A 53,484-nucleotide genomic window follows, 5' to 3' on the forward strand; every position below is an offset into this window, starting at 1 on the left:
TCGCCATGGAAAACGGTCTGCGCTTCGCCATCCGCGAAGGCGGCCGCACCGTCGGCGCAGGCGTCGTGTCCAAAATCATCGAGTAAGGCGCGCTTGTCGCGCCCGGTTGCGGCAGGTGGTTTTCCAAAGCGAAGCCAGCCGAAAGCAACTCGGTGAGATACAAAAGAAGGCCGTCCCAAACCGGGGCGGCCTTTTTCGTTATGTCCACAAAACATTGGTTGCGCACATCCTGGTGTTGCACGCGAATACGCCAAGCTTGCGTTGAGCGGCGCCCCTCGACACAATTGCAGTCAGAAATGTCCTGTAGGGGAGGATGGTGGGATGACCAAGCATTTTGAGATCGGCCGGACTGGGGTCAGGTTGCCGCAAATAGGGTTCGGTTCAACAGGGCTGGGAAGCATTCCACAGATATATGGATACGAAGTAGACGAAAGCCGTGCACTGGATACCATCAGGACAATTCTCCAGCGTCCGGATAGCTTCATTGATACAGCGCGCGGGTATGCGTTGGGCCGAAGCGAAGAACGTATCGGGCAAGTCATTCGCGAGCTGGGCGGGTGGCCCGAGGGTCGGGTTCTGTCCACGAAACTGGACCGGGACATGGAGAGTAACAGGTTTGATGCGACACAAGCGCGAAGGTCGCTTGAAGCAAGCCTTGAAGCCCTTGGCGTCGACCAGGTGGATATTCTTCACCTTCATGACCCTGAATACGCCGCAGATCTTTCCGAAGTGACCGGCACGGGCGGCGCGCTTGATGAGCTGTTTCGGATGAAGGAAGAAGGCCTGGCCAAAGCTGTGGGGCTTGCCGGTGGTCGAATTGACGTCCTGATGCCTATGCTACGCGATCGTGAGTTCGACGTCCTTCTGACGCACAACAGGCATACAGTCGTCAATGTGAATGCCGCTCCGCTGATTGAACTCGCGCGTTCCAAGGGAGTGACCGTTCTGAATGCAGCGCCCTATTCCGGAGGAATATTGGCCAAGGGAAGTTCCGCGCATCATTTCTACGTCTATCAGCCGGCGACCGAAGCGGTTCTGGGTCCGGTTCGTGCGGTTGAGAGTATCTGTTCCCGCTACGATGTCCCGTTGGGGGCGCTTGCGTTGCAATTCTCGGTCAAAAACGCAGATATAGCTTCGACACTTTGCGGCGCGACATGGCCGCAGCACGTGGACCAGACCTTCGAATGGGCCGACTGGTCTATCCCGGATGCGGTGTGGACAGAGCTGGCGGAATTGGGGCAATCCCAAAACGATCCTGAAGCCGGGTAGGGTCTTCAAGATTCAGCGCGGCGGCCTATAACTTGTTGGACAATCCGCATTTGGGGCTTGGTGGCATTTCCCCCTTGCCAAACAGCGCCAACCCCACTAAACCGCGCGAGTTCTCGGTGAGAACGTGAAGGCGGGGTGATTCCCGCCTTTTGGGTTCGATGAGGGTTGGCGATGAGCGCCCGTCCTCCTCTCAACTCCAACGCCTGAAAAAAGGCTGTTAATATGCAAAGCCAAAACATCCGTATTCGGCTGAAGGCATTTGACTATCGCGTCCTGGATGCCAGCACGCAAGAGATCGTCAACACTGCAAAGCGGACCGGCGCGAATGTGCGCGGCCCGATCCCGCTGCCGAACAAGATCGAGAAGTTCACGGTTCTCCGTGGCCCTCACGTTGACAAGAAATCCCGCGATCAGTTCGAGATCCGTACGCACAAGCGTCTCTTGGACATCGTAGATCCGACCCCCCAGACCGTGGACGCGCTGATGAAGCTCGACCTGGCCGCTGGTGTGGACGTCGAGATCAAGCTGCAGTCGTAAGATCGGAGGGTATTGATGATGCGCTCTGGTATTATCGCAAAAAAAGTCGGCATGACCCGCCTGTTCATGGAAGACGGCAAGCAGATCCCTGTAACCGTTCTTCACCTGGACAACCTGCAGGTTGTTGCACAGCGTACCGCTGACAAAGACGGCTACACCGCCGTTCAGCTGGGCGCCGGTGCCGCCAAGGCAAAACGCACCTCGAAGGCCATGCGCGGCCACTTCGCCGCCGCCAAGGTCGAGCCCAAGCGCAAGCTGGCCGAGTTCCGCGTGTCGGAAGACGCGCTGATCGAAGTGGGCGCCGAGATCTCGGCAGATCACTTCCTGGCTGGTCAGAAAGTTGACGTTTCGGGCACCTCGATCGGTAAAGGCTTTGCCGGTGCAATGAAGCGCCACAACTTCGGTGGTCTGCGCGCCTCGCACGGTGTTTCGATCAGCCACCGTTCGCACGGTTCGACCGGTCAGTGTCAGGACCCGGGCAAGGTGTTCAAAGGCAAGAAGATGGCCGGTCACATGGGTGCTGCCCGTGTTACCACCCAGAACCTCGAGGTTGTCAAAACCGACGCCGACCGTGGTCTGGTCTTCATCAAAGGCGCCGTTCCCGGACCGAAGTCGGGCTGGGTTACCGTCAAGGACGCCGTCAAGAAGAAAGCACCGGAAGGCCTGCCTTTCCCGGCTGCTGTGAAATCGGCTGCAACCGAAGCACCTGCGGAAGAAGCACCCGCGGAAGGTGGTGAAGCATGAAACTTGATGTAATCAAACTGGACGGCAAGAAGGCCGGCAACATCGAGCTGGATGCGGACCTGTTCGGTCTGGAGCCGCGCGCGGACATCCTGCACCGTGTGGTCCGTTGGCAGCGCAACAACGCGCAGGCCGGCACCCACAAGGTGAAGACCCGCTCGGAAACCAGCTACTCGACCAAGAAGATCTATCGCCAGAAGGGCACCGGTGGCGCACGTCACGGTGACCGCAACGCGCCGATCTTCCGCAAAGGTGGCATCTACAAGGGTCCGACCCCGCGTTCGCACGGCCACGACCTGCCGAAGAAGTTCCGCAAGCTGGGCCTGCGCCACGCACTGTCGGCCAAGGCCAAAGCCGGTGAGCTGGTCGTGATCGAAAGCGCCGAAGCCGAAGGCAAGACCGCCGCACTGGCCAAGCAGGTTGCAAACCTGGGCTGGAAGCGCGCTCTGGTCATCGACGGCGCCACCGTGAACGAAGGGTTCGCCCGCGCAGCCCGCAACATCGAAGGTCTGGATATCCTGCCGTCGATGGGCGCAAACGTCTATGACATCCTCAAGCGTGACACCCTGGTGCTCACCAAGGCGGGTGTCGAAGCACTGGAGGCTCGACTGAAATGAGCGCGAAGGCAGAACACTACGACGTGATACGCAAGCCGATCATCACCGAGAAAACGACCATGGCGTCCGAAAACGGCGCGGTTGTCTTTGAAGTGGCGATCGACAGCAACAAGCCGCAGATCAAAGAGGCCGTTGAGGCGCTGTTTGGTGTGAAGGTCAAGGCGGTGAACACCACCGTGACCAAAGGCAAGGTCAAGCGGTTCCGCGGCCAGCTGGGCAAGCGGAAAGACGTCAAAAAGGCCTATGTGACCCTGGAAGAGGGCAACACCATCGACGTGACCACCGGTCTCTGATCGGGCCCGTCTTTGGAAGAAGATAAAGGCCTCCGCCGAAAGGCGGGGGCTTTTTTGTGTATGCACATGTATCTTCCGGTTTGAAAAAATCCTGGTTTTCGTGCATTCGAGCATTGTGCGTCAAACTGACAGAGTTTTACGTCGTAAACGACTCGGGTGTGTGAAGAGGCACTTTGGTGTCAGAGAAAATTGGCAGGCATGGACATAACCCGGAAAACAAAAGTAGTTTTCTTGCATCGCAAAGGGCAGACCGGTGCCGGGTCAAAAATCATGCGTTGCGACCAGTTGAGCGAAATGTGCCGGCAACACTTAGGGGACGCATTTGAGTTTTCCGTAGTTTCACAGCGCCCGCTGCGCAACGACGCAGCGATCCGGGAGACATGCAAGGCGTTAAATGACTGCATAGTTATCCTGCTGAAAGGCACTGCCAGCATGTTTGGCGAAGAAGGAATGCATAAACTCAGCCGAAATGCCCGAGCCGTTTGCATAGACTATGTAGATGCGGATATTTCTGGAAGCTTCTCCAAGTTTGCGGATGTGCATATTGGGGCATCTAGGGTGGGGTGCCAGATGCTGCAGCGCATGCTTGACAAGTGCGGGGGTGAGGCCAGCGGTGGGCAAGTCATGCACTTGACCCATCACACGGATCCTCGACTGCTGGGCAGGAGGTGCCGCCGGTTGGATAAAGTGAGCGCGGGGTATCTTGGACACTCAGCCAATGTGTATCTCCCTGGAGAGGTGAAAAAGCGGGTTCGCGTCTTAGACTACGCGCGCGACAGCACAATCGGCGATACATTTGACGCTTTGTGCGACTTCAACATGCACTATTGCGTCAGACCACCGGCTCGACGACGGCGAACATGGCAAATAGCCAAGCCATTCACAAAAGGCTTCACTGCCGCAGCATTGGGCGCTGTAGTAATAACATCGCGGGACACGGATGACGCAGTACATTATCTGGGCGAAGACTATCCGTTCCTTCTTGAGTCTTTGGACGAGGCCGAAATTATCGAGGCTTTTGACAAGGCTGACAGCCTGCTTGGAACCTTGACATGGAAGGAGGCCTTAGATCGGATGGAATTCGTGCGCTCCAGATCGTCTCCGGAGTGGATCATGCAGGAAATGCGTCGGATTCTTTCTACGTTCACCTAGTCCGATCCGCTAACTAATTTTAATATGGTCGAACACGTTGTCTGATTGAGTGTCCCCTCTAGACACCCACCCCCAACCCTGCTAAACGCACCCAATCTTGCGGCCTCGGATTCGTTCCGGGGCCTCTGATATTTGCAACCGGGGACCTTCGGGGCCCTATAACCTGGGCACCTACGGGGGCCTCTCACATAGCGGGGATAGATCCTCGCGCTTGCTAAACGGAAGACAGAAAGCATGGCACTCAAGTCGTACAAACCGACGACGCCGGGCCAGCGCGGGCTGGTGCTGATCGACCGTTCGGAGCTTTGGAAAGGACGTCCGGTCAAGTCTCTCACTGAGGGTTTGACCAAATCGGGCGGCCGGAACAACACCGGACGGATCACTTCACGCCGCCGTGGCGGTGGCGCAAAGCGTCTCTACCGGATCGTTGACTTCAAACGGAACAAACTGGATGTGGCGGCAACCGTCGAGCGGATCGAATACGACCCGAACCGGACCGCATTCATCGCACTGATCAAATATGACGACGGCGAGCAGGCCTATATCCTGGCGCCGCAGCGTCTGGCGGTTGGCGACAAGGTCATCGCTTCGGCCAAGGCCGACATCAAGCCCGGCAACGCGATGCCGTTCTCGGGTATGCCGATCGGTACCATCGTGCACAACATCGAGATGAAGCCCGGCAAGGGCGGTCAGATCGCGCGTGCCGCGGGCACCTACGCCCAGTTCGTCGGCCGTGATGGCGGCTATGCCCAGATCCGTCTGAGCTCGGGCGAGCTGCGTATGGTGCGCCAGGAATGCATGGCCACCGTCGGTGCCGTGTCGAACCCCGACAACAGCAACCAGAACCTCGGCAAAGCCGGTCGTATGCGCCACAAAGGCGTGCGTCCGTCGGTCCGTGGTGTTGCCATGAACCCGATCGATCACCCCCACGGTGGTGGTGAAGGCCGGACCTCGGGTGGCCGTACGCCGGTTACGCCTTGGGGTAAGGACACCAAGGGTAAGCGTACCCGCAACAAGAACAAAGCGTCCCAGAAGCTGATCATCCGCTCGCGGCACGCCAAGAAGAAAGGGCGTTAAGACATGTCTCGCTCTGTTTGGAAGGGTCCTTTCGTCGACGCTTACGTGCTGAAAAAAGCCGAAGCTGCGCGCGAGTCGGGCCGCAACGAAGTCATCAAGATCTGGTCGCGTCGTTCCACCATTCTGCCCCAGTTCGTGGGTCTGACCTTTGGTGTGTACAACGGCCAGAAGCATATCCCGGTAAACGTCTCGGAAGACATGATCGGTCAGAAGTTCGGTGAGTACTCGCCGACCCGGACCTATTATGGCCATGCCGCAGACAAAAAAGCGAAGCGGAAGTAAGTCATGGGCAAGGAAAAGAACCCCCGCCGCGTGGCTGAAAACGAAGCAATGGCAAAAACCCGTATGCTTCGCACCAGCCCGCAGAAACTGAACCTGGTTGCGCAAATGATCCGCGGCAAGAAAGTCGAGAAGGCTCTGACCGACCTGACTTTCTCGAACAAGCGTGTCGCGCAGGACGTCAAAAAGTGCCTGCAGTCCGCAATCGCGAACGCCGAAAACAACCACAACCTGGACGTGGACGAGCTGATCGTCGCCGAAGCATGGGTTGGCAAGAACCTGGTCATGAAGCGCGGTCGTCCGCGTGCCCGTGGCCGTTTCGGCAAGATCATGAAGCCGTTCTCGGAGATCACCATCAAGGTGCGTCAAGTTGAGGAGCAAGCCTAATGGGACATAAAGTCAATCCGATCGGCATGCGCCTTCAGGTCAACCGCACCTGGGACAGCCGTTGGTACGCAGATACCAAGGACTACGGTGATCTTCTGCTGGAAGACCTCAAGATCCGTGAGTTCATCAAGAAAGAGTGCAAGCAAGCCGGCATCGCCCGTGTGATCATCGAACGCCCGCACAAGAAGTGCCGCGTCACGATCCACACCGCGCGTCCCGGTGTCATCATCGGCAAGAAAGGCGCGGACATCGAAGTTCTGCGCAAGAAAATCGCGCAGATGACCGACAGCGAACTGCACCTGAACATCGTCGAAGTGCGCAAGCCGGAACTCGACGCGCAGTTGGTTGCCGAGTCGATCGCTCAGCAGCTGGAGCGCCGCGTTTCGTTCCGCCGCGCGATGAAGCGGTCGGTTCAGAATGCCATGCGCATGGGCGCCCTGGGTATCCGGGTGAACGTCGCTGGTCGTCTGGGCGGCGCCGAAATCGCACGGACCGAGTGGTACCGCGAAGGCCGCGTGCCTCTGCACACCCTGCGTGCCGACATCGATTACGCACATGCCGAAGCGATGACCCCCTACGGGATCATCGGGATCAAGGTCTGGATCTTCAAAGGTGAGATCATGGAGCACGATCCGCAGGCACGTGACCGTAAAGCACAGGAACTCCAGGACGGCCCTGCACCTCGTGGTGCTGGTGGCGGTCGTCGCTAAGGAGGGAAAGATATGCTTCAACCAAAGCGTACAAAATTCCGCAAGATGCACAAAGGCCGGATCAAGGGCGAAGCCAAGGGCGGCTCTGATCTGAACTTTGGCACCTACGGTCTGAAGGCCCTGCAGCCCGAGCGCGTCACTGCACGCCAGATCGAAGCTGCGCGTCGTGCCATGACCCGTCACATGAAACGTCAAGGTCGCGTCTGGATCCGGATCTTCCCGGATACCCCCGTGACCTCGAAGCCTACCGAAGTCCGTATGGGTAAAGGTAAAGGCTCGGTCGACTATTGGGCAGCCAAAGTGAAGCCCGGTCGCGTGATGTTCGAGATCGACGGCGTCAACGATGAAATCGCGCGCGAGGCTCTGCGCCTGGCTGCGATGAAGCTGCCGATCAAGACCCGCGTGGTGGTCCGCGAGGACTGGTAAACCGGTCTTGCCAAGACTTCAGAAAACCCCGCCGAACCGGCGGGGTTTTTTGTTTTTCGGATGGTTTGGGTTAGGCTCCGCTTCAGCTTTTGATATTTTGAAAAAGCCTAGAACAGGGGGCCTCAAATGGTTTCGACGTCAGAGATAGAAAAGATTGACGACGGCTTCTTTGCCGCACTGAACGCTATGTTCGAGGGTGACGTTGTACCGATGGAGGCGCTGTGGTCGCATGCGGACGATGTCATCTATATGGGGCCGTCACCCGATCTGTTCCACGTTGGGTGGAAAGTCACGGATCAGGATTGGATCGCGCAGGGTCGGGCGCATCTGGGCGGGTCGATCAAAGTGCTGAACCGGCATGTTGTGGTTGGGGATACGCTTGCCACTGTGCATCATGTCGCCGAGGCATCGGGGCAGGGCGATGGGGCCGGTATCCGGATGCGCGGCACGAATGTCTATCGCCTTGAAGGTGGAGCGTGGAAGCTGATCGCGCATCACAGCGACCCGTTGCCCTATATTGACTTGTGACAGCAGCAGGGGTTTTCCAAATTCGAAGAAAGTTCCTCTATCGCGCCTGGGTGTCGAATGGGGTAATGGACGCCCATGGCACAGATTGAATCACTCTTCGTTACCCGTCTCTACCGCGCCGCTCTGTCTGAGTTCGAACCAAGGATCGATCCGGAGGAGCTGGAGAACTCGTGCCTTGTCATCGCTGAGGATGACGAGGCCGGGCAGGAGTGGTGCGAAAAGAACGGCTATCCGGGTTACACCAGCTATGCCTCGTTGACTGATCTGCCCTGGCGGTTTCCGATCTTTCAGGACTTGGTGAAGACTTTGGATCAGCACGTGGCTGCATTCGCAAAAGACCTTGAGTTTGATCTCGATGACCGGGAATTGAAGCTGGAGGATCTTTGGATCAACATCCTGCCCGAGGGTGGAATGCATGCCAGCCACATCCATCCGCACAGTGTGATTTCTGGAACGACATATGTGTCAATGCCGGAAGGCGCCAGCGCGCTGAAGCTGGAGGACCCCCGCTCAGGCCGCATGATGGCCGCGCCAGTGCGCCGCAAGGGCGCCCGACGCGAATTGCAGCCCTTCATTTATATGAAGCCGAAGGTCGGCGACGTTCTGCTGTGGGAAAGCTGGCTGCGCCACGAGGTGCCGATGAACATGGCCGAAGAAGAACGGATTTCGGTGAGTTTTAACTATAAGTGGGAGTGAACTCCTTGGGTCGTATTCAACTGCCCGCATTGTGCCGGTTTGATCTGCGCCCATAGGCGACGACTGTCGTCGTCCTGCGAACCGAAATCGATGCGTGACCGAAAGCCCCATTCCGCAGCCGTTCTCTGGCGCCGGTCGGTTCGAGATGCCTATACCTTCCCTGTGAAAATAAAGGCAGGTCCAGCGCAAGCCCCCTTTTGACCAGCTCCGCGCCGATGTCCTGCCCATTGGGTAGGTATCCAATTCCAACTAACCGGTCGTAGGATGTTTCGCCGTTCAGCTTGACGGTAATCTCCTGACCTTTGCAGATTTCGACCATCGTCCACTTTGCCTTTAGGCCCCATGGCATGTCCAGCTCGGGCGCATCAATGCCGGCTAGACGGATCTTTGTTCCACGGACAATGATTGTGTCGCCATCGATCACATAAGCGCGCCCCGTCAGAACGCGGTTGGAGGGAACAACACTCGGCTGTTGTCGCGGGATTGCGCGTTTCCGTGTGGAGGCTTGCGGAGGCTTTTGACGGCCTCTATGACGGGCGACAAAGCGTGGCTTTCTTGATATTAAAACAACTAGAAGTGCCGCAAACCCAATTAGGACAACCAGTTCCATTTTTTCCACCGTTCCTAAGTCAGCGGGCTGAAGATACTTCAAGGGTTTCACGTGTCTTTTGAGTTTCGGCCAAACCCGTTTCCACAGAAGACAACGCGCAAGTGGTCAGGTTCTGACGTGACCCGTTGGTTGCCCGGTTCTGGCTGCAAAACTTTCCCTTGCCACCCACCCATCAAACCCTTATACGGCGGCATCCTGCGGTCTCCCGGCGTTGTCGGGCGATTCGCATGTCTATCATTCATCCACCAGGTCCAAGGTGACCCGTGTACGGGGCCTTCTGGTGTTTTGAGCAAAGGAAAAGGCGATGAACGCCCAAGAACTGCGTGAAAAGACCCCGGACCAGCTCCGCGAGGAACTGGCCAACCTGAAGAAAGAAAGCTTCAACCTGCGCTTTCAACAGGCCACCGGTCAGCTGGAAAACACTGCTGGTATCAAAGCGGCCCGCCGCAATGCTGCCCGCGTCAAAACCATCCTGAACGAAAAGGCCGCTGCCGCGGCATCCGAGGAGTAATCAGATGCCCAAGCGTATCCTGCAAGGCACCGTGACCAGCGACGCCAACGAACAGACCATCACCGTTCTGGTCGAGCGCCGTTTCAAGCACCCCCTGCTGCAGAAAACCGTTCGTAAGTCCAAGAAATACCGGGCTCATGACGAAAAGAACGCCTTCAAGGTCGGCGACACCGTACGCATCATCGAATGCGCGCCGAAATCGAAGACGAAACGTTGGGAGGTTCTGGAGGCGTAAGCCCCCAGGCCTTTCCATTTGTCGAAACCCTGGGGGATTTAATAAGACCAGCCCCCACAGGTCGGGAGAAACCACATGATCCAGATGCAGACCAATCTGGATGTCGCTGACAACTCCGGCGCCCGCCGAGTTCAGTGCATCAAGGTCCTGGGTGGTTCCAAGCGTAAATACGCCTCCGTCGGCGACATCATTGTCGTCTCGGTGAAGGAAGCCATCCCGCGCGGCCGCGTGAAGAAAGGTGACGTCCGCAAGGCCGTCGTCGTGCGCACCGCCAAAGAAGTCCGTCGCGAAGACGGCACCGCGATCCGCTTCGATCGCAACGCCGCCGTCATCCTGAACAACAACAACGAGCCCGTCGGTACCCGTATCTTCGGCCCCGTTGTTCGTGAACTGCGCGCGAAGAACTTCATGAAGATCATCTCGCTGGCTCCGGAGGTGCTGTAATCATGGCTGCTAAACTCCGCAAAGGCGACAAGGTCGTCGTGCTGGCCGGCAAGGACAAGGGCAAAGAGGGGACTATCACCTCGGTCGACCCCAAAGCCGGCAAAGCTGTCGTTGATGGCGTGAACATCGCCATCCGCCACACCCGCCAGTCGCAAACGTCGCAAGGTGGCCGCCTGCCCAAGGCTCTGCCGATCGACCTGTCGAACCTGGCCCTGCTGGACAAGAACGGCAAGGCAACCCGCGTCGGCTTCCGCATGGAAGGTGACAAGAAGGTTCGTTACGCCAAGACCACGGGGGACGTGATCGATGCTTGATGCTGCAAACTACACCCCGCGTCTGAAAGCTCAGTACGCTGAAACCATCCGTGCCGCTCTGAAAGAAGAGTTCGGCTACAAGAACGATATGCAGATCCCCAAGCTGGAGAAGATCGTTCTGAACATCGGCTGTGGTGCCGAGGCGGTGAAGGACTCGAAGAAGGCGAAAGCCGCGGTCGAAGATCTGACGGCGATTGCTGGTCAGAAGGCCGTTTCGACCAAGGCGAAGAAGTCGATCGCGGGTTTCCGCGTCCGTGAAGACATGCCGCTGGGCGCCAAGGTGACCCTGCGCGGAGACCGGATGTACGAATTCCTGGACCGTCTGATCACCATCGCGATGCCTCGCGTACGTGACTTCCGCGGTGTGAAACCGTCCTTCGATGGCCGTGGCAACTTTGCCATGGGCATGAAAGAGCACATCGTGTTCCCGGAAATCGACTTCGACAAGGTCGATGAGGTCTGGGGCATGGACATCGTAATTGCCACCACAGCGAAAACCGACGCTGAAGCAAAGGCACTGTTGAAAGCTTTCAACATGCCGTTCAACGCGTAAGCGCCGGGAGGATTGAGACATGGCTAAAAAAGCAATGATCGAACGCGAGAAGAAGCGCGCACGCCTGGTGGCACAGTATGCCGAAAAGCGTGCGGCTCTGAAAGAGATCGCGAATGACGAGAGCAAGCCGATGGAAGAGCGTTTCAAAGCGCGTCTGAAACTGGCGAAACTGCCGCGCAACAGCTCGGCTACTCGTCTGCACAACCGTTGTCAGCTGACCGGTCGTCCTCACGCTTACTACCGTAAGCTGAAGGTCAGCCGTATCGCGCTGCGCGAGCTGGGTTCTGCTGGTCAGATCCCCGGCATGGTGAAATCGAGCTGGTAAGGGAGAGACAGATATGAACGATCCTATCGGCGATATGCTCACCCGTATCCGCAACGCGCAAATGCGCGGCAAGTCCACCGTTATCACTCCGGCGTCGAAACTGCGCGCCTGGGTTCTGGACGTGCTGGCGGACGAAGGCTATATCCGCGGCTATGAAAAGACGACCGGCGAAAACGGTCATCCGGCTCTGGAAATCAGCCTGAAATACTACGAAGGCACCCCTGTCATTCGCGAACTGAAGCGGGTCTCGAAGCCCGGCCGTCGCGTATACATGGGCGTCAATGACATCCCGCAGGTTCGTCAGGGCCTGGGCGTGTCGATTGTCAGCACTCCGAAAGGTGTGATGTCGGACGCAAACGCTCGCTCCAACAACGTTGGCGGCGAAGTGCTCTGCACCGTCTTCTAAGGAGGTCTGCAATGTCTCGTATTGGTAAGAAACCGGTCGAGCTGCCCAGCGGCGTTACCGCCTCTGTGTCGGGTCAGACCATCGAAGTCAAAGGTCCGAAAGGCACCCGCAGCTTCACCGCAACCGATGACGTCACTCTGACAGTCGAAGACAACGTGGTCAAAATCGACCCGCGTGGTTCGTCCAAGCGTGCGCGTCAGCAGTGGGGCATGAGCCGCACCATGGTCGCTAACCTGGTGACCGGTGTGACCGAAGGCTTCAAGAAGGAACTGGAAATCCAGGGTGTGGGTTACCGCGCTCAGATGCAGGGCAACACCCTGAAGCTGAACCTGGGCTACAGCCACGATGTTGATTTCGTTGCTCCGGAAGGTGTCACCATCACCGCGCCGAAGCAGACCGAGATCGTTGTGGAAGGCATCGACCAGCAGCTGGTGGGCGAAACCGCGGCGAAAATCCGCGAGTGGCGCCGTCCCGAGCCGTACAAAGGCAAGGGCATCCGCTACAAGGGCGAGTTCATCTTCCGCAAGGAAGGCAAGAAGAAGTAAGGACGAACACAATGGCAAACAGCAAAAGAACCCTGTTTCTGAAGCGCCGCCTGCGCGTTCGGAACAAACTTCGCAAGGTCAACGCGGGTCGTCCGCGTCTGTCCGTACACCGTTCGAACAAGAACATCTCCGTTCAGCTGATCGACGACGTACGTGGCGTGACCCTGGCCTCGGCCTCGACCCTGGAAAAGGATCTGGGTGTTGTTGGCAAGAACAACGTCGAAGCGGCCACCAAAGTGGGCGCAGCCATCGCCGAGCGGGCCAAGAAGGCCGGCGTCGAAGAGGCTTATTTCGATCGTGGCGGCTTCCTGTTCCACGGCAAGGTGAAGGCAGTTGCCGACGCCGCGCGTGAAGGCGGCCTGAAAATCTAAGACCTGTGGGCGGGTTTCGATCCGCCCCGATGATCCGGGGGCCTCGACTTCGGTCGAGGCTCACTTGGATTGAAGAAAACGGCGCCAAGCGCCACATGAGAAAAGGGATGCCAAATGGCAGAACGTGAAAACCGTCGAGGCCGTGGCCGCGACCGTGAAGAAGCACCGGAATTTGCCGATCGTCTGGTCGCAATCAACCGCGTGTCGAAAACCGTAAAAGGTGGTAAGCGCTTTGGCTTCGCCGCTCTGGTGGTTGTTGGCGATCAGAAAGGCCGCGTGGGCTTTGGCAAAGGTAAAGCGAAAGAAGTACCTGAAGCCATCCGCAAGGCGACCGAGCAAGCCAAGCGTCAGATGATCCGCGTGCAGCTGCGCGAAGGCCGGACCCTGCACCACGACATCGAGGGCCGTCACGGCGCCGGTAAAGTGGTCATGCGCACCGCGCCGGAAGGTACCGGTATCATCGCCGGTGGTCCGATGCGTGCTGTGTTCGAAATGCTGGGCGTGAAGGACGTTGTGTCCAAGTCGCTGGGCTCGCAGAACCCGTACAACATGATCCGCGCCACCATCGACGGCCTGAAGAAAGAACAGAGCCCGCGTTCGGTTGCCGCGCGTCGTGGCAAGAAGGTCGCCGATATCCTGCCCAAGCGGGATGAAGCACCGGCTGAAGCCGAAGCGTAAGGAGAGCGAGCAATGGCAAAAACCATCGTCGTCAAGCAGATCGGTTCCCCGATCCGTCGCCCCGCCGAACAGCGCGCAACCCTGATCGGTCTGGGCCTGAACAAGATGCACAAGACCCGCGAATTGGAAGACACTCCGTCGATCCGCGGCATGGTCAACAAGATCCCGCATCTGGTTGAGATCATCGAAGAGCGCGGCTGAGCGCCAACTTCGAAAGCCTAATGAACGCCTCCGATTTGATCGGGGGCGTTTTCATTTTTGGCCGTCGCCTGCGCGGAATGTCGGAAGACCGCCTTTTGCGTTGAACTTGGCCAAGGCCTGGCCAGGAACTCACAGGTAGACACCTTTTTTGCCCTCTGTCCTGACCTTTAAATTAAAAACATAGCCAAACGGCTAACTTTTTCTTGACGCGGGCGGTGCGTTGAAATACTTAGCCTAATGGCTAACAAACTCGATACATTTTTTTCTGCGCTGGCCGATCCGACCCGGCGTGCCGTGATCGAACGGCTGATCACTGGCCCAGCGGCCGTGTCAGAGCTGCACGAAGCGCACGACATGGCTCTTCCTTCGTTTCTGAAGCATCTCGGCAAACTGGAATCCGCTGGAATGATCCGTTCGGAGAAGATCGGTCGGGTTCGCATGTTGCATATCGAAGCCGCCCCGATCGCCGAGGCGGAAGGTTGGTTGAAACAACAACGTCACCTCTGGGAAGGCCGGCTGGATCGCCTGTCTGCACTTGCCGAGCAAATTGAAAAGGAATCCGATGATGGCTGATTACGAAACTTTGATCCTGGAACGCGAGATTTCCTGCGCTCCCGACCGGCTGTTTCAGGTGTTGACCGACCGCGAGTTACGCCAGAAATGGGCCGCACCAGACGATGAAAGCGTAGTTCTGATTGATGTTTTTGACTGTCGACCCGGAGGCCGTGAGGAAACGCGGTGTGGACCGAAAGAGGCGCCAGAGTTCAATACGACCAGCCTGTTCCACGTGGTCTCGCCGGAGTTTCTTTCATTGACCGAAACACTGGTCATTCAGGGAGAGTTGGTCTCGGTCTCGCTGTGCGGACACGAAATCATGCCGAATGGCCAAGGCAGTACGCTGCGCGTCACGTTGCAGATCACAAGCCTGGCCGGGCCAGAACTATTTCAGGACTACAAAGGTGGCTGGTCTGCTGCTTTGGACAACCTGTCCCGGCTTGCGGCCGGTAGCGGTCACTCCTGATTTGCGCCGCTATGCCAAAAATGCATAGCGGCCAGTCCAAAACCATCGTTGTTAGCGATAACTGAACTCCCTATCTCAACCCTGTCCAAGACAGGAACCAAGTAAGTGACATCGGGGAATACGCCCCGACATTCGAAAGGAAATGAGATAATGGCACACACAGCGACCCTGACACATGGCGGCTTCAACCTGACCGCCCGTATCGCAAACCTGATCGAGCGCGTGAAAGAAAACCGCGCCCGGGCCAGCGAATACACCCGCACGTATACCGAGTTGCAGCGTCTGAGCGACCGCGAGTTGAACGACATCGGCATCCGCCGGTGCGACATCGCCGACATCGCCCGCGAGCACGCCTACTGCTCGTAAGATACGGGACGACAACATATGAAGCAGAGGCGCCCAAGTGGCGCCTCTTTTTTGTTTACGGGCCCCACACGGGCAGGAAAATAGTTGTTACCACAACTGCGACGTTGCGCGGCGCCGGGAATTGGGTCACTCCAATGAAGGCAAGCCGTCAAGACGGGAGCACCATACCCGATCAACTTTTCGCGGCGCCGGGCCCTTGCCCGGCCGAACGAAAGTCTTGACCGGTTTTTTCACGAGGATACCGTCTCGATCCATTTGTACGGGCGCCGGATGCGGGCGATCATGCGCAAGAACCATGGTGGAATACCACATCCTGACAGCCTGGTCGGGCGACTTGTGGCCAAACATGGAATTGTGCCCCAAGACGCGCCCATTGCTAGCCGCGACGACTGAGCCGCTGCTGCCGGGCAATCAAAACTTGCAACTCGGGGCGCGAGGCTGTACTGCGCTCCGGTGGCGTGTTTGCCACGAGAATCAAAACCAAGAAATGCCGTGTTTGGCCCATCACGCTTCGGGGTCATATCCGGCTTAGGAGAAGCGACATGAAACTGCACGAATTGCGCGACAATCCCGGCGCCGTCAAGAAACGCACCCGCGTTGGCCGTGGTCCCGGCTCTGGCAAGGGTAAAATGGGTGGCCGCGGTATCAAAGGCCAGAAATCTCGTTCGGGTGTGGCCATCAACGGCTACGAAGGCGGCCAGATGCCGCTGTATCAGCGCCTGCCCAAGCGCGGCTTCAACAAGCCGAACCGCAAGGAATTTGCCGTCATCAACCTGGGCCTGATCCAGAAATTCGTCGACGCCGGCAAACTGGACGTTAAATCGGCCATCACCGAGGACGCATTGGTCGCCTCGGGTCTGGTGCGCCGCAAGCTGGACGGTATCCGCGTTCTGGCCAAAGGCGAAATCAGCGCCAAGCTGAACCTGGAAGTGACCGGCGCCTCGAAAGCGGCGATCGAAGCCGTGGAAAAAGCGGGCGGTTCACTGAAGGTCACAAAAGCCGCTGCGGCAGAGTAAGCGCTTGTGAGCGGGCGCCGACCCGCTTACATAGACCTCAGAGTTTTCCAAGACGCCGCCCGAGCCGGAAAACGGTTCCGGGCGGCGTTTTCATAAGAGAGACCGATTTATGGTATCAGCAGCAGAACAAATGGCAGCCAACACAAGCTGGGCTGCTCTGGGCAAGGCCACCGATCTGCGCAACCGCATCCTGTTCACGCTGGGTTTGCTGATCGTCTATCGTCTGGGCACCTTCATTCCGGTGCCGGGGATCGACGGTCAGGCGCTGCGCGAGTTCATGGAACAAGCGGGGCAGGGCATCGGTGGGATGGTTTCGATGTTCACCGGCGGGGCGCTTGGGCGGATGGGTATCTTTGCCCTCGGCATCATGCCCTATATCTCGGCATCGATCATCGTACAGCTGCTGACCTCGATGGTGCCCGCGCTCGAACAGCTCAAGAAAGAGGGCGAGCAGGGCCGCAAGAAGATCAACCAGTACACCCGTTTCGGAACCGTCGCGCTGGCCACCGTTCAGGCCTATGGCTTGGCGGTTTCGCTGGAATCGGGCGATTTGGCTACCGATCCGGGTCTGTATTTCCGCCTGTCCACGATGATCACTCTGGTCGGTGGCACCATGTTCCTGATGTGGCTGGGTGAACAGATCACCGCGCGCGGCATCGGCAACGGCATCTCGCTGATCATTTTCGTCGGCATCATCGCCGAGGTTCCGGCCGCGCTGGCCCAGTTCCTTGCCTCGGGCCGTTCGGGCGCGATCAGCCCGGCCGTGATCGTCGGCGTGATCGTGATGGTGATCGCCGTTATCACCTTCGTGGTGTTCATGGAACGCGCGCTGCGCAAGATCCACATCCAGTACCCGCGCCGCAATGTCGGCATGAAAGTCTATGAAGGCGGTTCGAGCCACCTGCCGGTCAAGGTCAACCCGGCCGGCGTGATTCCGGCGATCTTCGCCAGCTCGCTGCTGCTGCTGCCGGTCACGATCTCGACCTTTTCGTCGGGCGCTGCAAACGGACCGATCATGTCGTGGCTGCTGGCCAATTTCGGACCGGGACAGCCGCTTTATCTGCTGTTCTTTGCGTCGATGATCGTGTTCTTTGCCTACTTCTACACGTTCAACGTATCGTTCAAACCGGATGACGTGGCGGACAACCTGAAAAAGCAGAACGGCTTTGTGCCCGGCATTCGCCCTGGCAAAAAGACCGCCGAATATCTGGAATACGTCGTCAACCGCGTGCTGGTGCTGGGTTCGGCCTATCTTGCGGCGGTCTGCCTGCTGCCTGAAATTCTGCGCGGCCAGTTCGCCATTCCGTTCTATTTCGGCGGCACCTCGGTTCTGATCATCGTCTCTGTGACCATGGACACGATCCAACAGGTTCAGAGCCACCTGTTGGCGCATCAATACGAAGGGCTGATCGAAAAGTCCCAGTTGCGCGGTAAAGGCAAGAAACGCGGCAGGAAGGGACCCGCTCGTCGATGAATATCATTCTTCTGGGCCCCCCGGGGGCAGGCAAGGGTACGCAGGCACGTCACTTGGTTGAAACGCGGGGCATGATCCAGCTCAGCACCGGTGACATGCTGCGCGAGGCCCGCAGCTCGGGAACCGAGATGGGCAAGAAGGTGGCCGCGATCATGGACGCGGGCAAGCTTGTCACCGACGAGATCGTGATTGGCCTGATCGAAGAGAAACTGACCACCGAAAAGGGCGCTGGCTTCATCTTCGACGGCTTCCCGCGCACCCTGGCCCAGGCTGACGCCTTGTCGGCCCTTCTGACCAAGCTGGGCCAGTCGCTGCACACCGTGATCGAAATGCGCGTGGATGACGAGGCCTTGGTTGATCGGATCACTGCCCGGTCGACCTGTGGCGGTTGCGGCGAGGTCTACAATGACAAGACCAAACCGATCCCGGCCGATGGTAAATGTACCAATTGCGGCAAGGAAAACGATTTCGTCCGTCGTGCCGACGACAACGAGGAAAGCCTGCGCACCCGGCTTATGGAGTATTACAAGAAGACCTCGCCGTTGATTGGCTATTACTATGCCAAGGGTGATCTTCGACCGGTGAACGGGCTGGCGGACATCAAGGAAGTCCGGGCCTCGATCGCAGCCATATTGGGTTAAGCTTGCAAAGGGCTTGACGCCAAGCCCAAAAGCCCATATCGACCCCCATCCCTTTGGGGAATCAATCGCGCACGCGGGATTCGTTCCGCTTGTATAGACCACCTCGAATAATGCTGAACCCTCTGGCCACACTGCCACGGTTAGGCGTTGTGAAAAAAGGTTCTGGAACTACGGAACCGCAACGAAAGGAAAGTGACACGTGGCACGTATTGCCGGCGTAAACATCCCGACTGCAAAGCGGGTACCAATCGCCCTCACATATATCACCGGTATCGGCAACACCTCGGCCAAAGCGATCTGCGAAGCCGTTGGCATCGACACGACCCGTCGCGTCAATGAACTGTCGGATGCCGAAGTTCTGGCCATCCGCGAATACATCGACGCCAACTTCACCGTCGAAGGTGACCTGCGTCGCGAAGTTCAGATGAACATCAAGCGTCTGATGGATCTGGGCTGCTATCGCGGTCTGCGTCACCGCCGCAACCTGCCGGTTCGCGGTCAGCGTACCCACACCAACGCTCGTACCCGCAAAGGCCCCGCAAAGGCCATTGCTGGTAAGAAGAAATAAGGGAGGGTCTGACTGATGGCACGTGACAAGACACGCGTTAAGCGCAAAGAGCGTAAGAACATCGCATCGGGCGTCGCCCATGTGAATTCGACCTTCAACAACACCAAGATCCTGATCTCGGACGTGCAGGGCAACGCCATTTCGTGGTCGTCGGCCGGTACCATGGGCTTCAAGGGATCGCGGAAATCGACCCCCTACGCCGCTCAGATGGCTGCAGAAGATGCAGGCAAGAAAGCGCAGGAACATGGCGTCAAGACGCTGGAAGTCGAAGTTCAGGGCCCCGGTTCGGGTCGTGAATCGGCTCTGCGTGCGCTGGCTGCCGTGGGCTTCAACATCACGTCGATCCGCGATGTGACCCCGATCGCCCACAATGGCTGCCGCCCGCCGAAGCGCCGCCGCGTCTAACCGATCGAATTACCAGGCTGGGGCCGTGTTTTTACACGGCCCCGGTTCGCCGTTTTGAAACCTCGGGCGTCTGCACCTGATTGGTCATGGGGCGCAGACAGGAATGGAGGGATTACATGATCCACAAGAATTGGGCAGAATTGATCAAGCCGACCCAACTGGAAGGCAAGCCGGGCAACGATCCCGCGCGGCAGGCAACCCTGGTTGCGGAGCCGCTTGAGCGTGGCTTTGGTCTGACCCTGGGCAACGCGCTGCGCCGTGTTCTGATGAGCTCGCTGCAAGGCGCCGCCATCACCAGCGTCCAGATCGACAACGTACTGCACGAGTTCAGCTCGGTCGCAGGCGTTCGTGAAGACGTCACCGACATCATCCTGAACCTCAAGCAGGTCGCTCTGCGCATGGAAGTCGAAGGGCCCAAGCGCCTGTCGATCAATGCCAAAGGCCCCGCAGTTGTCACCGCCGGTGATATCAGCGAAAGCGCCGGCATCGAGGTTCTGAACCGTGATCACGTCATCTGCCACCTGGACGATGGCGCCGAGCTGTTCATGGAACTGACCGTCAACACCGGCAAAGGCTATGTCTCGGCCGAGAAGAACAAGCCCGAAGATGCACCCATCGGCCTGATCCCGATCGACGCGATCTACTCGCCGGTCAAGAAAGTCGCCTATGACGTTCAGCCGACCCGTGAAGGCCAGGTTCTGGACTATGACAAGCTGACCATGAAGATCGAAACCGACGGCTCGATCACGCCCGAGGACGCGCTGGCCTTCGCCGCCCGCATCCTGCAGGATCAGCTGTCGATCTTCGTCAACTTCGACGAGCCGGAATCGGCCGGTCGCCAGGACGAGGACGATGGTCTGGAGTTCAACCCGCTGCTGCTGAAGAAAGTGGACGAGCTGGAACTGTCGGTCCGCTCGGCAAACTGCCTGAAGAACGACAACATCGTCTACATCGGCGACCTGATCCAGAAGACCGAAGCCGAGATGCTGCGCACCCCGAACTTCGGCCGCAAGTCGCTGAACGAGATCAAGGAAGTGTTGTCCGGCATGGGTCTGCACCTCGGCATGGATGTCGAGGATTGGCCGCCCGACAACATCGAAGATCTGGCCAAGAAATTCGAAGACGCGTTCTAAACGCGTCTTCGCCATTGCCCGGGCTGCCGGGGACCGTATGGGCATTTCCGCCCCAAGGAGAGCCGGTGACACGCATCGCCGGCCAGACAAAGCAAAACGCGAAAGAAGGAATTGAAAAATGCGTCACGCACGTGGTTACCGCCGCCTGAACCGTACTCATGAGCACCGCAAGGCCCTGTTCTCGAACATGGCCGGCTCGCTGATCGAGCACGAACAGATCAAGACGACCCTGCCCAAGGCAAAAGAACTGCGCCCGATCGTTGAAAAACTGATCACCCTGGGCAAGCGCGGCGACCTGCACGCCCGCCGTCAGGCCGCAGCTCAGCTGAAGGAAGACAAGGACGTCGCCAAGCTGTTCGAGGTTCTGGGCCCGCGCTACAAGGACCGTCAGGGCGGCTATGTCCGTATCCTGAAAGCTGGCTTCCGCTATGGCGACATGGCTCCGATGGCGATCATCGAATTCGTTGATCGTGACATCGACGCCAAAGGCGCAGCCGACAAGGCCCGCGTCGCCGCTGAAGAAGTGGACGTTGACGAAGAATAAGAACCGGCTGCATTGCCGTTTCATGGCCCCTGTCCGGATATCCCGGTCAGGGGCTTTTTCTTATGGATCGCCACGCTTGCGGCGGACATGGCAGCGGCAAGGTTTCGCGTGCTCTATTGCATTCGCGTGCCGACCTCCGCATATCTTCGGCGGATGATGAACGGAGCTGTCATGATACGCACGATCCTGGCCGTATGCCTGATGACACTGGCCACCCATGCCGGTGCCGAGACACGGGTTCCTCAGTCACAGGTCGAGATTTCCATGGGTTTTGCCCCGGTGGTCAAAAAGGCGGCCCCGGCGGTGGTGAACATTTATGCCAAGATCGTCCGGCCTGGGCGCAGCAGTCCGATTTTCACGGATCCGTTCTTTCGCGACTTTTTCGGCGGTGGGTTCGGTACACCGCGGCCGCGGGTGCAAAACTCGCTGGGGTCGGGCGTCATCCTGACCGAGGACGGCTATGTCGTCTCGAACTATCACGTTGTCGGGACCGCGACCGAGATCCGGGTCGTGACCACGGATCGTCGCGAGTTCCAGGCCGAGGTCGTTCTGGGCGACGAGGAAAGCGACATCGCCATCCTGCGCCTGCAGGACGCGCAGGGACTGCCGTTCCTGCGTCTGCGGGATTCTGACCATGTCGAGGTGGGGGAACTGGCTCTGGCCATCGGCAATCCGTTCGGCGTCGGGCAGACCGTGTCGTCTGGCATCATCTCGGGGTTGGCGCGGTCTGGCACCGCCACCGGCAATGCACGGGGCTATTTCATCCAGACAGACGCGCCCATCAACCCGGGCAATTCCGGTGGCGCCCTGATCGACGTGAATGGTGACCTGATCGGCATCAACACCTCGATCCTGACGCGGTCGGGTGGGTCCAATGGTATTGGCTTCGCCATTCCGGCCAATCTGGTCGCAGAGTTTCTGCGGCAGGCCCAGGAAGGAAACGAAGGTTTCGTCAGCCCTTGGGCGGGTATGGCCGGACAGACCATGAGCGCAGACATCGCCGAATCCCTTGGGCTTTCGCTGCCGCAGGGCGTTGTGATCTCGGACCTCCATCCGCTCAGCCCGTTGGCCGAGGCCGGGTTGCGGGTTGGCGATATTGTGACCCACGTGGATGGCGAGGAGGTGAATTCTCCGGCTGAGATGAAGTTCCGCATGTCTGTGGCGGGTGTTGGTGGGACATCCGTTCTGACCCGGCTCCGCGGCAGCGAGCGCGCTGAGGTCGCCGTCGATCTGGTCCCCGCGCCCGAGACGCCTCCGGCCGAGGAAACCACTCTGGACGATCGCACGGTTCTTCCGGGAATGACGGTTGCGCGCATCAACCCGGCAATGATTGCCAAGATGGGTCTGCTGCTGTCGCAGACCGGTGTAGTCGTGGTCGACCCCGGCCCCTACGGCGCGCGGGCCGGTCTGCGGCCCGGCGATGTCATCAATGCCGTGAACGGGCGACAGGCTGAACGTCCCCGCGACATCGTTCGGGCGCTGCGCGATCCGGGTCGGCGGGTGCAGATCGACTTGGTGCGCGGCGGCAAGCCTGTGTCGTTGCGGTTCAGGCTGTGACCGCATGAGTGACCTGTTCGACACCGAAGGCCAGGCCTCGGAACCGGCCCCGAACCGCCCGCTGGCCGACCGCCTGCGGCCCCAGGCGCTGTCCGAGGTGATCGGGCAGCAACAGGTTCTGGGCCCCGAGGCGCCGCTGGGGGTGATGCTGGCGTCGGGCAGCCTGTCCAGCCTGATCTTCTGGGGGCCACCGGGGGTGGGCAAAACCACCATCGCGCGACTGCTGGCCAAGGAAACCGACCTGCATTTCGAACAGATCAGCGCGATCTTCACCGGTGTTCCTGACCTCAAGAAGGTGTTCGAGGCCGCCAAGTTGCGGCGGCGGAACGGCAAGGGGACGCTGTTGTTCGTGGACGAGATCCATCGCTTCAACAAGGCCCAGCAAGACGGGTTCCTGCCGCATATGGAGGACGGGACGATCCTTCTGGTGGGCGCGACCACCGAAAACCCTTCGTTCGAGTTGAACGCTGCCGTGCTCAGCCGCGCGCAGGTGCTGGTGCTGGAACGGCTGGATCTGGCCGATCTGGAACGCCTGACACAGCGTGCCGAAAAAGAGCTGGGCAAGGCGCTGCCCCTGACGCCCGCGGCGCGGGACGCGCTGCAGGAGATGGCGGATGGAGACGGCCGGGCGCTTTTGAACCTGATCGAACAGATCGCGGCCTGGTCGGTTGACGCGCCGCTGGACCCCGACGCGCTGGCCAAGCGCCTGATGCGCCGCGCCGCGAAATACGACAAGTCGGGGGACGAGCACTACAATCTGATTTCGGCGCTGCACAAATCGGTGCGCGGGTCCGATCCGGATGCGGCGCTGTACTGGTTCGCCCGGATGCTGACCGGGGGCGAGGATCCGCGGTACCTGGCCCGCCGCATCACCCGGATGGCGGTCGAGGATATCGGTCTGGCCGATCCGCAGGCCCAGTCGATCTGCCTGCATGCTTGGGAGGTGTACGAGCGGCTCGGGTCGCCCGAGGGTGAGTTGGCGCTGGCGCAGGCGGTCGTGTATCTGGCGCTGGCGCCCAAATCCAACGGAGCCTATGTGGGCTACAAGGCGGCGATGCGCCTGGCCAAACAGTCGGGCAGCGAGCCGCCGCCCAAACACATCCTGAACGCGCCGACCGGGTTGATGAAGGATCAGGGCTATGGCGCGGGCTATGCCTACGACCACGATGCCCAGGACGGGTTCTCGGGGCAGAACTACTTTCCCGAGACCATGAAACGCCCGGTCCTGTACCAGCCGGTCGAACGCGGGTTCGAGCGCGAGTTGAAAAAGCGTCTGGACTACTTTTCGAAACTGCGCAGTCAACGCAACGGGTCGTGACGCAAGGTCAGATCAGGCCGTGCCGTCGCGTTTTGCGCGACACCCAGGGCGCGGCCGGGTTTCCCTAGGGTTACATGCCGCCAGGGAGGAGCGCAGATGACCGTTTCCATCGACAAGACAGATGACGTGTGGACCATCATCCACGACCGGCCCCAGGCCAGAAACGCCGTGGATGCCGAACACGCCGCAGCCTTGGCCGAGGCCTTCATCGCCTTCGAGGACAGCACGGCCAAAGCCGCCGTGTTCTGGGGCAAGGGCGGCAATTTCTGCGCGGGCTGGGATCTCAAGATGGCGGCCACGCTGTCTGACCCGGACCTGCGCGAGCCGTATTTCGACAAGCATGCCTTTCCGATCGGGGCGGCGCCGTCGCTGCTGGGGCCGATGGGTCCATCGCGGCTGGAATTGTCAAAGCCGGTCATCGGCGCGATCGAGGGTGCCGCAGTGGCCGGCGGCATGGAACTGGCCCTGTGGTGCGACATCCGGGTGATGGCCGAGGACGCCTATATGGGCGTCTATTGCCGCCGCTGGGGGATCACGCTGATGGATGGCGGTTCGGTGCGGCTGCCGCGGCTGGTCGGGCAGGGCAAGGCGCTCGAGATCGCGCTGACAGGGCGCAAGGTCAAGGCTGACGAGTGCGAACGGATCGGACTTGCCGAGAAAATCGTGCCGCAGGGTGAAACCCGAATGGCGGCTGAAGCGATGGCGCAAGAGATTGCCCGGTTCCCGCAGGAGGCCGTCCGCGCCGACCGCCGCTCGATCATCGAAACCCGGGGGATGCCGATGCACGAGGCGTTGAAGGTCGAATGGGCCAACGGGCTGGACGCCATCCGCCGCGAGGGCACATCCGGCGCGGCTCGGTTCCGCGATGGGGCCGGGCGGCACGGGGATTTCACTGATATCTGAGCGGCCTTGGCCCCCGAACCCGTCAGCCTGCTTGACTCTTGCCTTGCGGCGCGCGACAGACGCGGATGTTTTCTGAGGCACTGACACGGGCGATTTTCCGGGCGCGCAGCATCCGGTCGCAAGGGGTATTGGCATGAGCGGCGTACAGATGATCACGGTCGAGCCGGGCGACGGCGACCAGCGGTTGGACCGCTGGTTGCGGCGCCTGTTCCCGCATGTCAGCCAAGGCCGGATCGAAAAGATGTGCCGCAAGGGCGAACTGCGCGTGGACGGCGGCCGGGTCAAGGGCTCGACGCGGTTGCAGGCAGGGCAGGTGGTGCGCGTGCCGCCCCTGCCGGACCCGGATCACAAACCGGCCCCGGCCCGCCCGCACGTGACCGATGCCGATGCGAAAATGATCCAGTCCTGCGTGATCTATCGCGACGACCACGTGTTGGCGCTGAACAAACCCCATGGCCTGCCCGTTCAGGGCGGCAGCGGTCAGGCCCGGCATGTGGACGGCCTCGCCGAGGCGCTGCGCTTTGGCTATGACGAGAACCCGCGGCTGGTGCACCGGCTCGACAAGGACACCTCGGGCGTGCTGCTGATGGCGCGTACGCGCGAAGCGGCCAAGGGGCTGACCGCGGCCTTCCGGCATCGCAACACGCGCAAGATCTATTGGGCGCTGGTGGCAGGCGTGCCGACCCCGTATCTGGGCGAGATCAAGACCGGGCTGGTCAAGGCCCCCGGTCATGGCAAGCAGGGGGAGGGCGAAAAGATGATCGCCGTCCACCTGAACGAGATCGACAGCACACCGGGTGCCAAACGGGCCCATACACTTTATGCCACGCTGTATCGGGTGGCGGGGCGTGCATCTTGGGTCGCGATGGAGCCCGTCACCGGCCGCACGCACCAGCTGCGCGCGCACATGGCGGCCATCGGGCACCCGATTATCGGCGATGGGAAATATGGCGGCTCGGGTCAGGAAAACCTGGGCGATGGCTGGGGCGCGCAATTGGGCGGGGTCATCAGCAAAAAGCTGCATCTGCACGCCCGAACCGCGTCCTTCAAGCATCCGATGACCGGCAAGCAGATCACGATCAACGCTCCGCTGCCACCGCACATGAAGGACAGCTGGGACACCTTGGGCTGGACCGAGGATCTGGCCACCGAGGACCCGTTTGAGGAGTTGCAATGACCGCGCCTCTGCGCCTGGTTCTGTTCGATGTCGACGGGACGCTGGTGGACAGCCAGGCCAGCATCGTGTCGGCCATGACCGCCAGTTTCCAGGCTCTGTCCCTTCCGGTGCCGGATCGCGCGGTGATACTGTCGATCGTGGGGCTGTCCTTGCCGATTGCAATCGCACGCCTCGCGCCGGATCAGTCGCAGGCAACTCAACGCCGGTTGGTCGAGGGTTACAAAGAAGCGTATCACGCTCATCGGCTTGAGATGGGGGCGGCAAGTTCACCGCTCTATCCCGGCGCGCGCGAGATTATCGGATCGTTGCAGGCCGTGCCCGAGATCCTTCTGGGCGTGGCGACGGGTAAATCGCAGCGGGGGTTGGATGCCTTGCTCGAGGCGCACGGGTTGGATTCTGTCTTCGTCACCCGTCAGGTGGCGGACCATCATCCATCCAAGCCGCATCCCTCGATGATCGAAACGGCGCTTTTTGAAACAGGGGTTTCGGCCGGTGATGCGGTGATGATCGGCGACACCAGCTTTGACATGGAAATGGCGCGGGCCGCCGGGGTTGCGGGGATCGGCGTGGGCTGGGGCTATCATGATCGGTCGCAGCTGAGTGCGGCGTCCGCGGTGATCGACCGGTTCGAGCAGCTGCCCGGCGTCCTGACCGCAGTCTGGGGATAACGACATGAGTGAGTGGAAACCGAAACGCTTTTGGACAGGCAGTGCCGTGGTCGCGACCGATGGCGGCTATACCATCGAATTGGACGGCCGCCGCGTGCGGACACCGGCCAAGGCTGCTCTGGTCCTGCCCACCCGGGCCATGGCCGAGGCGGTGGCCCGCGAATGGGACGCGCAGGAAAAGGAAATCGATCCGGCGACGATGCCCTTCACCCGTTCGGCCAACGCGGCAATCGACAAGGTGCAGCATCAGCACGCGGAAGTTGCCGACATGTTGTCGGACTATGGCGATTCGGACCTGCTGTGCTATCGCGCAACGCACCCCGAAGCCCTGATCGAACGTCAGCGCCACGAATGGGATCCCGCGCTGGACTGGGCTGCGGAAACGCTGGGCGCCAGACTGATCCCAGTTGAAGGCGTACGGCATCAGCCTCAAGCCCCCGAGGCACTGGACAGGCTGCGTCGGCAGGTTCACGACTTGGACGCGTTCCGTCTGGCGGCGTTTCACGACCTTGTGAGCCTGTCGGGTTCGTTGATTCTGGGTTTTGCCGCTGCCCAAAACTGGCGCAAACCGGACGAGATATGGCGCATTTCTCGGCTGGATGAATCCTGGCAGGCCGAGCAATGGGGGGACGACGACGAGGCGGTCCAAGCCGCCGAACTCAAGAAGATTGCCTTTTTGCATGCGAAAACCTTCTACGATCTATCGGTTTGAGCCTTTCTGGTCCTGATTTGAGAGGCTTGGGCGGCTGCCTTGCCGGGAACATATCGTTTTCACTGATCCGACCCTTGACGTTTGTTTATGAATGCGCCCAAACTCGGGCGCACTAAAGGGGAGACACCTTTGGGGTAACCTATCCGGCTACCTTTGTGTGTCGGACAAGATCCGTCCCGGGATGGGGCGGGAAATCAGGAAGAGGTAAAAATGAAAAAATCCGTAATCTTGGGCGCGGCGACGATTGCCGGTCTTGCTGCCGGCGCGGCCGCGGCAGGAACCATGGACGACGTCAAAGCGCGCGGCAAGCTGAACTGCGGTGTGACCACCGGTCTGGTTGGCTTTGCTGCACCTGACGCGAATGGCGAATGGCAGGGCTTTGACGTTGCTGTATGCCGCGCAGTAGCCGCCGCCGTTCTGGGTGACGCGAACGCTGTTGAATTCGTTCCCACCACCGGCAAAACCCGCTTCACCGCTCTGGCTTCGGGCGAAGTTGACATGCTGGCCCGAAACACCACCTGGACCTTCAGCCGCGACGTCGACCTGAAGTTCGAATTCGTGGGTGTGAACTACTACGACGGTCAGGGCTTCATGGTTCCCAAGGCACTGGGCGTGAGCTCGGCCAAGGAACTGGATGGCGCAACCGTCTGCATCCAGACCGGCACCACCACCGAGCTGAACCTGGCGGACTTCTTCCGCTCGAACAACATCAGCTACGAGCCGGTTCCGATCGAGACCAACGCCGAAGCGCAGCAGCAGTACCTGGCAGGTGCCTGTGACGTTTACACCACCGACGCCTCGGGCCTGGCCGCAACCCGCGCCACGTTCGAAAACCCCGGTGATCACGTTCTGCTGCCCGAAATCATCTCGAAAGAGCCGCTGGGCCCGCTGGTCCGTCACGGCGACAACGAGTGGGGCGACATCGTTCGCTGGACCCTGAACGCGCTGATCTCGGCCGAAGAGCTGGGCATCACCTCGGCCAACATCGACGAGATGGCTGCAGGTACCGAGAACCCGGAAATCAACCGTCTGCTGGGTAGCGAAGGCACCCTGGGCGAGATGCTGGGTCTGGACGCACAGTGGGCCATGCGCGCCGTCAAGGCGGGTGGTAACTACGGTGAAGTGTTTGCCAAGAACATCGGTGAGGAAACCCCGATCGGTCTGGCACGCGGTCTGAACGCACAGTGGACCGATGGTGGCCTGCTGTACTCGCCGCCGTTCCGCTAAAATCCACGGAAAAGGGCGCAGGGCAACCTGCGCCCTTTTTTGCAAAACAGAATGCTACGGGCTGCTCGGGAGCGGGGAAAACCCTGCCGGGAAGGAAGCGTCCGAAAAGCACGGGGATCCCAAAATATGTCGACTATGACTGACCCACCGAAGGCTGACTTTCGGTTGTCGATGCTCATAAACGATACACGCTATCGCTCTCTTACATTTCAGGTGATCGCGGCAATCGTTATTGCGCTCAGCATCTGGTATCTTGGTAACAACCTGATCCAGAACCTTAGGGCCGCAGGGCTCAACATTTCTTATTCTTTCCTGGGCGATCCGTCCGGGTATGACATCAACCAACGTTTGATCGAATATGACAGCCAGTCCTCGCATGGGCGTGCGGCTGTCGTCGGCATTCTCAACACGCTTTTGGTTGCATTCCTGGCTTGTATCACTGCGACGGTGTTTGGCGTGATCGCAGGTGTTTTACGCCTGTCAAACAACTGGCTCGTATCCAAGCTGATGGCGGTCTACGTGGAAATCTTCCGGAATATTCCGGTTCTGATCTGGATCATCATCATCTTCACGATCATGACAGCCGTTCTGCCGGGACCGAGGGAGTTCCGGGGCGATAACCCAACATCCAGCATGCTGTTTGATCTGTTCGCCTTTACCAACCGCGGCGTCTATGTCCCGCGCCCCGAGTTTGCGAATGGGCTCTTCGGTTCGACCTTTCTGAATTGGCTGCTGGTCATCGCGGTTTTGGTCGCTTCCTGGTTTGCGTCTCGTGAAATTGAGAAACGCGCCACGCTCAAACAGGAACAGACGGGCGAGCGTCCAAAGACTGGCCTTGTGAAACTTGCAGTTTGGCTCGTGCCTTTTGCACTGCTGATGATTTTGATGGGCCTGACCTGGGATGTCCCCGCTCTGAAAGGTTTCAACTTCAGCGGTGGTATCAAGGTCGGCGGTCCGCTGATCGCATTGTGGTTCGCTTTGTCGATCTATACCGGCGCCTTCATCGCAGAAAACGTACGTGCGGGTATTCAGGCGATTTCAAAAGGTCAGACCGAGGCTGCGGCCGCGCTGGGCCTGCGTCCCGGTCGGATCATGAATCTTGTGATCCTGCCTCAGGCGCTGCGGGTCATCATCCCGCCGTTGATCTCGCAATATCTGAACATCACCAAGAACTCGTCGCTTGCGATTGCAGTCGGCTATGCGGATATCACCGCAACGCTGGGTGGCATCACGCTGAACCAAACCGGTCGGGCGATCGAGTGCGTCTTGCTGCTGATGCTGTTCTATCTGACAGCCTCGCTGCTGATTTCAATGGCGATGAACATCTACAACGCATCCGTCAAGTTGAAGGAGCGCTGAGCCATGGCTGATCAAACAACAAATCCGATCGCATTTGTGGCCGACGGCACCATTCCTCCGTCGCCTCCGCCGGCAAACCAGACGGGTATCGTCAAATGGCTGCGCGAGAACCTTTTCTCGGGTGTCACAAACACGATCCTTACCCTTCTGTCGATTCTGCTGATCTATGTGCTTCTCAAGAACACCTTGCCGTGGATTTTGAACGGAGTTTGGAATGCGGACTCGCTGGCGCAATGCCGCGAGATTCTGGACGGCAAGACCGGGGCCTGTTTCGCAGTTCTCACCGAACGCTGGCATCAACTGATCTACGGGTTCAAATATCCGGTAGAAGCGTATTGGCGCCCGAACTTGGCGTTTGTGCTGATGCTGGTGGCTGTGGCACCTGTTCTGTTCTTCGACCTGCCTCGAAAGTTGCTGCTGTTCACGGCGCTCTACCCGTTCATCGCTTTCTGGCTGATTTGGGGTGGAACCATCATGGTGCCCATCGTGGCCCTGCTGGGCTGTGTCGCGGCAGGCGTGGTATTCCAGAAATTTGGCCGCAACAGCTTTGCAGCCGGGTTCTTTGGGGCCATTGTCGTGGCGCTGGTCGTGTGGAATGTCGGCGGGGCACTCATTCCCGAAGACGCCAACGAAGGTGCGCTGCTGACTGCGGTGCCCAGCCGTGACCTGGGTGGTTTTATGCTGAACCTGATGCTGGGCGTGACCTGTGTTTCACTGTCCTTGCCTCTGGGTATTGCACTGGCTCTGGGTCGTCAGTCCGATATGCCGCTGATCAAGTGGGTTTGCGTCATCTTCATCGAATTCATCCGTGGCGTGCCTTTGATCACGCTGCTGTTCGTGGCTTCGGTGATGCTGGCCTATTTCTTCCCGCCTGACAGCACGGTCGACCTGTTTCTGCGCGTTGTGATCATGATCACCATGTTCTCTGCCGCCTATATCGCCGAGGTGATCCGCGGCGGTCTGGCTGCGCTTCCGCGCGGTCAGTATGAGGCAGCAGACAGTTTGGGTCTGGACTACCCGCAGGCGATGCGTCTGATCATCCTGCCACAGGCCTTGAAGATCTCAATCCCTGGTATCGTAAACGTGGCCGTTGGCCTGTTCAAAGATACCACGCTGGTTTCGGTCATCTCGATGTTCGATCTGGTGGGCATGATCCGGGGTCCCATCCTGGCGTCGACCGAATGGAACGGCGTCTATTGGGAGCTTCTGGGCTTTGCCGCGCTTCTGTTCTTCGTCGTCTGTTACGGCATCTCTCAATATTCCCAGTGGCTCGAGCGTCGCCTTGCCACGGATCATCACTAAGGAGTTCAACACATGTCTGAACTTGCAATCGACCGCGAAATTGACCGCTCTAAAATGCAGGTGAGCGACGAGGTCGCCATCGAAATCACCAACATGAACAAGTGGTACGGGTCCTTCCACGTGCTGCGCGACATCAATCTGACCGTCAATCAGGGCGAGCGGATCGTGATCGCGGGACCGTCGGGGTCGGGCAAATCCACTCTGATCCGCTGCCTGAACGCGCTGGAAGAACACCAGCAGGGCAAGATCGTGGTGGATGGAACCGAGTTGTCGAACGATCTGAAGAACATCGACAAGATCCGGTCCGAGGTTGGCATGGTGTTCCAGCACTTCAACCTCTTCCCGCATCTGACCATTCTGGAGAACTGCACACTGGCCCCGATCTGGGTGCGCAAAACGCCCAAGAAAGAGGCCGAAGAAACAGCGATGCACTTTCTCGAAAAGGTCAAGATCCCCGAGCAGGCCAACAAGTATCCCGGCCAATTGTCGGGTGGTCAGCAGCAGCGTGTGGCCATTGCCCGCAGCCTGTGCATGCGTCCGCGCATCATGCTGTTCGACGAACCGACCTCCGCTCTGGACCCCGAGATGATCAAAGAGGTGCTCGACACGATGATCGAGCTGGCCGAGGAAGGCATGACCATGCTCTGCGTAACGCACGAGATGGGCTTTGCCCGCCAGGTGGCGAACCGGGTGATCTTCATGGATGCCGGTCAGATCGTTGAACAGAACGAGCCGGAAGAGTTCTTCAACAACCCGCAAAGCGAACGGACCAAGCTGTTCCTCAGCCAGATTCTGGGTCACTGAGGCGGGTCGAAAACGACGTTGGAAAGGGCGGGGTGATCCCGCCCTTTTTTCATTCCAGCAACGCGCGCGGCGTGACGAATTCGATCACCTGGCCGTCGTACCAACCGATTCCGGACCAGTCCGCCATATCAAATTGAAGAACCGTGGTCGCACAGGTCGGATAGTCGAGGAACCGCGGGTGCTCCGGTGCAGACTGAGCAATACGTTCCGCAAACTCCGCGACCCCCGGATTGTGGCCCAGCAGCAGGACCGTTTGGCCCGTCGCGCTAGACAGCGCCTGCCGCATCTGCTCGGGAGCGGCATGATAGAGTTCGGGGAGGAACCGGATGTTGCGCGCGCTCAGCCTCATCCGAAGCCAGGTCTCGCGCGTGCGTTCGGATGAAGAACTGAGGACCTCGTCGGGCCTATAACCCTTGCGTCGCAGCCAATCGCCGATGGCGGAGGCCGAAGCTCGCCCGCGCTTGTTCAGTGGTCGGTCATGATCGGGCAGGCCGGGATGGTCCCAACTGGATTTTGCGTGGCGGGTCAGGATAAGCGTGCGGGTCATTCCGGGTGAAAGGCTCTCATGTGATGGGCGGATTGCCCGGCCCGACGTCCGGCCCCCGCGCTGAGCGGACAGGCCAGCCGGGCTGCGCATCCCTGTGTCATGCAGGCCTGACCGGGCGGAGTTCGCAGGTAGCCGTGGCAGGCGTCGACGTCATAGAACGACTTGGCATTCAAGGCTCCGACCGGGCAGGCCGATGCGCAGGGCGCAGGGCAATTGATACATGGTGACGGGTTGTCTGCGACAGGAATGTCGAACTCGTGATCAAAATGCAGGGCTCCACGCAATGAAATCATCATTCCCACCGTGTCGTGCACCAGCGCGCCCACCGGGCTTTGAAACGTACGTCCCGATTTCAACGCCCAATCTATGAATGGCGCATACGGGGGGCCGCCGAATGGATACCACGCTTGGGCGCCCAGGTTTTCCGCAAGGGTGCCGACCACTCGGAGCGACCAACGGTCGACCGGATCCGGCTTGCCGTCCAACCACTCGGCCGAAGCGGTGAGGACCGGCCAAAAGCTGCTGCCTGCCCCGAGCAGAATAAGCGTGCCAGTATCCAACTGTTTGGCGCCACTCACCCGCGGGTGTTGTGCGCCCATGACGATCAGGCCCGCGGCCTCGGATGTGGACACCACTTGATCATAGGTCACTTGCGCCGAAACGGCAGAGCGAGGCTCCACCCCAGCTTCGTCGGTCGATCGTCCTGCCATTTCAGCCCCACCGTCATGTCATCGTGGCCGGCCTCGGGCTGCGCCACATATGTTCCCATCAAACGATCCCAGATGGATAATGCAAAGCCATAATTGCTGTCATGTTCCCTGCGCAGCACCGAATGGTGGACCCGGTGCATGTCCGGCGTGACCAGTATTCGGCGCATGGCGGCATCCACGGCGGCGGGCAGGCGGATGTTCGAATGGTTGAACAAAGCCGTGCCGTTCAGCAGGACTTCGAACAGGATGACCGCGAGCGCGCTGGGCCCCAGCAGGTAGACGAGACCGATCTTCAAACCCATCGACAAGGCGATTTCGACTGGGTGAAAGCGAACGGCCGTGGTGACATCCATATACCGGTCGGCATGGTGCACACGGTGAAGACGCCACAGGATCGGCACCTTGTGGGTGATCAGATGTTGCGCCCAGATGGCGAAATCCAGCACCAGGACACAAAGGGTGACCTCGACCCATTTGGGCCAGTCCAGAGTGTTGAAAACTCCGACGCCCAACCGGCCGGCATCCAAGGCCGCCCCGACCGCCAGCAAAGGGAACCCGATCGCCATCGCCCGCAGTGTCAGTGTGTTCAAAAGGGTGACCGATAGGTTGGTCAGCCAGCGGCGCGATCGAGGCACGCGTAGTGGGCGGCGCGGGGCAAGCCTTTCGGCCAACGCGAAGGTCAGAAACAGCGTCAAAAAGATGCCCAAGCGGATGATGAGTTCACGCTCCATGTATTCAAATTTAAGCATGTGAGTGTGAACTGCAAGGGTGGGCTTGCTCGCTTCAGTCGGGGCGGATCAGAGACCCCGCACCATGTTCGGTGAACAGTTCCAGCAGCACGGCATTGGGGGCACGGCCGTCCAGAATGACCACGGCGCGCACGCCGCTGTGCAGCGCGTCCAGCGCGGTTTCGGTCTTGGGGATCATGCCGCCTGCGATAGTGCCCTCGCGGGTCATCTCGCGGATCTGGCCCGCCTTCAACTCGGTCACGACCTCTCCGGCGGCGTTCTTGACGCCGGACACGTCCGTCAGCAGCAGCAGGCGATCGGCCTTCAACGCCGAGGCAATTGCGCCGGCGGCGGTGTCGCCGTTCACGTTGAATGTCTCGCCGTTTCGACCGGCCCCCAGCGGGGCGATCACCGGGATCACGTCATGCGAGAACAGATCATGCAGGATCTTGGGATTCATTTCGGCGGGCGTGCCGACATAGCCCAGCGACGCGTCGGTCTGGTCACAGGTCATCAGGTTGGCATCCTTGCCCGACAGGCCAACGGCCGTTCCGCCCTGAGCATTGATGGCCTGCACGATGCGCTTGTTCACCACGCCGGACAGGACCATCTCGACCACTTCGACCGTGGCGGCATCGGTGACGCGCTTGCCGTTCACGAAGTCCGACTGGATGTCCAGTTTGTCCAGCATCGCGTTGATCATCGGCCCGCCGCCATGCACGACAACCGGGTTCACGCCGACCTGACGCATCAGCACCACGTCTCGGGCAAAGCTCTCCATGGCTTCGTCGCTGCCCATGGCGTGCCCGCCCAGTTTGATCACGACGATTGCCCCGTCATAACGCTGCAGATAGGGCAGGGCGCTGTTGAGCGTGGCGGCGGTGGCTATCCAATCCCGGTTCATGTCCTGTTTCTTCATGGCTGTCGTCCCTCTGGCCTTCCCTGTTAGGGCCTTTGGCCGGACCTGCCAAGCCCGGAACGGGCAGGCCTCAGGTTTTGTTGCGTGGCGCGCCAAAAGGGGGACGCTGCCGCGCCACGCAACCGGACAGTGCCGCGGCGGCACCGCCCGAACCGGTCAGTTGAATGTGCGCCGAACCGCGGGGATTTTGCTGACAATCAGCAGGTCGACGGCCAGCACCGCAAGCAGCGTCAATCCGACCAACGGAAAGGCCATGGCCGTGAACAGCCCGATCAGCACCGCGCCCTTCCAAAGGGGCATCTCGGCCGGCATCGGCGGCGCCGCCAGACGGCCGGTGCCGGAGGGCCGTCGCTTGATCCACATGACCACGCCGGACACGCAGACAAAGATCACCGACAGGCAGAACACCACGTTCAGGACAAAGTTCCACAGACCCGCCAGACCCATATGCAGCGGAATGCCCACCGCCATTGCCTTGCCCATCAGCGAGTAGTCCTGAAACCGCACGTCGGCCAGGATCTTGCCGGTGTACTGGTCGACATGGACGGTGCGGTCCTCGGTGGTGTCGGTCGAATCACCGCTCATGCTGTCGCGGTTCAGGGTCCACACGCCCGTGTCACCGTTGGGATAGGCAACGCGGAACCGGTTCTGCATGCCCAGGGACCCACCCAGCGCAACCATCGCATCGATATTGACCGGAACACCCGTCGGGACCCAGACAACGCCTGCCTCCGAACCCGAGGCCGGCATCGGCGTCTGTTCCAGCGCCCAGGGCACGTCGTTCTGGCTGCCGTGGTTCATGCTGGCATGCAGATCGTCCGACAGTGGGACGTTGTCCCATTTCTCGGCCGGAAAGCTGCTCCAGGCCTGCACGAACTTGCCGCCCCAGATCCCGGTCCAGGACATGCCCGAGATCAGGAACCCGACCAGCAACAGCGACATCCAGAACCCGGTGACCGCGTGCAGAGATTTCCACAGGGCCCGACCCCGCGCCCGCAGGTCGGGCACCAAGGCCGCCACAACCTTTCCGCGCGGCCACCACATGTAAAGGCCGGTGAAAACCAGCAGCAGCGCCATCCCGGCCGCGATTTCCAGAATCCGGTCGCCGGTATCGCCCATCAGCAGGGTCGAGTGGATGTTGTCCGCCAGATCGTACCACCCCGCGCGACGGTCCCAGACCTGGATCACCTCGCCGGAATACTGGTCGATCGCCACCATGCGCTGGCCGGTTTCGGCTTTGACGCGGAAAACGGTTGCCAGATCCGGCGCTTTGGGGCCGATCCATTCGACCACGCGGCCCGGAACGCGGGCCTGCACCAGATCGGCCAGTTCGGATGCGGGCATCGCTTGGCCCGTGATCTCGACCGCGATCTTTTCTCCGTCGCGGCCATCGGATTGGGTAATGAACATCATCATCAGGCCGGTCACCGCCAGGATGATCAGGAAGGGGACAACAAAAAGCCCCGCATAGAAGTGCCACCGCCAAGCGGCTATGTAGAATTTTTGCGCATGCTCGCGCCGGGCCGCCTGCGCGACCCCGGTTTGGCTGTCTTGTGCCATTTCAGTCTCCAGAAATTCGGAACATCCCCGGCCGGGTGGCCGAGGTTTCAGGTTTTGTTCACAGACTCAGGAGAGGTGGGGCGGACCCCGGGCATCATACAGGGCGTGGAATCCGGCGCTGCGATGGGTGAAATCCACATGCGCCCAACGCGCAGAAATCGGCCAGTCGGCCGGCAACACCGTTCCCACTTCGGGCAATTGGCCTGCAAGAACAATCCCGCCATAGGGGCAGGCGCTGCGTTCGTCGGTTTCCTTGTGGTTCGGGGCGTCCTCGCCCGGGTTGATCCAGCGCTCGACCGGGCCGTCGCCGGTGCAGATCACCATCAGGATCGCCTCGTCCGAGCTGCGCGTGGGCATCCAGCCCATCGGGATTGCACCGGCTACCATCACGGCAACCAGTGTCAGCACCGAAATGACGCGCATCCGCAGCATCATTCCAAATTGGCGATGATCGAACGCAGCGTCGGGATGCCGTCGCCCTTCTCGGACGAGGTCAGCACGATCTCGGGATAAGCGGCGGGGTGCTTGGACAGGGCGCCCCGCACCTGTTCCAGAACCTTTTCGCGGTCCTTGGCCTTGACCTTGTCGGCTTTGGTCATCACGCATTGAAAGGTCACGGCGCTGGTGTCCAGCAGCTTCATGATCTCGTCATCCACGGGCTTCACGCCGTGCCGGGAGTCGATCAGCACGAAGGCCCGGCGCAGGGTCTGCCGCCCGCTCAGATACTGTTTCAGCAGGCGTTGCCATTTCTCGACCACCTTGACCGGCGCATTGGCATAGCCATAGCCGGGCAGGTCAACCAGATACAGGTCGGGGCCCTGGGTGAAGAAGTTGATCTCTTGCGTGCGGCCCGGCGTGTTCGAGGCGCGGGCCAACCCCTTGGTGCCGGTCAGAGCGTTGATCAGGCTGGATTTACCCACGTTCGACCGGCCGGCGAAACAGACCTCAAGCCGGTCGGGGGCGGGCAGGCCGTTCATCGCCACCACGCCCTTGACGAACTCGGACGGTCCGGCAAACAGCTTGCGGCCGGCCTCTTTTGCCTGCTCGTCGGGATCGGCCGCCAAGGGAAATGGCAGAGCTGTCATAGAACCTGCACCTTGTCTCCGGGGCGGATCGTGCCTTGGCGAATGACTTCGGCGTATACTCCGAAATCCTGATGGTCCCAGCTGCGCAGAGCGCCTAGCGTATCCGCGTCCCGCACTCCGGTGTCGGGGTTCGCAGTCGTTGCCATGCAGCGCGTAATCCGTTCGCGCACGTGAAATACGGCCTCGCCGATCTGCACATCCTTATCCAGCCAATCGAATTCTTCCCAAAGAGGAAGGCCATCGAACCAGATGTTGCCACGCCAGCGGCAAATCGACAGTTCGCGGCCCAGACGCTGCTCGACCGCCCGGTGCGAGGCTATGTTGCACAGGCTGACCGAGGGATAGTCACTGTCGGTCATACCACGGCCGGGAACCCGGACGATCCGTGCAGATGCGGCGCGGTCGGTGGGCATCAGCGGGCGGACCCACTCCAGAAACAGGTCTTGTTCTGTGTCCGGGCGAAAGATCAGTTCGGGCCGATCCGGGTGGCTGAGGGTCACGCGATCCCCGTCCAGAACGGCCGATATCGCCATCAGCTGGGGCGCCTTCGAGCCGCGGCTGAAATTGGCGCAGGGCGCCCACTCGGATCCGTCGGCCTTGGACATCTCATGCGCCACCGCCCAAACGCGATCACCGGGCATGGTCTGCCCGGGGATAACGGTGACTTCCTGCAGGGATTCTCTGCCATGGCTTTTGATCGGATGGCGCCAGATCTGCGTGACTTGCCCGGTCATTTCTTGTCCGTCTTGGGGGTTTTCTTGAACCCCGACTTGATGTTGCCAAACACATCCGGCGTATAGCCCTGGCTGCGCATGATCAGGTATTGCTGGGTGAACGTGATGGTGTTGTTTGCGATCCAGTAAACGACCAGCCCGCTGGCAAAGCTGCCCAGCATGAACATGAATACCCATGGCATCCAGGCAAAGATCATGGCCTGGGTCGCGTCGGTGGGCGCCGGGTTCAGCTTTTGCTGCAGCCACATCGAGATCCCCAGCAGCAGCGGTAGGATGCCGATGAAAATCGTCGCCATCAGCGTGCCCGGCTCAGGTCCGGCCCACGGCAGCCAGCCGAAGAAGTTGATGATCGAGGTCGGATCCGGCGCACTCAGGTCCCGGAAAGGACCGAACCAGGGGGCTTGCCGAAGTTCGATGGTGACGAAGATCACCTTGTAGAGAGAAAAGAAGATCGGGATCTGCAGCAGGATCGGTAGACAGCCGGCGGCCGGGTTGACCTTTTCCTTTTTGTACAGCTCCATCATGCCCTGCTGCATCTTCTGACGGTCGTCGCCGGCAGCTTCTTTCAGGGCTTCCATCTGTGGCTGCAATTCCTTCATCTTCGCCATCGAGACGTAGGATTTGAACGCCAGCGGGAACAGGATTGCCTTGATGATCAGGGTCAGCCCGATGATCGACCAACCCATGTTGCCGATCAGGGCGTTGATGTTGTGCAGCAGCCAGAAAATCGGCTTGGTCAGGAAGAAGAACCAACCCCAGTCAATGCTGTCGATAAACTTCTGAACGCCCTGGGCCTGATATTCGCGGATGGTCTCCCATTCCTTGGCCCCGGCAAACAGTCGGGTGGTAACCTCGGCGGATTCGCCGGGGGCAACCGTCATCGTCGGCAACACCGTTTCGGCCTGGTAGATCTTGCGACGCGCGTCATATTTTGCGGCCGCCTTGAAAGCCGACCCCGGATCGGGGATCAGCGTGGTCATCCAATAGTGGTCGGTAAAGCCGATCCAGCCGTTTTCCTTGACCTGATAGACCTCGGCCTGCGCCCGTTCGTTGGGGTCGATGTCGAAATCGCGGACATCGCCATAATCAACCTCGGAGAGGGTCCCGTCGGCCATGCCGATCACACCTTCATGCAGGATGAAGAAGTTCTTCAACCCCGGCAGATCGCCATCCTCGCCGATGCCGTGGCGGGCCAGAATGCCGTATGGGGCCATTCCGACCTCGGCTCCGGTACCGTTTTCGACGGATTGGGTCACGGTGAACATGTAATCCGCATCCACACCGATCGTGCGGCGGAATGTCAGGCCCGCGCCATTCTCCCATTTCAGGGTTACTGGGCTGTCTACCGACAGGGTCTCGCCCTGTTCCAGCGTCCAGATGGTATTCGGGCCCGGCACGTCCGAGCCAGCCAAACCGGCACCGGGCGCCCACCCGTAGAGGGCGTAATAGGCCGAGTTGGACCCAACGGGCGACAGCAGTTCGACGATCGGAGCGCCTTCGTCGATCGAGACCTTGTAGTCTTTCAGATACAGTTCGTCGATCCGTCCACCCGAAAGCGACAGGCTGCCCGACAGACGCGGCGTGTCGATTTGGATCCGCGGCGCAGTGGCTTCCGGCAGGGTTTCCTCTGCGGTGGCGGTTGCCTCGCCGACAGTCGTGCTTCCGGCGCTGGGCGTCTGAATCTCTTCCCTCTCCGAGGCGCTGATCCCGGCCTGCTCAGGTGTTGTGGTCGGTTCCGGCGGAGGGAACAGCACAAACCAGACCAGTATCACAAGGAAACTAAGCGCGGTTGCAAGGATGAGATTCTTGTTCTGATCGTCCATCTGGGACAGCCACCTTGAGCAGTGAAAGACACCGCAGGGTTCAACAGAGTGCAGCCCAAAAGGTCAAGCGGAATCGCCCCGGAAATCGTGAGTGTAGGGCAATCCAGTCCCCGAAATCAGGATTTCCGGCCCATTTCGCGGCCAATCCGCGGTGCGCCTTCCAGTTTAGCGCGGCGGTCCTTTATCCAGTCGAGCGTATGCTCGACCGGCATCGGCTTGCCGATCCCAAAGCCTTGCACATGGTGACACCCCAATTGCGCCATCAGCGCGTGCTCGCCGGGGGTTTCCACCCCCTCGGCCAGGGTTTCAAGGTTCAACCTCTCGGCCATCATCAGAATGGCGCTGACCATTTGCTGCTGGGACGGATCCCGGTCCGCATTGGACACGAAAGACCGGTCGATCTTGATGCGGGAGACATCAAAGCGTTTGATCGACGAAAATGATGCGTGACCAGTGCCGAAATCGTCCAGATCGATGCAACAGGTGAGCTTGGACAACTGGGTCACGTTGCGGGTGATGACATCATCGGGGCGGCGCGAAAAAACGGTTTCAAGGATTTCCACGGCCAGCCGGTCCGGCGAAAGGTCGAACTGGTCCAACTCCCATCGCACCCGGTCAACAAGTGAGGGGTCCCGCAATTCGTCCGACGAAAAGTTGATGCCGATCCGAGGAATGACGGCGCCAGCGCAGTCCCAGTCACGCATCGCGCGAAAGGCGTGGTGGCGGATCGTCTCGCCCAACTTGTCCATCAGCTTGGCCTGTTCGGCAAAAGGCAGAAACACCTGCGGCCCGACAACTCCCTTGGAAGGGTGTTCCCATCGAGCAAGGGCCTCAAACCCGGTGATGTCGCCGGTGTCCGTTGAAACCTGTGGCTGAAACCATGGGCGGATCTGACCAGTTTCCAGAGCGGTCTCCAACTCCTTGCGGAAATTGATATGGACGACTGATCTGCGTCGCGTGGCCTCGGAGTAGGCGCGGATCGTGGAAGGCCCGTTCCGCTGTGCTTCGGCCAGCGCGGCCCGAGCGGCCTCGATCCAGCTGTCCGGCGCTTCATCGGCAACGGCAGAGTGCAGGCAAAATCCAGCAGAGCAGGACAGATAGAGGCTGGCATTGTCCAAAGCGATCGGTTCCTCCACCGTGCTTTGTATGCGGCCCGAGGTTTGGATGCAGCTTTCCAAGTCCAGATGCCTTGAGGGGCGCAACCCGATCAGGAACGTGTTTCTCGACAGGCGCGTTGCAATATCCTCGCTTCGGATCACCGCCAGGATGCGGTCGCAGAACCGCCCCGCCACATAGTCGGCTGCCGCGGTTCCGTGCAGGTCTTCGACATCGTCGAAATCATCAAGTGACACAACGATGCAGGCTGAATCCTCACCGGTTGCCCGCGATGTGCTGTGCAGATACTCCATCTCGGCGTAAAAAACATCACGTGGTAACAGCCCCTTGGGCCGCGTGTGCGTCGCCGAACCAATACCGGCACCTGGTTGAAGCCGTTGGGCAGCCGAAAACAACAGAGGCAGTCCAAGAGCGACAACGACCAACGCCGTGTCGCCGCCCAGCCAGAAAGCAGCCAGGCACAATGCAGGTACGAATGCCAAAACCTGTGGCATTGCCAGAACGGTCAGCAGAGCATTCTGGAGACTCTGGAGTGAGAACCTTTTCAGCATCGATTCCGGCCTTCCAATTGAGCGAACTGAGTCCAATCGGAGGCTAGGAAATCAATCTGAGTCAGACGTTAACGCAGAAGCGGAATTTCTTCCGAATTTTCGCCGTTTTTGCCGGGGTCCAGCATCAGGCCGGCAAAATCGAACAGCTTCGAATCCAGAAGGTGCGAGGGCCGGGCATTGGTCAGCGCACGGAACATCACCTGCCGGCGGCCGGGGCTGTTCTTTTCCCACTGGTCCAGAATCTGTTTGACCTGCTGGCGTTGCAGGCCGTCCTGGCTGCCGCACAGGTCGCAGGGGATGATCGGATAGTTCATCGCCTTGGCGAATTTCTCGCAATCGGCCTCGGCCACATGAGCCAGCGGGCGATAGACGAACAGGTCGCCTTCTTCGTTCACCAGTTTCGGAGGCATAGTCGCCAGACGGCCGCCGTGGAACAGGTTCATGAAGAAGGTTTCCAGGATGTCATCGCGGTGATGCCCCAGAACCACGGCCGAGCACCCTTCCTCGCGCGCAATCCGGTAAAGGTTGCCGCGGCGCAGGCGGGAGCACAGCGCGCAATAGGTGCGGCCCTGCGGAACCTTGTCGACCACGATGGAATAGGTGTCCTGATACTCGATCCGGTGCGGCACGCCCATCCGTTCCAGAAACTCGGGCAGCACGGTGGCCGGAAAGCCCGGCTGCCCCTGATCCAGATTGCAGGCCAGCAGGTCCACGGGCAGCAGGCCGCGCCATTTCAACTCGTACAGAACGGCCAGCAGGGTATAGCTGTCCTTGCCGCCCGACAGGCAGACCAGCCAGCGCGGCGGCTTGCCGTCCTTGTCGTGGGCCGACGGGTCGACCATGCCGTATTGCTCGATCGCCTCGCGCGTCTGGCGCACGATGCGTTTGCGCAGTTTCTTGAACTCGGTGGTCGAGGGCGCACCGGCAAACAGCGGATGGATATCGTCGGCTTCGTCGAACATGCGCAGCCCCTACCGCAGATGCGCCGACCGGGCAAGGCCCGCCTAGCCGGACAGCCGGCCCAGCAGGGCGTCAGTGTCCAGCCCCGAGACTGATCCGGGTATGCGCCCGCTTTCGCCCAGAACCCGCGAGGCAATGTATCCATCGGCCACCGCACCGGGCGCGTGGCGCAACAGCAGTGCGGCGGTCAGCAGATGCGCGGTGGTCTCGGCGAACCAGCGCGCCTCGGCCTCGGGGGGCAGGGTCGGCCAGCGGTCGCGATGCGCCTTCAGGGCGGCGTCATAGCGGCGGTCGGCTCCGGTTGCGGCGTCCAGTTCGGCCTGCAAGGTCTGCGCGGCCAGCGGGTCGCGCGCAAGGCTGCGCAGGATGTCCAGGCAGATCACGTTGCCCGACCCCTCCCAGATACCGTTCAGGGGCGCTTCGCGATAGATCATCGGCATTGGCGTGTCCTCGACATAGCCCATACCGCCCAGCACCTCCATCGCCTCGACCGCAACGACCGGGCAGCGCTTGTTCGACAGGAACTTGGCCAGCGCGACCCCGATCCGGGCGAAGGCGCGGTCTTCGGCAGTGTTTCCGTCAAAGGCGCGGGCCACGCGCAGGCCCAGGGTCAGCGCGCCTTCCCAGTCCAGCACCAGATCGGCCAGAACGGCGCGCATCAGCGGCTGGTCGATCAGGCGGCGCTGAAAGGCGCTGCGGTGGCTGACCCAGTGATGCGCTTCGGACAGGGCCGCGCGCATCAGGCCGGCGGGTGCCATCGCGGTGTCGAGCCGGGTGTGATGCACCATCTCGATGATCGTGCGCACGCCGGCCCCCTCATCCCCCAGCTGATAGGCCAGCGCGTCATGGAACTCGACCTCGGACGAGGCATTGGCGCGGTTGCCCAGCTTGTCCTTGAGGCGCATCAGATGGATGGCGTTGCGCTCGCCTTCCAGCCATCGGGGCAGCAGAAAACAGGTCAGGCCGCCCGGCGCCTGCGCCAGCGTGAGGAACCCGTCGGACATCGGGGCCGAGCAGAACCATTTGTGGCCGCGCAGCCGCCAGGCATCGCCGTCGCGGGTGGCCGTGGTGGTATTGGCGCGCACGTCCGAGCCGCCCTGTTTTTCGGTCATCGCCATGCCCAAGGTCGCCGAGCGTTTTTCTCTGATCGGGCGGGGGGCTGGGTCATAAGTGTCGGCGGTCAGTTTCGGGCGCCAGATTTCGGCCAGTTCGGGGTTGGCGGCCAGCGCCGGCACGGCGGCATAGGTCATGGTCAGCGGGCAGCAATGGCCCGGCTCGACCTGGCTGGCCAGATAGACCATCGCGGCATGTGTCGCGTGACCGCCCGGTGCTCCGTCCCAGGCAAGCGCGGCATAACCTGCCGATTGGCTCAGATCCATCATGTGATGATAGGCCGGGTGGAACCGCACCTCGTCCAGGCGGCGGCCGCCCCGGTCGAACAGGCAGAGTTCGGGCGGGTGCAGGTTGGAGTCGCGCCCGGCGTCGCGCGTTTCGGCTCGGCCCAGAGCGGCCCCGTAGGCGGCCAGCGGGGCCGCCCGCGCCCCGGCGCGCGTGGCGCAGTCCCTCAGAACCGGGTCCGAGGTCCACAGGTCAACGTCGTTGCGCTCTGGCGGTTGGTTCGTCACCTCATGCGTGGGCAGAGACTGGCGGGCGTTGGATCTGGACATGGGCGCCTCGGAGAGTTGTTGCTGAAACCGATGTTCAGCGGCGCACCCCCCTTGGGTCAAGCGTGACGGGGTGTCAGATCAGGGCGCGTCGGGGGTGTCGTCGGGCACCGGGTCATAGCCGTCGCCGCCCCAGGGATGGCAGCGCCCGATGCGGCGCGCGGCCAGCCATGCGCCCTTGATCGGGCCGTGCTTTTCCAGCGCTTCCAGCGCATAGGCCGAGCAGGTCGGCTGATAGCGGCAGTTGAACCCCACCCAGGGGCTGAAGATCAGCCGGTAAGCCCGGACGGGCAGCGCGAGGATATGGGCAAGCAGGGTCATTTGCGCGGGCTGTGGATCTTGCGCAGGGCCTGGCGCAGATCGTCCAGCAGGGCGTCAAAAGGGCGGGCGGCGGTCACCTCGGCCCGTCCGATCAGGACGTAGTCCCACCCGTCCCGGCCGTGGTCCGGCAGAACGGCGCGGGCCGCCTCGCGCAGGCGGCGCTTGGCCCGGTTGCGGGCCACGGCATTGCCGACCTTTTTTGAGCAGGTGAATCCGACACGAATGCCCTCGGCCTCATCCGGGGCGCGCTTGCGGGCCTGCACCATCATGGAAGGCGTGCCCTGTCTGCGCGCCCGTGCGGCCCTGAGGAAATCGCTGCGCTTGCGCAGCACCGACAGGGCAGGCGCGCAAACGGACGCCGCCGGGGGCATATCCCCGGGGTGGTCAGTGCCATCCACAGGGGCCTCCGGCGGCGTCATGTTCAAAACCTGAAAGGTCGCGCGGTTTATGCGCTCAGCGACTTGCGGCCGCGGGCACGGCGAGCGTTCAGGATCTTGCGGCCGGCCTTGGTGGCCATGCGCGCGCGGAAACCGTGGCGGCGTTTGCGAACCAGGTTCGAAGGCTGATAGGTGCGTTTCATCGCTCCGTCTCCAATCTTTGGCGGTCGGGTGCGGCGCGGATTCGCCTGCCCGTGGTGTTCGAAGCCCGTCCTCTACTGGGAACCGGCGGGCAAGTCAAACCCCATCGCATGGGTTTTCGTGCCTTTTGCAACAATTCTGTCGGGCGACCGGGCAAAAGTTTCAGAATCAGCCCGAGGATGGCGGATTTCTCACATTGAACCGGTGCGTGTTCAACCCGGCGTGAGGACCCTGTTGCACAGAGGGTCAAGTGCGCATCTTGTGGGGCAGATGAAGCATTCGAACCCGGACGACGAAATGACCGAAACCACCCAGGTGTCGCGCAGCGGGCTGGCACGACATATTCCCCTGATCGTGATCCTGACGGTTGCCGTCGTCGGCTTTTTTGCGCTGGGCGACTACCTGACCTTTGAAACCCTACGCGACAATCGCGAGGCGCTGTTGGCCTGGCGCGATGCCAATTACTGGTCGTTGGCGGGCGTTTTCATCCTGGTTTACGTCCTGATCGTCACCTTTTCTTTGCCCGGTGCGGCCGTGGCCTCGATGACGGGCGGGTTCCTGTTCGGGCTGTTCGCGGGCACCGTGTTCAACGTATTTGCCGCAACCGTCGGGGCCTCGGCGATCTTTCTGGCGGCCCGTTGGGGGTTGGGTGAGACGTTGACGGCGCGGCTGGAGGCTTCGGAAGGCACCGTCAAGCGAATCAAGGACGGGTTGCGCGAGAACGAGATCCCGGTGCTGTTCCTAATGCGGCTGGTGCCGATGGTGCCGTTCTTTGTCGCCAATCTGGTGCCGGCGCTGGTGGGGGTAAAGTTCCGGAACTTTCTGCTGACCACGGCGCTGGGCATCATTCCGGGCGGCATCGTCTATACCTGGATCGGCGACGGTCTGGGTGGCGTGTTCGACCGGGGCGAGACGCCGGACCTGTCGCTGCTGACCGAGCCTTTCATGATCGGCCCGATCCTGGGGCTGTGTGCGCTGGCGGCTTTGCCTATTCTCCTCAAACTCATTCGCGGCCGAAGGGGCCTTTGATCCATGCAAGAGCTCAAGACCGACATCCTGGTAATCGGGGCCGGGTCGGGCGGCCTGTCGGTGGCTGCCGGGGCCAGCCAGATGGGCGCCGACGTGCTCCTGCTGGAAGGGCATAAGATGGGTGGCGACTGCCTGAACTATGGCTGCGTCCCGTCCAAGGCCCTGCTGGCCAGCGCCAAGCTGGCCCATGCGCAGAGCCATGCCGCGCCGTTCGGCGTTGCCGACCTCGCGCCGCAGGTGGACTATGCCGCCGCCAAGGATCATGTGCGGGACGTGATCGCGCAGATTGAGCCCATGGACAGCCAGGAACGGTTCGAAGGTTTCGGCGTGCGCGTCATTCGCGACTGGGGGACCTTTCTGTCGCCCAGGCAGGTTCAGGCCGGCGATTTCGTCATCACCGCCCGTCGCGTGGTGCTGGCCACGGGCTCGTCCCCGCTGGTGCCGCCGATCCCGGGGCTGGATGGCGTGCCGTTTGAGACCAACGAGACCATCTTCGACCTGCGCGACAAGCCCGACCACCTGCTGATCATCGGCGGGGGACCCATCGGCATGGAAATGGCGCAGGCCCATGTCCGGCTGGGCTGCAAGGTGACGGTGATCGAAGGCGCGCGGGCGCTGGGCAAGGATGACCCCGAGGCGGCCGCAGTGGTATTGGAGGCTTTGCGCGCCGAAGGGGTCGAAATTCTGGAACATGCAATGGTGGCCCGGGTGCGCGGGAAGGCCGGGGCGGTCGAGGTCGTCACCGAGGACGGCGCGGTCCATGCGGGCTCACACCTGCTGCTGGCGGTGGGACGCAAGGCCAACATCGACCGACTGAACCTGCAGGCTGCCGGCATCGACCAGACGCGCACGGGCATCAAGGTGGATGACAGCCTGCGCACCACCAACCGAAAGGTCTATGCGATCGGCGACGTCGCGGGCGGGCTGCAGTTCACCCATGTGGCGGGGTATCACGCCGGGGTCATCATCCGTTCGGCCCTGTTCGGGCTGCCGTCCAAGGCCAGGACGGTGCACATCCCCTGGGCGACCTATACCGACCCCGAACTGGCCCAGGTCGGCCTGACCGAGGCGCAGGCGCGCGACCGCCACGGCGACAGGGTCGAGATCGCCCGGTTCGACTACGCCCATAACGATCGCGCCGTGGCCGAGCGCAAAACGACCGGGTTCATCAAGGTCATGGTCGTCAAGGGGCGCCCGGTGGGGGCCACAATCGTGGGTCATCAGGCGGGCGAACTGATCAACTTGTGGTCTCTGGCGCTGGCCAATAACCTGAAGATGAGCCAGATCGCGGCGATGGTGTCGCCCTATCCCACGATCGGAGAGCTTAACAAACGGGTGGCGGGCGCCTATTTCTCGCCAAGACTGTTTGAGAATCAGATGGTTGAACGAGTGGTCAGGCTGGTCCAGCGCTGGATCCCCTGATCGGGAAAGGAGCGCCACTTGAACTCGCTGTCGGGTCGTTTCCTGATCTTGACGACGGTCTTCGTGATGTTGGCCGAGGTACTGATCTTCGTGCCGTCGATCGCGCGCTTCCGAGAGGATTTTCTTCTGAACCGGCTGGAACGCGCCCAGATCGCCTCGCTCGCGCTGCTGGCAGACGACATGCTGGCCGACGAGCTGGAGGCCGAGCTTTTGGCCAATGCCGGGGTCTACAACGTGGTGCTGCGCCGGGACGAGGTGCGCCAGCTGATGCTGTCTTCCCCTATCCCAGACCAGGTCGCCAAGACCTATGATCTGCGAGGCGCCGGGCCCTGGGTTCTCATTCGGGACGCGATGATCCGTTTCTTCACGCCCGAGAACCAGGTCATTCGCGTCATCGGGCAGCCTGTGCGGGATGCGGGTCTGCTTATCGAAGTCACCATGGACAGCGCGCCCCTGCGTATGGCGATGATCGACTATGGCTTGCGCATCCTCGGCCTGTCCTTTGTCATCTCGATCATCACGGCGTTTTTCCTGTTCCTCGCGGTGCGGGTGGTTCTGGTGCGCCCGATCAAAAGCGTGGTGGGCTACATGCAGCGTTACGCCCGTGCACCCGAGGATGCGCGCGGCATCATCTCGCCCCAATCCAAGGTGACCGAACTGCGCGAGGCTGAAGAAGCCCTGCAGATGCTGCAGACCGACCTGACGCAGGCCCTGAAACAGCGCGAGAGGCTGGCTCAGCTGGGTGGCGCGGTGGCCAAGGTCAGCCACGATCTGCGCAACATCCTGACCTCGGCCCAGCTGTTCACTGACCGGATCGAAGCCAGCGACGACCCGCTGGTCCGACGGATGGCGCCCAAGCTGGTCAACTCGATCACCCGGGCGGTGTCCCTGTGCGAAAGTACGCTGGCCTTCGGGCGGGCCGAAGAGCCCGCGCCCACCCTGACCAAGGTGCGGTTGCGCGATATCGCTGCCGACGTAGCGTCCAGCGAGGCTCTGGCCGTAGACGGCGGCTGTATCGAAATCGCCAACGACGTTCCCGAAGACTTGGTCGTTCGGGCCGATCCGGAACAGATGTTCCGGGTCATCATGAACCTTGTGCGCAACGCACGCCAAGCACTGATGACATCCGGCCAACCAGGAAAAATCACGATTTCGGCCTGCGAAGATCAGGACGCATGGGTCATCGAGGTTCGAGATACCGGCCCCGGTTTGCCGCCACGAGCGCAGGAGAATCTGTTCACGCCGTTTCAGGGTGGTGTGCGCAAAGGTGGCTCGGGCCTGGGTCTGGCGATTTCGCAGGAACTGGTGCGCGGCCACGGGGGAGAGTTGGTGCTGACCAGCACCGGCCCCGAGGGCACGGTCTTTGAAATAAGGCTCCCACGGGGGGAGATGGGTTTTTGAATTATTTTTGAAGAATCGGGTTGCACGTCCCGAACGCCGGGTCTAAATACCGCCTCACCAACGCGGACCGATAGCTCAGCTGGATAGAGTACTTGACTACGAATCAAGGGGTCGGGGGTTCGAATCCTCCTCGGTCCGCCACTGGTAACTCCGGAAAAACAGTGTATGGCAGTTTGGCCCGTGTGGTGAAACTGAGGTGTTTTGTCTCAAGACAACTTCGAGGCAACCGCGCTGGGTTTAATGGGGTGGTTCACCCCATTCCATATGGTCCGCCTTCCTGTAGTTCGCCGAATGCCGCCCAAACCTCGTGGCAGGCGCGTTCGAACGCCACATCATCTTTTGGGATGCTGGCCTTGAAATTGGGGTAAGACATGTGGTTGCCCAAGTTCATCAGCACGGTCACGAGGTGGTTGCGCGGTATGAATGCCCGGTAACGGTAGTCGCCGCCCGGTGTTTCGATCACCTGACCGTCCATGCCATAGTCGCGCAGCAATTCGGCGTCCTGTGCGCGGCGAAACCGCAGGCAGATGCGGGATCCCATGTGCGGCCCGCTGGTGTTGCCGTCCTCATCCTTGGCAACGGCTGAGAAAAAGCCCGAACCCTCGGGTGTCGAGAATGCTACCCACATCTGCAGGTCCTCCTATTTTTGGGAAAGGGCGCGCTGTCTATCAGAAAAAATACAGGGTCGTCAAATCGAGGGGGCTTGCGCGCTCGGTTGCTTGGCCTGGAGGCGCAAACCGAGACCTCAAAATCCGGCAGCGGATACGTGATGGTTGGAGGCAATTCGTACCCATCCAGTTTTGCCGTGATCGCCTTCCGTTGCGGCGATCTTTCTGAAAAGCGGTCGCTGATATCTTTGAGCTGCTGTGCTGGATTGACGCTCTTGCCGATGGTTCCTTTGTGGGCCGGTTCGGGCCATTTGTACTTGCCGGCCGCGTTGGCGGCTTCGTCCGTAGAGCGGCCATTGGTGGACGATGCGGCGAAGGATTGCTTCGCCGGCGGGCTGTGGTTTTGGCGGCCACAGAGTTTCAATACTGCGGCGAACTGGTGGTCGGCCGAGCCGAGTGGCAGGGAAGGGTTGTCTGGCTCAGTATCCGGTGCCTACCCTATGCCCACAGCCAGACTTACTCCAACTTGACCCAAGCCGCGTTTCTGGACGAGCTTTGCACACAAGCGGCTACAAATTTAACACCGTCTAGCCCGTCATGCACGGTTGGGTAAACAACGGACGCCTCAGGTGAACTCCCATTTCGGAAAGCCTGGATCGCCTCAGCAGCCTCTCCATATATATTGGCGAACCCTTCAAGATATCCCTCGGGATGGCCCGGAGGAACTCTGCTCAAGCGATTGGCAGCGTCACCAGCTCCAGCGCCATTGCGGGTGATCAGACGCTTTGGCTCGTTGTAGGGCGCAAACCAGAGATAGTTCGGGTCTTCCTGAGCCCACTCCAGCCCACCTTTTTCGCCGTAGACCCGTAACCGAAGTGCGTTTTCGTTGCCAGGAGCCACCTGAGAGGACCACAGCATACCCCGCGCACCGCCCTCGAAGCGAAGCAATACGTGGGCGTTGTCATCGACTTGGCGCCCCGGGACGAAGGCTTGCAGATCCGCCGCAAGGCTTTCCGCCCTCAGCCCGGTCACAAAACAAGCGAGGTTGTAGGCATGGGTTCCGATGTCACCGGTTGATCCGCCCGCGCCCGAGCGTTCGGGATCGGTTCGCCACTCCGCCTGTTTGAAATCCTGCTGCTCGGTCAGCCAGTCCTGCGGGTATTCAACCTGGACGACGCGGATTTTGCCAATATCGCCGTTGGCAACCATTTCACGCGCCTGCCGAACCATCGGGTAGCCCGTGTAATTGTGGGTCAATATGAACAGGGCATTCGCGCTTTCCGCCGCTTCGACCAGTTTTTTTGCATCGGCAAGGGTCGAGGTGAGTGGCTTGTCACAAATGACGTGAATCCCGCGTTTCAGGAATTCACGCGCGGCGGTATAGTGGACGTGATTTGGCGTGACGATTGAGACCGCCTCGATCCCGGATTTGAGCCGGGCTTCCCGGATCGCCATTTGTTTGAAGTCTTCATAGACCCGTTCGAGACCCAATGCCCGGCCGCTTTCAATGGATTTTTCAGGCGTCGAAGACAAAGCGCCGGCAACCAGCTCGAACCTTTCGTCCAATCGCGCTGCTATGCGATGAACGCCGCCTATGAAGGCGTCATTTCCGCCGCCGACCATGCCAAGCCGAATGCGTCCCGAGGCTTCTTCACTGCGTCCTGTAACCATTATTCGATCCCCAGCATTTTGCGATTGGCGGCTTCGTCAGCACCACCGTCCGCGAAATCATCAAAGGCTTTCTCGGTCACACGGATAATGTGATCCGACACAAACTGAGCGCCCTCACGCGCTCCATCCTCGGGGTGTTTGAGGCAGCATTCCCATTCGACCACAGCCCAGCCATCAAAGTCGTTCGCCGCCATTTTTGAGAAGACCGCCCCGAAATCCACCTGGCCATCACCAAGCGACCGGAACCGGCCGGCACGATCGACCCAGCTTTGGTATCCTGAATAAACCCCTTGCCGCCCGGTCGGGTTGAACTCGGCATCTTTGACATGGAACATCCGGATCCGATCCTTGTAGATGTCGATATTGTCCAGATAGTCGAGGCATTGCAGCACGTAGTGCGACGGGTCGTACAACATGCAGGCCCGTGGGTGATTGCCTGTCCGTTCGAGGAACATCTCGTAGGTCACGCCGTCGTGGAGGTCCTCTCCGGGGTGAATTTCGTAGCAGACATCGACGCCGCATTCCTCGGCGTGGTCAAGGATCGGCACCCAGCGGCGGGCGAGTTCATCAAATGCCGTTTCAATCAAGCCGGCAGGGCGCTGCGGCCAGGGATAGACGTAGGGCCATGCCAACGCGCCCGAGAATGTCGCATGGGCCGAAATGCCCAAGTTCTTCGAAGCGGACAATGCTTTTTTGACCTGGTCTACGGCCCATTCTTGCCGGGCTTTCGGGTTTCCTCTGACGCTCTCGGCGGCAAAGCCATCAAAGGCGCTGTCATAGGCCGGGTGAACGGCCACAAGCTGACCCTGAAGGTGCGTTGACAGCTCAGTGACTTCGACGCCATTTTCCCTGGCTTTGCCTTTGAAGTCATCGCAGTAACCGGTGCTGGACGCGGCCTGTTCAAGGTCGAACAACCGGCCATCCCAACTAGGAACCTGGACGCCCTTGTATCCACAGTCAGCCGCCCATTTTGTAATCGCGTCCCACGAATTGAACGGTGCTTCGTCCCCTGCGAATTGTGCAAGAAACAATGCTGGACCTTTGATCGTTTTCATAAGTTTCCTCCCCAAAACCTAAGCCGCTATGGCGGTAAATTTTCCCTCAGATAGATGTCGATACGGATACGTTCCTGCGCTTTGTTGAATGGGACTTTGTCCGAAGTCGCACGCAGAAGGCGGACGGCTGAACGAACAATGTGCCCGGTGTCTTGCGAGATCAGGGCGTCAAACGTGCCAAGCTTCAGAGCCTCTCGACTAAGCGGAGTCAACTCATGCGCTATAATCATCAAATCCTTGCTGAGCTTGTTTTCCGAAAGGAATTGAATAAGGCCGGCATTGCCCGCTGCTGACGAGTATATTCCGACCAGATCCGGGTAGGTTTCGAAGATCTCGGGCATCATCTTGTAAATCAGATCCGGGTCATCCCGGCCCTCAACAGACGCCACGACCTCGAGATGCGGAAACTCCTCGGCCACAACAAGATCAAAGCCCTGGCGACGCTCTAGGTGGTCACGTGCCAAACGAGAGCCAGTCAGAACCAGGACCTTGCCTTCCCGATGCACGAAACGCCCCATCAATTGACCGGCGGTTCGTCCTGCGGAAACGTTGTCAATTCCTACAAAGTGGTCTCGCTCGGAACTCGGCAGGTCAGACACCAAGGCAACCACCGGAACCCCTTTGTCCTTGAGCCGTCTCACGGCATCGCGAACAGAAGGCGTTTCGGGTCCGAAAACGGCAACTCCATCAACATCCAAACTATCGACAGCATCCAGAATGTTGACGATATCCTGCGGTTCAAACGGAGCGACCCTTTTGATCGTAATGCGTGTCCGCTCGATAAACTGGTCACGGGATTGCTCTGCGATCTGGTTGCTGATCGCTTCCACAAATTCATTGTCGGTGTCCGGCAAAACAAAAAGGAAATTGTAAACCCGGTTTCGTGCGAGGTTGGCCGCGGC

Annotated in this window: 68 protein-coding genes and 1 tRNA gene (1 of these 69 only partly in view); 49 read left to right on the forward strand and 20 right to left on the reverse strand. The window is 60.4% G+C overall.

The window, feature by feature from the left end:
- From ACR0NB_RS18030 to ACR0NB_RS18095, 14 genes are all read left to right on the forward strand, one after another.
- Positions 1-86: EF-Tu C-terminal domain-related protein (locus tag ACR0NB_RS18030; RefSeq protein ID WP_217359872.1), on the forward strand; the 86-nt coding region annotated here is incomplete at its 5' end.
- 235 nt (positions 87-321) lie between these two features.
- On the forward strand, positions 322-1,269 hold the full coding sequence (locus tag ACR0NB_RS18035; protein WP_480776428.1) for an aldo/keto reductase: 948 nt from the start codon (positions 322-324) through the stop codon (positions 1,267-1,269).
- Between the two features lie 222 nt (positions 1,270-1,491).
- Positions 1,492-1,806 carry a 30S ribosomal protein S10 gene (rpsJ, locus tag ACR0NB_RS18040; RefSeq protein ID WP_008756422.1) on the forward strand — a complete coding sequence of 105 codons (315 nt, stop codon included), beginning with the start codon at positions 1,492-1,494 and terminating at the stop codon, positions 1,804-1,806.
- An 18-nt stretch (positions 1,807-1,824) separates the two neighbouring features.
- Positions 1,825-2,550 (forward strand): 50S ribosomal protein L3, encoded by a 726-nt coding sequence (gene rplC / locus ACR0NB_RS18045; protein WP_170343454.1) that lies wholly within the window; start codon positions 1,825-1,827, stop codon positions 2,548-2,550.
- A complete protein-coding gene (gene rplD, locus ACR0NB_RS18050) occupies positions 2,547-3,164 on the forward strand; it encodes a 50S ribosomal protein L4 (protein WP_170342972.1) in 618 nt (205 codons plus the stop codon). The genes rplC and rplD overlap by 4 nt, the downstream gene beginning before the upstream one ends.
- Positions 3,161-3,457: a 50S ribosomal protein L23 gene (locus ACR0NB_RS18055; protein WP_093965341.1), complete on the forward strand. Its 297-nt coding sequence runs from the start codon at positions 3,161-3,163 to the stop codon at positions 3,455-3,457. Before rplD ends, ACR0NB_RS18055 begins: the two co-directional genes overlap by 4 nt.
- 198 nt (positions 3,458-3,655) lie before the next feature.
- Positions 3,656-4,609 (forward strand): hypothetical protein, encoded by a 954-nt coding sequence (locus tag ACR0NB_RS18060; RefSeq protein ID WP_480776429.1) that lies wholly within the window; start codon positions 3,656-3,658, stop codon positions 4,607-4,609.
- Between the two features lie 234 nt (positions 4,610-4,843).
- Complete coding sequence (rplB, locus tag ACR0NB_RS18065; protein ID WP_093965344.1) at positions 4,844-5,686, forward strand: 50S ribosomal protein L2; 843 nt, start codon at positions 4,844-4,846, stop codon at positions 5,684-5,686.
- Positions 5,687-5,689: 3 nt separating this feature from the next.
- Positions 5,690-5,968 (forward strand): 30S ribosomal protein S19, encoded by a 279-nt coding sequence (gene rpsS, locus ACR0NB_RS18070; protein ID WP_005980699.1) that lies wholly within the window; start codon positions 5,690-5,692, stop codon positions 5,966-5,968.
- Between the two features lie 3 nt (positions 5,969-5,971).
- On the forward strand, positions 5,972-6,352 hold the full coding sequence (gene rplV / locus ACR0NB_RS18075) for a 50S ribosomal protein L22 (RefSeq protein WP_039538267.1): 381 nt from the start codon (positions 5,972-5,974) through the stop codon (positions 6,350-6,352).
- A complete protein-coding gene (rpsC, locus tag ACR0NB_RS18080; RefSeq protein ID WP_093965346.1) occupies positions 6,352-7,062 on the forward strand; it encodes a 30S ribosomal protein S3 in 711 nt (236 codons plus the stop codon). The genes rplV and rpsC overlap by 1 nt, the downstream gene beginning before the upstream one ends.
- A gap of 12 nt (positions 7,063-7,074) precedes the next feature.
- Positions 7,075-7,488, forward strand: coding sequence for a 50S ribosomal protein L16 (gene rplP, locus ACR0NB_RS18085; RefSeq protein ID WP_005980704.1), 414 nt, complete (start codon positions 7,075-7,077; stop codon positions 7,486-7,488).
- 126 nt (positions 7,489-7,614) lie between these two features.
- The gene (locus ACR0NB_RS18090; protein ID WP_170589883.1) at positions 7,615-8,016 is read left to right on the forward strand and encodes a YybH family protein; all 402 of its coding nucleotides are present in this window, start codon (positions 7,615-7,617) and stop codon (positions 8,014-8,016) included.
- A gap of 75 nt (positions 8,017-8,091) precedes the next feature.
- Positions 8,092-8,712 carry a 2OG-Fe(II) oxygenase family protein gene (locus tag ACR0NB_RS18095; protein ID WP_170366435.1) on the forward strand — a complete coding sequence of 207 codons (621 nt, stop codon included), beginning with the start codon at positions 8,092-8,094 and terminating at the stop codon, positions 8,710-8,712.
- Positions 8,713-8,728: 16 nt separating this feature from the next.
- On the opposite strand, the gene ACR0NB_RS18100 is transcribed toward ACR0NB_RS18095, so the two are convergent.
- Positions 8,729-9,364, reverse strand: a complete 636-nt coding sequence (locus ACR0NB_RS18100; RefSeq protein WP_480776430.1) for a thermonuclease family protein — start codon at positions 9,362-9,364, stop codon at positions 8,729-8,731.
- Between the two features lie 262 nt (positions 9,365-9,626).
- On the opposite strand from ACR0NB_RS18100, the gene rpmC reads away from it, so the two are divergent.
- The 31 genes from rpmC (at position 9,627) to ACR0NB_RS18255 (ending at position 32,100) form a co-directional block, all read left to right on the forward strand.
- Positions 9,627-9,833 (forward strand): 50S ribosomal protein L29, encoded by a 207-nt coding sequence (gene rpmC, locus ACR0NB_RS18105; RefSeq protein WP_093965352.1) that lies wholly within the window; start codon positions 9,627-9,629, stop codon positions 9,831-9,833.
- A 4-nt stretch (positions 9,834-9,837) separates the two neighbouring features.
- A complete protein-coding gene (rpsQ, locus tag ACR0NB_RS18110; RefSeq protein WP_170342963.1) occupies positions 9,838-10,068 on the forward strand; it encodes a 30S ribosomal protein S17 in 231 nt (76 codons plus the stop codon).
- A gap of 75 nt (positions 10,069-10,143) precedes the next feature.
- Positions 10,144-10,512: a 50S ribosomal protein L14 gene (rplN, locus tag ACR0NB_RS18115; protein WP_005621870.1), complete on the forward strand. Its 369-nt coding sequence runs from the start codon at positions 10,144-10,146 to the stop codon at positions 10,510-10,512.
- A gap of 2 nt (positions 10,513-10,514) precedes the next feature.
- Positions 10,515-10,826, forward strand: coding sequence for a 50S ribosomal protein L24 (gene rplX / locus ACR0NB_RS18120; protein WP_093965356.1), 312 nt, complete (start codon positions 10,515-10,517; stop codon positions 10,824-10,826).
- Positions 10,819-11,379 carry a 50S ribosomal protein L5 gene (rplE, locus tag ACR0NB_RS18125; RefSeq protein WP_170370223.1) on the forward strand — a complete coding sequence of 187 codons (561 nt, stop codon included), beginning with the start codon at positions 10,819-10,821 and terminating at the stop codon, positions 11,377-11,379. Before rplX ends, rplE begins: the two co-directional genes overlap by 8 nt.
- A gap of 19 nt (positions 11,380-11,398) precedes the next feature.
- Positions 11,399-11,704 (forward strand): 30S ribosomal protein S14, encoded by a 306-nt coding sequence (gene rpsN, locus ACR0NB_RS18130; protein ID WP_093965360.1) that lies wholly within the window; start codon positions 11,399-11,401, stop codon positions 11,702-11,704.
- Between the two features lie 13 nt (positions 11,705-11,717).
- Positions 11,718-12,110: a 30S ribosomal protein S8 gene (gene rpsH, locus ACR0NB_RS18135; protein WP_093965361.1), complete on the forward strand. Its 393-nt coding sequence runs from the start codon at positions 11,718-11,720 to the stop codon at positions 12,108-12,110.
- Between the two features lie 11 nt (positions 12,111-12,121).
- Complete coding sequence (gene rplF / locus ACR0NB_RS18140) at positions 12,122-12,655, forward strand: 50S ribosomal protein L6 (protein WP_093965363.1); 534 nt, start codon at positions 12,122-12,124, stop codon at positions 12,653-12,655.
- An 11-nt stretch (positions 12,656-12,666) separates the two neighbouring features.
- Positions 12,667-13,026, forward strand: coding sequence for a 50S ribosomal protein L18 (rplR, locus tag ACR0NB_RS18145; protein ID WP_010437103.1), 360 nt, complete (start codon positions 12,667-12,669; stop codon positions 13,024-13,026).
- A 114-nt stretch (positions 13,027-13,140) separates the two neighbouring features.
- Positions 13,141-13,704, forward strand: a complete 564-nt coding sequence (rpsE, locus tag ACR0NB_RS18150; protein WP_093965365.1) for a 30S ribosomal protein S5 — start codon at positions 13,141-13,143, stop codon at positions 13,702-13,704.
- A 12-nt stretch (positions 13,705-13,716) separates the two neighbouring features.
- The gene (rpmD, locus tag ACR0NB_RS18155; protein ID WP_093965366.1) at positions 13,717-13,905 is read left to right on the forward strand and encodes a 50S ribosomal protein L30; all 189 of its coding nucleotides are present in this window, start codon (positions 13,717-13,719) and stop codon (positions 13,903-13,905) included.
- A gap of 237 nt (positions 13,906-14,142) precedes the next feature.
- Complete coding sequence (locus ACR0NB_RS18160; protein WP_170342961.1) at positions 14,143-14,478, forward strand: ArsR/SmtB family transcription factor; 336 nt, start codon at positions 14,143-14,145, stop codon at positions 14,476-14,478.
- On the forward strand, positions 14,471-14,926 hold the full coding sequence (locus ACR0NB_RS18165; protein ID WP_170343461.1) for an SRPBCC domain-containing protein: 456 nt from the start codon (positions 14,471-14,473) through the stop codon (positions 14,924-14,926). Before ACR0NB_RS18160 ends, ACR0NB_RS18165 begins: the two co-directional genes overlap by 8 nt.
- 150 nt (positions 14,927-15,076) lie before the next feature.
- Positions 15,077-15,292 carry a DUF1127 domain-containing protein gene (locus ACR0NB_RS18170; RefSeq protein ID WP_170343462.1) on the forward strand — a complete coding sequence of 72 codons (216 nt, stop codon included), beginning with the start codon at positions 15,077-15,079 and terminating at the stop codon, positions 15,290-15,292.
- Between the two features lie 542 nt (positions 15,293-15,834).
- On the forward strand, positions 15,835-16,308 hold the full coding sequence (gene rplO / locus ACR0NB_RS18175; protein ID WP_170342955.1) for a 50S ribosomal protein L15: 474 nt from the start codon (positions 15,835-15,837) through the stop codon (positions 16,306-16,308).
- A gap of 109 nt (positions 16,309-16,417) precedes the next feature.
- Positions 16,418-17,782 carry a preprotein translocase subunit SecY gene (secY, locus tag ACR0NB_RS18180; protein ID WP_093965375.1) on the forward strand — a complete coding sequence of 455 codons (1,365 nt, stop codon included), beginning with the start codon at positions 16,418-16,420 and terminating at the stop codon, positions 17,780-17,782.
- Positions 17,779-18,423, forward strand: a complete 645-nt coding sequence (locus tag ACR0NB_RS18185; RefSeq protein ID WP_170343464.1) for an adenylate kinase — start codon at positions 17,779-17,781, stop codon at positions 18,421-18,423. The genes secY and ACR0NB_RS18185 overlap by 4 nt, the downstream gene beginning before the upstream one ends.
- 199 nt (positions 18,424-18,622) lie before the next feature.
- Positions 18,623-18,991 carry a 30S ribosomal protein S13 gene (gene rpsM / locus ACR0NB_RS18190; protein WP_093965378.1) on the forward strand — a complete coding sequence of 123 codons (369 nt, stop codon included), beginning with the start codon at positions 18,623-18,625 and terminating at the stop codon, positions 18,989-18,991.
- Positions 18,992-19,006: 15 nt separating this feature from the next.
- Positions 19,007-19,396 (forward strand): 30S ribosomal protein S11, encoded by a 390-nt coding sequence (rpsK, locus tag ACR0NB_RS18195; RefSeq protein WP_008757289.1) that lies wholly within the window; start codon positions 19,007-19,009, stop codon positions 19,394-19,396.
- 116 nt (positions 19,397-19,512) lie between these two features.
- Positions 19,513-20,529, forward strand: a complete 1,017-nt coding sequence (locus ACR0NB_RS18200) for a DNA-directed RNA polymerase subunit alpha (protein WP_170342951.1) — start codon at positions 19,513-19,515, stop codon at positions 20,527-20,529.
- Between the two features lie 118 nt (positions 20,530-20,647).
- A complete protein-coding gene (gene rplQ, locus ACR0NB_RS18205; protein ID WP_093965383.1) occupies positions 20,648-21,073 on the forward strand; it encodes a 50S ribosomal protein L17 in 426 nt (141 codons plus the stop codon).
- A gap of 171 nt (positions 21,074-21,244) precedes the next feature.
- Positions 21,245-22,630: a trypsin-like peptidase domain-containing protein gene (locus ACR0NB_RS18210; protein WP_480776431.1), complete on the forward strand. Its 1,386-nt coding sequence runs from the start codon at positions 21,245-21,247 to the stop codon at positions 22,628-22,630.
- A gap of 4 nt (positions 22,631-22,634) precedes the next feature.
- The gene (locus ACR0NB_RS18215; RefSeq protein ID WP_480776432.1) at positions 22,635-23,948 is read left to right on the forward strand and encodes a replication-associated recombination protein A; all 1,314 of its coding nucleotides are present in this window, start codon (positions 22,635-22,637) and stop codon (positions 23,946-23,948) included.
- Between the two features lie 96 nt (positions 23,949-24,044).
- Positions 24,045-24,851, forward strand: coding sequence for a crotonase/enoyl-CoA hydratase family protein (locus ACR0NB_RS18220; RefSeq protein ID WP_170449007.1), 807 nt, complete (start codon positions 24,045-24,047; stop codon positions 24,849-24,851).
- A gap of 133 nt (positions 24,852-24,984) precedes the next feature.
- On the forward strand, positions 24,985-26,028 hold the full coding sequence (locus ACR0NB_RS18225) for an RluA family pseudouridine synthase (RefSeq protein WP_170372856.1): 1,044 nt from the start codon (positions 24,985-24,987) through the stop codon (positions 26,026-26,028).
- Positions 26,025-26,696, forward strand: coding sequence for an HAD-IA family hydrolase (locus ACR0NB_RS18230; protein WP_170372854.1), 672 nt, complete (start codon positions 26,025-26,027; stop codon positions 26,694-26,696). Before ACR0NB_RS18225 ends, ACR0NB_RS18230 begins: the two co-directional genes overlap by 4 nt.
- Positions 26,697-26,700: 4 nt before the next feature.
- Entirely contained in the window at positions 26,701-27,408 is a 708-nt protein-coding gene (locus ACR0NB_RS18235) for an ATP12 family chaperone protein (RefSeq protein WP_170342941.1), read from the forward strand.
- Between the two features lie 210 nt (positions 27,409-27,618).
- On the forward strand, positions 27,619-28,635 hold the full coding sequence (locus ACR0NB_RS18240) for an amino acid ABC transporter substrate-binding protein (RefSeq protein ID WP_093965393.1): 1,017 nt from the start codon (positions 27,619-27,621) through the stop codon (positions 28,633-28,635).
- A 126-nt stretch (positions 28,636-28,761) separates the two neighbouring features.
- Complete coding sequence (locus ACR0NB_RS18245) at positions 28,762-29,994, forward strand: amino acid ABC transporter permease (protein ID WP_170361668.1); 1,233 nt, start codon at positions 28,762-28,764, stop codon at positions 29,992-29,994.
- 3 nt (positions 29,995-29,997) lie between these two features.
- On the forward strand, positions 29,998-31,296 hold the full coding sequence (locus ACR0NB_RS18250) for an amino acid ABC transporter permease (protein WP_170342939.1): 1,299 nt from the start codon (positions 29,998-30,000) through the stop codon (positions 31,294-31,296).
- A 12-nt stretch (positions 31,297-31,308) separates the two neighbouring features.
- The gene (locus tag ACR0NB_RS18255; protein ID WP_170342938.1) at positions 31,309-32,100 is read left to right on the forward strand and encodes an amino acid ABC transporter ATP-binding protein; all 792 of its coding nucleotides are present in this window, start codon (positions 31,309-31,311) and stop codon (positions 32,098-32,100) included.
- A gap of 49 nt (positions 32,101-32,149) precedes the next feature.
- Here ACR0NB_RS18255 and ACR0NB_RS18260 read toward each other — a convergent pair whose 3' ends face one another.
- The 15 genes from ACR0NB_RS18260 to rpmH all read right to left on the reverse strand — a co-directional run bounded on the left by ACR0NB_RS18260 (position 32,150) and on the right by rpmH (position 45,398).
- Positions 32,150-32,647 carry a SixA phosphatase family protein gene (locus tag ACR0NB_RS18260; RefSeq protein ID WP_170583292.1) on the reverse strand — a complete coding sequence of 166 codons (498 nt, stop codon included), beginning with the start codon at positions 32,645-32,647 and terminating at the stop codon, positions 32,150-32,152.
- The gene (locus tag ACR0NB_RS18265) at positions 32,644-33,357 is read right to left on the reverse strand and encodes a 4Fe-4S dicluster domain-containing protein (RefSeq protein ID WP_174820383.1); all 714 of its coding nucleotides are present in this window, start codon (positions 33,355-33,357) and stop codon (positions 32,644-32,646) included. Before ACR0NB_RS18265 ends, ACR0NB_RS18260 begins: the two co-directional genes overlap by 4 nt.
- Entirely contained in the window at positions 33,294-34,088 is a 795-nt protein-coding gene (locus tag ACR0NB_RS18270) for a sterol desaturase family protein (RefSeq protein ID WP_480776462.1), read from the reverse strand. The genes ACR0NB_RS18265 and ACR0NB_RS18270 overlap by 64 nt, the downstream gene beginning before the upstream one ends.
- Positions 34,089-34,140: 52 nt before the next feature.
- A complete protein-coding gene (argB, locus tag ACR0NB_RS18275; protein ID WP_093965404.1) occupies positions 34,141-35,004 on the reverse strand; it encodes an acetylglutamate kinase in 864 nt (287 codons plus the stop codon).
- A 156-nt stretch (positions 35,005-35,160) separates the two neighbouring features.
- Entirely contained in the window at positions 35,161-36,564 is a 1,404-nt protein-coding gene (locus ACR0NB_RS18280; protein ID WP_480776433.1) for a PepSY-associated TM helix domain-containing protein, read from the reverse strand.
- A gap of 66 nt (positions 36,565-36,630) precedes the next feature.
- A complete protein-coding gene (locus ACR0NB_RS18285; RefSeq protein WP_480776434.1) occupies positions 36,631-36,987 on the reverse strand; it encodes a DUF2946 family protein in 357 nt (118 codons plus the stop codon).
- A gap of 8 nt (positions 36,988-36,995) precedes the next feature.
- Entirely contained in the window at positions 36,996-37,649 is a 654-nt protein-coding gene (gene yihA / locus ACR0NB_RS18290; RefSeq protein WP_480697584.1) for a ribosome biogenesis GTP-binding protein YihA/YsxC, read from the reverse strand.
- Positions 37,646-38,383 (reverse strand): MOSC domain-containing protein, encoded by a 738-nt coding sequence (locus tag ACR0NB_RS18295; protein WP_170368027.1) that lies wholly within the window; start codon positions 38,381-38,383, stop codon positions 37,646-37,648. Before ACR0NB_RS18295 ends, yihA begins: the two co-directional genes overlap by 4 nt.
- A complete protein-coding gene (gene yidC, locus ACR0NB_RS18300) occupies positions 38,380-40,206 on the reverse strand; it encodes a membrane protein insertase YidC (RefSeq protein ID WP_480776435.1) in 1,827 nt (608 codons plus the stop codon). Before yidC ends, ACR0NB_RS18295 begins: the two co-directional genes overlap by 4 nt.
- Positions 40,207-40,322: 116 nt before the next feature.
- Positions 40,323-41,873: a putative bifunctional diguanylate cyclase/phosphodiesterase gene (locus ACR0NB_RS18305; RefSeq protein ID WP_480776436.1), complete on the reverse strand. Its 1,551-nt coding sequence runs from the start codon at positions 41,871-41,873 to the stop codon at positions 40,323-40,325.
- Positions 41,874-41,941: 68 nt separating this feature from the next.
- On the reverse strand, positions 41,942-42,835 hold the full coding sequence (gene ttcA / locus ACR0NB_RS18310; protein ID WP_005980813.1) for a tRNA 2-thiocytidine(32) synthetase TtcA: 894 nt from the start codon (positions 42,833-42,835) through the stop codon (positions 41,942-41,944).
- Between the two features lie 42 nt (positions 42,836-42,877).
- Positions 42,878-44,500, reverse strand: a complete 1,623-nt coding sequence (locus ACR0NB_RS18315) for an acyl-CoA dehydrogenase family protein (protein WP_480776437.1) — start codon at positions 44,498-44,500, stop codon at positions 42,878-42,880.
- A 78-nt stretch (positions 44,501-44,578) separates the two neighbouring features.
- Complete coding sequence (yidD, locus tag ACR0NB_RS18320; protein ID WP_170366389.1) at positions 44,579-44,818, reverse strand: membrane protein insertion efficiency factor YidD; 240 nt, start codon at positions 44,816-44,818, stop codon at positions 44,579-44,581.
- Complete coding sequence (gene rnpA / locus ACR0NB_RS18325; protein ID WP_170342922.1) at positions 44,815-45,237, reverse strand: ribonuclease P protein component; 423 nt, start codon at positions 45,235-45,237, stop codon at positions 44,815-44,817. Before rnpA ends, yidD begins: the two co-directional genes overlap by 4 nt.
- A gap of 26 nt (positions 45,238-45,263) precedes the next feature.
- On the reverse strand, positions 45,264-45,398 hold the full coding sequence (rpmH, locus tag ACR0NB_RS18330; RefSeq protein WP_005980833.1) for a 50S ribosomal protein L34: 135 nt from the start codon (positions 45,396-45,398) through the stop codon (positions 45,264-45,266).
- 295 nt (positions 45,399-45,693) lie between these two features.
- On the opposite strand from rpmH, the gene ACR0NB_RS18335 reads away from it, so the two are divergent.
- The 4 genes from ACR0NB_RS18335 (at position 45,694) to ACR0NB_RS18350 (ending at position 49,389) form a co-directional block, all read left to right on the forward strand.
- Positions 45,694-46,425 (forward strand): TVP38/TMEM64 family protein, encoded by a 732-nt coding sequence (locus ACR0NB_RS18335; protein ID WP_480776438.1) that lies wholly within the window; start codon positions 45,694-45,696, stop codon positions 46,423-46,425.
- A 3-nt stretch (positions 46,426-46,428) separates the two neighbouring features.
- Entirely contained in the window at positions 46,429-47,847 is a 1,419-nt protein-coding gene (locus ACR0NB_RS18340) for a dihydrolipoyl dehydrogenase family protein (RefSeq protein ID WP_480776439.1), read from the forward strand.
- 18 nt (positions 47,848-47,865) lie between these two features.
- Positions 47,866-49,248: a sensor histidine kinase gene (locus ACR0NB_RS18345; protein ID WP_254433003.1), complete on the forward strand. Its 1,383-nt coding sequence runs from the start codon at positions 47,866-47,868 to the stop codon at positions 49,246-49,248.
- A 64-nt stretch (positions 49,249-49,312) separates the two neighbouring features.
- A tRNA-Arg gene (locus ACR0NB_RS18350) sits at positions 49,313-49,389 on the forward strand.
- 109 nt (positions 49,390-49,498) lie between these two features.
- Here ACR0NB_RS18350 and ACR0NB_RS18355 read toward each other — a convergent pair.
- The 4 genes from ACR0NB_RS18355 to ACR0NB_RS18370 form a co-directional block, all read right to left on the reverse strand.
- Positions 49,499-49,876, reverse strand: a complete 378-nt coding sequence (locus tag ACR0NB_RS18355) for a hypothetical protein (RefSeq protein ID WP_480776440.1) — start codon at positions 49,874-49,876, stop codon at positions 49,499-49,501.
- 496 nt (positions 49,877-50,372) lie between these two features.
- Positions 50,373-51,479, reverse strand: coding sequence for a Gfo/Idh/MocA family protein (locus ACR0NB_RS18360; RefSeq protein WP_480776441.1), 1,107 nt, complete (start codon positions 51,477-51,479; stop codon positions 50,373-50,375).
- Between the two features lie 47 nt (positions 51,480-51,526).
- Positions 51,527-52,582: a sugar phosphate isomerase/epimerase family protein gene (locus tag ACR0NB_RS18365; RefSeq protein WP_093965426.1), complete on the reverse strand. Its 1,056-nt coding sequence runs from the start codon at positions 52,580-52,582 to the stop codon at positions 51,527-51,529.
- A 26-nt stretch (positions 52,583-52,608) separates the two neighbouring features.
- A protein-coding gene (locus tag ACR0NB_RS18370; protein WP_480776442.1) for a LacI family DNA-binding transcriptional regulator crosses the window boundary here: on the reverse strand, positions 52,609-53,484 show its 3' portion. 183 nt of this gene lie beyond the right edge of the window; the window shows 876 of its 1,059 coding nt (coding positions 184-1,059); its start codon lies off the right edge, out of view; the stop codon is at positions 52,609-52,611.

It is taken from the genome of Ruegeria sp. CG3 (assembly GCF_056537205.1).

What these genes read in the sequence shown, in the direction of transcription:
- ACR0NB_RS18035 (WP_480776428.1), top strand. Translation starts at nt 322, where the DNA reads ATGACCAAGCATTTTGAGATCGGCCGGACTGGGGTCAGGTTGCCGCAA.
- rpsJ (WP_008756422.1), top strand. Translation starts at nt 1,492, where the DNA reads ATGCAAAGCCAAAACATCCGTATTCGGCTGAAGGCATTTGACTATCGC.
- rplC (WP_170343454.1), top strand. Translation starts at nt 1,825, where the DNA reads ATGCGCTCTGGTATTATCGCAAAAAAAGTCGGCATGACCCGCCTGTTC.
- rplD (WP_170342972.1), top strand. Translation starts at nt 2,547, where the DNA reads ATGAAACTTGATGTAATCAAACTGGACGGCAAGAAGGCCGGCAACATC.
- ACR0NB_RS18055 (WP_093965341.1), top strand. Translation starts at nt 3,161, where the DNA reads ATGAGCGCGAAGGCAGAACACTACGACGTGATACGCAAGCCGATCATC.
- ACR0NB_RS18060 (WP_480776429.1), top strand. Translation starts at nt 3,656, where the DNA reads ATGGACATAACCCGGAAAACAAAAGTAGTTTTCTTGCATCGCAAAGGG.
- rplB (WP_093965344.1), top strand. Translation starts at nt 4,844, where the DNA reads ATGGCACTCAAGTCGTACAAACCGACGACGCCGGGCCAGCGCGGGCTG.
- rpsS (WP_005980699.1), top strand. Translation starts at nt 5,690, where the DNA reads ATGTCTCGCTCTGTTTGGAAGGGTCCTTTCGTCGACGCTTACGTGCTG.
- rplV (WP_039538267.1), top strand. Translation starts at nt 5,972, where the DNA reads ATGGGCAAGGAAAAGAACCCCCGCCGCGTGGCTGAAAACGAAGCAATG.
- rpsC (WP_093965346.1), top strand. Translation starts at nt 6,352, where the DNA reads ATGGGACATAAAGTCAATCCGATCGGCATGCGCCTTCAGGTCAACCGC.
- rplP (WP_005980704.1), top strand. Translation starts at nt 7,075, where the DNA reads ATGCTTCAACCAAAGCGTACAAAATTCCGCAAGATGCACAAAGGCCGG.
- ACR0NB_RS18090 (WP_170589883.1), top strand. Translation starts at nt 7,615, where the DNA reads ATGGTTTCGACGTCAGAGATAGAAAAGATTGACGACGGCTTCTTTGCC.
- ACR0NB_RS18095 (WP_170366435.1), top strand. Translation starts at nt 8,092, where the DNA reads ATGGCACAGATTGAATCACTCTTCGTTACCCGTCTCTACCGCGCCGCT.
- rpmC (WP_093965352.1), top strand. Translation starts at nt 9,627, where the DNA reads ATGAACGCCCAAGAACTGCGTGAAAAGACCCCGGACCAGCTCCGCGAG.
- rpsQ (WP_170342963.1), top strand. Translation starts at nt 9,838, where the DNA reads ATGCCCAAGCGTATCCTGCAAGGCACCGTGACCAGCGACGCCAACGAA.
- rplN (WP_005621870.1), top strand. Translation starts at nt 10,144, where the DNA reads ATGATCCAGATGCAGACCAATCTGGATGTCGCTGACAACTCCGGCGCC.
- rplX (WP_093965356.1), top strand. Translation starts at nt 10,515, where the DNA reads ATGGCTGCTAAACTCCGCAAAGGCGACAAGGTCGTCGTGCTGGCCGGC.
- rplE (WP_170370223.1), top strand. Translation starts at nt 10,819, where the DNA reads ATGCTTGATGCTGCAAACTACACCCCGCGTCTGAAAGCTCAGTACGCT.
- rpsN (WP_093965360.1), top strand. Translation starts at nt 11,399, where the DNA reads ATGGCTAAAAAAGCAATGATCGAACGCGAGAAGAAGCGCGCACGCCTG.
- rpsH (WP_093965361.1), top strand. Translation starts at nt 11,718, where the DNA reads ATGAACGATCCTATCGGCGATATGCTCACCCGTATCCGCAACGCGCAA.
- rplF (WP_093965363.1), top strand. Translation starts at nt 12,122, where the DNA reads ATGTCTCGTATTGGTAAGAAACCGGTCGAGCTGCCCAGCGGCGTTACC.
- rplR (WP_010437103.1), top strand. Translation starts at nt 12,667, where the DNA reads ATGGCAAACAGCAAAAGAACCCTGTTTCTGAAGCGCCGCCTGCGCGTT.
- rpsE (WP_093965365.1), top strand. Translation starts at nt 13,141, where the DNA reads ATGGCAGAACGTGAAAACCGTCGAGGCCGTGGCCGCGACCGTGAAGAA.
- rpmD (WP_093965366.1), top strand. Translation starts at nt 13,717, where the DNA reads ATGGCAAAAACCATCGTCGTCAAGCAGATCGGTTCCCCGATCCGTCGC.
- ACR0NB_RS18160 (WP_170342961.1), top strand. Translation starts at nt 14,143, where the DNA reads ATGGCTAACAAACTCGATACATTTTTTTCTGCGCTGGCCGATCCGACC.
- ACR0NB_RS18165 (WP_170343461.1), top strand. Translation starts at nt 14,471, where the DNA reads ATGGCTGATTACGAAACTTTGATCCTGGAACGCGAGATTTCCTGCGCT.
- ACR0NB_RS18170 (WP_170343462.1), top strand. Translation starts at nt 15,077, where the DNA reads ATGGCACACACAGCGACCCTGACACATGGCGGCTTCAACCTGACCGCC.
- rplO (WP_170342955.1), top strand. Translation starts at nt 15,835, where the DNA reads ATGAAACTGCACGAATTGCGCGACAATCCCGGCGCCGTCAAGAAACGC.
- secY (WP_093965375.1), top strand. Translation starts at nt 16,418, where the DNA reads ATGGTATCAGCAGCAGAACAAATGGCAGCCAACACAAGCTGGGCTGCT.
- ACR0NB_RS18185 (WP_170343464.1), top strand. Translation starts at nt 17,779, where the DNA reads ATGAATATCATTCTTCTGGGCCCCCCGGGGGCAGGCAAGGGTACGCAG.
- rpsK (WP_008757289.1), top strand. Translation starts at nt 19,007, where the DNA reads ATGGCACGTGACAAGACACGCGTTAAGCGCAAAGAGCGTAAGAACATC.
- ACR0NB_RS18200 (WP_170342951.1), top strand. Translation starts at nt 19,513, where the DNA reads ATGATCCACAAGAATTGGGCAGAATTGATCAAGCCGACCCAACTGGAA.
- rplQ (WP_093965383.1), top strand. Translation starts at nt 20,648, where the DNA reads ATGCGTCACGCACGTGGTTACCGCCGCCTGAACCGTACTCATGAGCAC.
- ACR0NB_RS18210 (WP_480776431.1), top strand. Translation starts at nt 21,245, where the DNA reads ATGATACGCACGATCCTGGCCGTATGCCTGATGACACTGGCCACCCAT.
- ACR0NB_RS18215 (WP_480776432.1), top strand. Translation starts at nt 22,635, where the DNA reads ATGAGTGACCTGTTCGACACCGAAGGCCAGGCCTCGGAACCGGCCCCG.
- ACR0NB_RS18220 (WP_170449007.1), top strand. Translation starts at nt 24,045, where the DNA reads ATGACCGTTTCCATCGACAAGACAGATGACGTGTGGACCATCATCCAC.
- ACR0NB_RS18225 (WP_170372856.1), top strand. Translation starts at nt 24,985, where the DNA reads ATGAGCGGCGTACAGATGATCACGGTCGAGCCGGGCGACGGCGACCAG.
- ACR0NB_RS18230 (WP_170372854.1), top strand. Translation starts at nt 26,025, where the DNA reads ATGACCGCGCCTCTGCGCCTGGTTCTGTTCGATGTCGACGGGACGCTG.
- ACR0NB_RS18235 (WP_170342941.1), top strand. Translation starts at nt 26,701, where the DNA reads ATGAGTGAGTGGAAACCGAAACGCTTTTGGACAGGCAGTGCCGTGGTC.
- ACR0NB_RS18240 (WP_093965393.1), top strand. Translation starts at nt 27,619, where the DNA reads ATGAAAAAATCCGTAATCTTGGGCGCGGCGACGATTGCCGGTCTTGCT.
- ACR0NB_RS18245 (WP_170361668.1), top strand. Translation starts at nt 28,762, where the DNA reads ATGTCGACTATGACTGACCCACCGAAGGCTGACTTTCGGTTGTCGATG.
- ACR0NB_RS18250 (WP_170342939.1), top strand. Translation starts at nt 29,998, where the DNA reads ATGGCTGATCAAACAACAAATCCGATCGCATTTGTGGCCGACGGCACC.
- ACR0NB_RS18255 (WP_170342938.1), top strand. Translation starts at nt 31,309, where the DNA reads ATGTCTGAACTTGCAATCGACCGCGAAATTGACCGCTCTAAAATGCAG.
- ACR0NB_RS18260 (WP_170583292.1), bottom strand. Translation starts at nt 32,647, where the DNA reads ATGACCCGCACGCTTATCCTGACCCGCCACGCAAAATCCAGTTGGGAC.
- ACR0NB_RS18265 (WP_174820383.1), bottom strand. Translation starts at nt 33,357, where the DNA reads ATGGCAGGACGATCGACCGACGAAGCTGGGGTGGAGCCTCGCTCTGCC.
- ACR0NB_RS18270 (WP_480776462.1), bottom strand. Translation starts at nt 34,088, where the DNA reads ATGGAGCGTGAACTCATCATCCGCTTGGGCATCTTTTTGACGCTGTTT.
- argB (WP_093965404.1), bottom strand. Translation starts at nt 35,004, where the DNA reads ATGAAGAAACAGGACATGAACCGGGATTGGATAGCCACCGCCGCCACG.
- ACR0NB_RS18280 (WP_480776433.1), bottom strand. Translation starts at nt 36,564, where the DNA reads ATGGCACAAGACAGCCAAACCGGGGTCGCGCAGGCGGCCCGGCGCGAG.
- ACR0NB_RS18285 (WP_480776434.1), bottom strand. Translation starts at nt 36,987, where the DNA reads ATGCGCGTCATTTCGGTGCTGACACTGGTTGCCGTGATGGTAGCCGGT.
- yihA (WP_480697584.1), bottom strand. Translation starts at nt 37,649, where the DNA reads ATGACAGCTCTGCCATTTCCCTTGGCGGCCGATCCCGACGAGCAGGCA.
- ACR0NB_RS18295 (WP_170368027.1), bottom strand. Translation starts at nt 38,383, where the DNA reads ATGACCGGGCAAGTCACGCAGATCTGGCGCCATCCGATCAAAAGCCAT.
- yidC (WP_480776435.1), bottom strand. Translation starts at nt 40,206, where the DNA reads ATGGACGATCAGAACAAGAATCTCATCCTTGCAACCGCGCTTAGTTTC.
- ACR0NB_RS18305 (WP_480776436.1), bottom strand. Translation starts at nt 41,873, where the DNA reads ATGCTGAAAAGGTTCTCACTCCAGAGTCTCCAGAATGCTCTGCTGACC.
- ttcA (WP_005980813.1), bottom strand. Translation starts at nt 42,835, where the DNA reads ATGTTCGACGAAGCCGACGATATCCATCCGCTGTTTGCCGGTGCGCCC.
- ACR0NB_RS18315 (WP_480776437.1), bottom strand. Translation starts at nt 44,500, where the DNA reads ATGTCCAGATCCAACGCCCGCCAGTCTCTGCCCACGCATGAGGTGACG.
- yidD (WP_170366389.1), bottom strand. Translation starts at nt 44,818, where the DNA reads ATGACCCTGCTTGCCCATATCCTCGCGCTGCCCGTCCGGGCTTACCGG.
- rnpA (WP_170342922.1), bottom strand. Translation starts at nt 45,237, where the DNA reads ATGACGCCGCCGGAGGCCCCTGTGGATGGCACTGACCACCCCGGGGAT.
- rpmH (WP_005980833.1), bottom strand. Translation starts at nt 45,398, where the DNA reads ATGAAACGCACCTATCAGCCTTCGAACCTGGTTCGCAAACGCCGCCAC.
- ACR0NB_RS18335 (WP_480776438.1), top strand. Translation starts at nt 45,694, where the DNA reads ATGACCGAAACCACCCAGGTGTCGCGCAGCGGGCTGGCACGACATATT.
- ACR0NB_RS18340 (WP_480776439.1), top strand. Translation starts at nt 46,429, where the DNA reads ATGCAAGAGCTCAAGACCGACATCCTGGTAATCGGGGCCGGGTCGGGC.
- ACR0NB_RS18355 (WP_480776440.1), bottom strand. Translation starts at nt 49,876, where the DNA reads ATGTGGGTAGCATTCTCGACACCCGAGGGTTCGGGCTTTTTCTCAGCC.
- ACR0NB_RS18360 (WP_480776441.1), bottom strand. Translation starts at nt 51,479, where the DNA reads ATGGTCGGCGGCGGAAATGACGCCTTCATAGGCGGCGTTCATCGCATA.
- ACR0NB_RS18365 (WP_093965426.1), bottom strand. Translation starts at nt 52,582, where the DNA reads ATGAAAACGATCAAAGGTCCAGCATTGTTTCTTGCACAATTCGCAGGG.